Source organism: Roseibium album (assembly GCF_001404515.1).
In the GTDB taxonomy this organism is placed as follows: Bacteria; Pseudomonadota; Alphaproteobacteria; order Rhizobiales; family Stappiaceae; genus Roseibium; species Roseibium album.
Genome location: NZ_CXWE01000009.1, coordinates 172,285 through 229,955, shown reverse-complemented (window position 1 = coordinate 229,955; position 57,671 = coordinate 172,285). Strand labels below are relative to the sequence as shown.

The 57,671-nt window shown below is 55.3% G+C and carries 44 protein-coding genes and 1 pseudogene (1 of these 45 running past the window's edge); 26 read left to right on the top strand and 19 right to left on the bottom strand.

What is annotated here, in order from left to right; all coding sequences use genetic code 11:
- Positions 1–2,173, top strand: partial view of an SPOR domain-containing protein gene (locus LA5095_RS27095; RefSeq protein WP_055120762.1) — the 3' portion only. 389 nt of this gene lie to the left of the window's left edge; 2,173 of the gene's 2,562 nt are visible here — the last part of the coding sequence; the start codon falls outside the window, past its left edge; its stop codon occupies positions 2,171–2,173.
- Between the two features lie 53 nt (positions 2,174–2,226).
- On the opposite strand, the gene LA5095_RS27090 is transcribed toward LA5095_RS27095, so the two are convergent.
- Positions 2,227–3,159, bottom strand: coding sequence for a LysR family transcriptional regulator (locus LA5095_RS27090; RefSeq protein WP_208992878.1), 933 nt, complete (start codon positions 3,157–3,159; stop codon positions 2,227–2,229).
- Between the two features lie 118 nt (positions 3,160–3,277).
- Here LA5095_RS27090 and LA5095_RS27085 point away from each other — a divergent pair, with 118 nt between their 5' ends.
- Positions 3,278–4,201 (top strand): DMT family transporter, encoded by a 924-nt coding sequence (locus LA5095_RS27085; RefSeq protein ID WP_055120759.1) that lies wholly within the window; start codon positions 3,278–3,280, stop codon positions 4,199–4,201.
- A gap of 15 nt (positions 4,202–4,216) precedes the next feature.
- Here the strand turns inward: LA5095_RS27085 and LA5095_RS27080 are convergent, their stop codons facing one another.
- Positions 4,217–5,233 (bottom strand): alpha/beta hydrolase, encoded by a 1,017-nt coding sequence (locus tag LA5095_RS27080; protein ID WP_055120756.1) that lies wholly within the window; start codon positions 5,231–5,233, stop codon positions 4,217–4,219.
- Between the two features lie 118 nt (positions 5,234–5,351).
- Between LA5095_RS27080 and nagZ the strand changes: the two genes are divergently transcribed.
- The 11 genes from nagZ (at position 5,352) to LA5095_RS27025 (ending at position 15,317) form a co-directional block, all read left to right on the top strand.
- Positions 5,352–6,371, top strand: a complete 1,020-nt coding sequence (gene nagZ, locus LA5095_RS27075) for a beta-N-acetylhexosaminidase (RefSeq protein ID WP_055120754.1) — start codon at positions 5,352–5,354, stop codon at positions 6,369–6,371.
- A gap of 11 nt (positions 6,372–6,382) precedes the next feature.
- Positions 6,383–7,228 carry a segregation and condensation protein A gene (locus tag LA5095_RS27070; protein WP_055120752.1) on the top strand — a complete coding sequence of 282 codons (846 nt, stop codon included), beginning with the start codon at positions 6,383–6,385 and terminating at the stop codon, positions 7,226–7,228.
- Positions 7,218–7,925, top strand: coding sequence for an SMC-Scp complex subunit ScpB (gene scpB / locus LA5095_RS27065; protein ID WP_055120855.1), 708 nt, complete (start codon positions 7,218–7,220; stop codon positions 7,923–7,925). The genes LA5095_RS27070 and scpB overlap by 11 nt, the downstream gene beginning before the upstream one ends.
- Entirely contained in the window at positions 7,925–9,064 is a 1,140-nt protein-coding gene (locus LA5095_RS27060; protein WP_055120751.1) for an ABC transporter ATP-binding protein, read from the top strand. The genes scpB and LA5095_RS27060 overlap by 1 nt, the downstream gene beginning before the upstream one ends.
- Positions 9,065–9,196: 132 nt before the next feature.
- Positions 9,197–9,421: a twin-arginine translocase TatA/TatE family subunit gene (locus LA5095_RS27055; protein ID WP_029065540.1), complete on the top strand. Its 225-nt coding sequence runs from the start codon at positions 9,197–9,199 to the stop codon at positions 9,419–9,421.
- A gap of 41 nt (positions 9,422–9,462) precedes the next feature.
- A complete protein-coding gene (gene tatB / locus LA5095_RS27050) occupies positions 9,463–9,915 on the top strand; it encodes a Sec-independent protein translocase protein TatB (RefSeq protein ID WP_055120749.1) in 453 nt (150 codons plus the stop codon).
- Complete coding sequence (gene tatC / locus LA5095_RS27045) at positions 9,912–10,712, top strand: twin-arginine translocase subunit TatC (protein ID WP_055120747.1); 801 nt, start codon at positions 9,912–9,914, stop codon at positions 10,710–10,712. Before tatB ends, tatC begins: the two co-directional genes overlap by 4 nt.
- A 72-nt stretch (positions 10,713–10,784) precedes the next feature.
- A complete protein-coding gene (gene serS / locus LA5095_RS27040; protein WP_055120853.1) occupies positions 10,785–12,065 on the top strand; it encodes a serine--tRNA ligase in 1,281 nt (426 codons plus the stop codon).
- A gap of 164 nt (positions 12,066–12,229) precedes the next feature.
- Entirely contained in the window at positions 12,230–12,988 is a 759-nt protein-coding gene (gene surE / locus LA5095_RS27035) for a 5'/3'-nucleotidase SurE (protein ID WP_055120745.1), read from the top strand.
- 22 nt (positions 12,989–13,010) lie between these two features.
- Entirely contained in the window at positions 13,011–13,703 is a 693-nt protein-coding gene (locus tag LA5095_RS27030; RefSeq protein WP_082442939.1) for a protein-L-isoaspartate(D-aspartate) O-methyltransferase, read from the top strand.
- A gap of 234 nt (positions 13,704–13,937) precedes the next feature.
- On the top strand, positions 13,938–15,317 hold the full coding sequence (locus LA5095_RS27025; RefSeq protein ID WP_208992877.1) for a M23 family metallopeptidase: 1,380 nt from the start codon (positions 13,938–13,940) through the stop codon (positions 15,315–15,317).
- A gap of 45 nt (positions 15,318–15,362) precedes the next feature.
- Here the strand turns inward: LA5095_RS27025 and LA5095_RS27020 are convergent, their stop codons facing one another.
- The gene (locus LA5095_RS27020; RefSeq protein WP_055120741.1) at positions 15,363–16,235 is read right to left on the bottom strand and encodes an ATP-binding protein; all 873 of its coding nucleotides are present in this window, start codon (positions 16,233–16,235) and stop codon (positions 15,363–15,365) included.
- 238 nt (positions 16,236–16,473) lie between these two features.
- Here LA5095_RS27020 and yajC point away from each other — a divergent pair, with 238 nt between their 5' ends.
- The 5 genes from yajC (at position 16,474) to LA5095_RS26995 (ending at position 20,727) form a co-directional block, all read left to right on the top strand.
- Positions 16,474–16,806 carry a preprotein translocase subunit YajC gene (gene yajC, locus LA5095_RS27015; RefSeq protein WP_055120739.1) on the top strand — a complete coding sequence of 111 codons (333 nt, stop codon included), beginning with the start codon at positions 16,474–16,476 and terminating at the stop codon, positions 16,804–16,806.
- Between the two features lie 73 nt (positions 16,807–16,879).
- On the top strand, positions 16,880–18,490 hold the full coding sequence (secD, locus tag LA5095_RS33340) for a protein translocase subunit SecD (RefSeq protein WP_055120737.1): 1,611 nt from the start codon (positions 16,880–16,882) through the stop codon (positions 18,488–18,490).
- A gap of 17 nt (positions 18,491–18,507) precedes the next feature.
- A complete protein-coding gene (gene secF / locus LA5095_RS33335; RefSeq protein WP_055120735.1) occupies positions 18,508–19,458 on the top strand; it encodes a protein translocase subunit SecF in 951 nt (316 codons plus the stop codon).
- A gap of 12 nt (positions 19,459–19,470) precedes the next feature.
- Positions 19,471–19,848, top strand: coding sequence for an Mth938-like domain-containing protein (locus LA5095_RS27000; protein WP_055120733.1), 378 nt, complete (start codon positions 19,471–19,473; stop codon positions 19,846–19,848).
- Between the two features lie 27 nt (positions 19,849–19,875).
- Positions 19,876–20,727, top strand: a complete 852-nt coding sequence (locus tag LA5095_RS26995; protein WP_055120730.1) for a phytoene/squalene synthase family protein — start codon at positions 19,876–19,878, stop codon at positions 20,725–20,727.
- 33 nt (positions 20,728–20,760) lie between these two features.
- Here LA5095_RS26995 and trmFO read toward each other — a convergent pair whose 3' ends face one another.
- The 4 genes from trmFO to uvrA form a co-directional block, all read right to left on the bottom strand.
- Positions 20,761–22,179, bottom strand: a complete 1,419-nt coding sequence (trmFO, locus tag LA5095_RS26990) for a methylenetetrahydrofolate--tRNA-(uracil(54)-C(5))-methyltransferase (FADH(2)-oxidizing) TrmFO (protein WP_055120728.1) — start codon at positions 22,177–22,179, stop codon at positions 20,761–20,763.
- A gap of 344 nt (positions 22,180–22,523) precedes the next feature.
- Entirely contained in the window at positions 22,524–22,673 is a 150-nt protein-coding gene (locus LA5095_RS32185) for a DUF1127 domain-containing protein (RefSeq protein WP_082442930.1), read from the bottom strand.
- 404 nt (positions 22,674–23,077) lie between these two features.
- Entirely contained in the window at positions 23,078–23,230 is a 153-nt protein-coding gene (locus tag LA5095_RS32180; protein WP_082442929.1) for a DUF1127 domain-containing protein, read from the bottom strand.
- A 233-nt stretch (positions 23,231–23,463) separates the two neighbouring features.
- Complete coding sequence (gene uvrA / locus LA5095_RS26985) at positions 23,464–26,394, bottom strand: excinuclease ABC subunit UvrA (protein ID WP_055120725.1); 2,931 nt, start codon at positions 26,392–26,394, stop codon at positions 23,464–23,466.
- Between uvrA and LA5095_RS32520 the strand changes: the two genes are divergently transcribed.
- Together LA5095_RS32520 and LA5095_RS26975 are read left to right on the top strand one after the other, a co-directional pair.
- Entirely contained in the window at positions 26,327–26,878 is a 552-nt protein-coding gene (locus tag LA5095_RS32520) for a hypothetical protein (RefSeq protein ID WP_186009661.1), read from the top strand. The two genes, uvrA and LA5095_RS32520, sit on opposite strands and share 68 nt — an antisense overlap.
- A gap of 25 nt (positions 26,879–26,903) precedes the next feature.
- Complete coding sequence (locus LA5095_RS26975) at positions 26,904–27,428, top strand: single-stranded DNA-binding protein (protein WP_055120721.1); 525 nt, start codon at positions 26,904–26,906, stop codon at positions 27,426–27,428.
- Positions 27,429–27,483: 55 nt separating this feature from the next.
- Here the strand turns inward: LA5095_RS26975 and LA5095_RS26970 are convergent, their stop codons facing one another.
- Entirely contained in the window at positions 27,484–27,963 is a 480-nt protein-coding gene (locus LA5095_RS26970; protein ID WP_055120720.1) for a hypothetical protein, read from the bottom strand.
- A 458-nt stretch (positions 27,964–28,421) separates the two neighbouring features.
- Here LA5095_RS26970 and LA5095_RS26965 point away from each other — a divergent pair, with 458 nt between their 5' ends.
- Positions 28,422–30,410 (top strand): L,D-transpeptidase family protein, encoded by a 1,989-nt coding sequence (locus LA5095_RS26965; RefSeq protein ID WP_082442938.1) that lies wholly within the window; start codon positions 28,422–28,424, stop codon positions 30,408–30,410.
- 60 nt (positions 30,411–30,470) lie between these two features.
- Here LA5095_RS26965 and LA5095_RS26960 read toward each other — a convergent pair whose 3' ends face one another.
- On the bottom strand, positions 30,471–31,709 hold the full coding sequence (locus LA5095_RS26960; RefSeq protein WP_235808889.1) for a zinc ABC transporter substrate-binding protein: 1,239 nt from the start codon (positions 31,707–31,709) through the stop codon (positions 30,471–30,473).
- Positions 31,710–31,816: 107 nt separating this feature from the next.
- Between LA5095_RS26960 and LA5095_RS26955 the strand changes: the two genes are divergently transcribed.
- The 3 genes and pseudogenes from LA5095_RS26955 (at position 31,817) to LA5095_RS26945 (ending at position 34,122) form a co-directional block, all read left to right on the top strand.
- Positions 31,817–32,305, top strand: coding sequence for a DUF3291 domain-containing protein (locus tag LA5095_RS26955; protein WP_208992876.1), 489 nt, complete (start codon positions 31,817–31,819; stop codon positions 32,303–32,305).
- Positions 32,306–32,323: 18 nt separating this feature from the next.
- Positions 32,324–32,479: pseudogene (gene paaB / locus LA5095_RS26950) on the top strand (1,2-phenylacetyl-CoA epoxidase subunit PaaB); the annotation flags it as partial.
- Positions 32,480–32,802: 323 nt separating this feature from the next.
- Positions 32,803–34,122, top strand: a complete 1,320-nt coding sequence (locus LA5095_RS26945; RefSeq protein ID WP_055120718.1) for an HlyD family type I secretion periplasmic adaptor subunit — start codon at positions 32,803–32,805, stop codon at positions 34,120–34,122.
- 112 nt (positions 34,123–34,234) lie between these two features.
- Here the strand turns inward: LA5095_RS26945 and LA5095_RS26940 are convergent, their stop codons facing one another.
- Positions 34,235–42,724, bottom strand: coding sequence for a beta strand repeat-containing protein (locus LA5095_RS26940; RefSeq protein ID WP_055120716.1), 8,490 nt, complete (start codon positions 42,722–42,724; stop codon positions 34,235–34,237).
- Between the two features lie 187 nt (positions 42,725–42,911).
- Between LA5095_RS26940 and LA5095_RS26935 the strand changes: the two genes are divergently transcribed.
- Both LA5095_RS26935 and LA5095_RS26930 read left to right on the top strand, forming a co-directional pair.
- Positions 42,912–44,645, top strand: coding sequence for a peptidase domain-containing ABC transporter (locus tag LA5095_RS26935; RefSeq protein ID WP_082442927.1), 1,734 nt, complete (start codon positions 42,912–42,914; stop codon positions 44,643–44,645).
- Positions 44,642–46,858 carry a peptidase domain-containing ABC transporter gene (locus LA5095_RS26930; protein ID WP_055120712.1) on the top strand — a complete coding sequence of 739 codons (2,217 nt, stop codon included), beginning with the start codon at positions 44,642–44,644 and terminating at the stop codon, positions 46,856–46,858. Before LA5095_RS26935 ends, LA5095_RS26930 begins: the two co-directional genes overlap by 4 nt.
- A 38-nt stretch (positions 46,859–46,896) precedes the next feature.
- Here the strand turns inward: LA5095_RS26930 and LA5095_RS26925 are convergent, their stop codons facing one another.
- From LA5095_RS26925 to LA5095_RS26885, 9 genes are all read right to left on the bottom strand, one after another.
- Entirely contained in the window at positions 46,897–47,460 is a 564-nt protein-coding gene (locus LA5095_RS26925) for a phosphatase PAP2 family protein (protein ID WP_158510443.1), read from the bottom strand.
- Between the two features lie 315 nt (positions 47,461–47,775).
- Complete coding sequence (locus LA5095_RS26920; RefSeq protein ID WP_055120708.1) at positions 47,776–49,071, bottom strand: BatD family protein; 1,296 nt, start codon at positions 49,069–49,071, stop codon at positions 47,776–47,778.
- Positions 49,068–50,600 (bottom strand): VWA domain-containing protein, encoded by a 1,533-nt coding sequence (locus tag LA5095_RS26915; RefSeq protein WP_055120706.1) that lies wholly within the window; start codon positions 50,598–50,600, stop codon positions 49,068–49,070. Before LA5095_RS26915 ends, LA5095_RS26920 begins: the two co-directional genes overlap by 4 nt.
- The gene (locus LA5095_RS26910; RefSeq protein ID WP_055120705.1) at positions 50,597–51,580 is read right to left on the bottom strand and encodes a VWA domain-containing protein; all 984 of its coding nucleotides are present in this window, start codon (positions 51,578–51,580) and stop codon (positions 50,597–50,599) included. Before LA5095_RS26910 ends, LA5095_RS26915 begins: the two co-directional genes overlap by 4 nt.
- Complete coding sequence (locus tag LA5095_RS26905) at positions 51,573–52,049, bottom strand: DUF4381 domain-containing protein (RefSeq protein WP_055120703.1); 477 nt, start codon at positions 52,047–52,049, stop codon at positions 51,573–51,575. Before LA5095_RS26905 ends, LA5095_RS26910 begins: the two co-directional genes overlap by 8 nt.
- The gene (locus LA5095_RS26900) at positions 52,046–53,050 is read right to left on the bottom strand and encodes a DUF58 domain-containing protein (RefSeq protein WP_055120701.1); all 1,005 of its coding nucleotides are present in this window, start codon (positions 53,048–53,050) and stop codon (positions 52,046–52,048) included. Before LA5095_RS26900 ends, LA5095_RS26905 begins: the two co-directional genes overlap by 4 nt.
- Positions 53,051–53,060: 10 nt before the next feature.
- Complete coding sequence (locus tag LA5095_RS26895) at positions 53,061–54,068, bottom strand: AAA family ATPase (RefSeq protein ID WP_055120844.1); 1,008 nt, start codon at positions 54,066–54,068, stop codon at positions 53,061–53,063.
- A 29-nt stretch (positions 54,069–54,097) separates the two neighbouring features.
- The gene (locus LA5095_RS26890; RefSeq protein ID WP_055120699.1) at positions 54,098–55,792 is read right to left on the bottom strand and encodes an alkaline phosphatase family protein; all 1,695 of its coding nucleotides are present in this window, start codon (positions 55,790–55,792) and stop codon (positions 54,098–54,100) included.
- Positions 55,793–55,919: 127 nt separating this feature from the next.
- Entirely contained in the window at positions 55,920–57,524 is a 1,605-nt protein-coding gene (locus tag LA5095_RS26885; protein WP_055120697.1) for an arylsulfatase, read from the bottom strand.
- Positions 57,525–57,671: the final 147 nt, after the last annotated feature.

Here is a 57,671-nt window from a genome sequence, read left to right as displayed (position 1 = left end):
TGAAGACCACAGATTCGCACCAACCCCTGTTGAGCCGACCGAAAACGTATCTCCCTTGTGGCCGAGGCCCAACAATCCACAGCCTTCAGAGCCGACAATAGCGGATCCCCAAACTGCAGGACCGCTAGTTGAATCCAGTTTCCTGCAGAAAGTGACTCCGGCAGAATCTTCAGCAGCGTCTGTACCACCTGCGAGTGACCCGCTGGTGCGGCAGGTTACTCAAGAAAGCACGGTACTGGCGCCCAAAGTTGCTCTGGACCTTGAGCAGAATTTGACCGCGGAACTGGAAGACGAACTCATCGGAGCGTTGCGTCAGTCTGTGGATGAGGAGATTGCGCCGGTACCGGCCGAAGCCGAAGATAATTTGGTTTCGTCTGACCCGTTTGACGAGATCACCGAATTCGAAGCCCCGGACGAATTGGCCAGCACGCAGCCGGCCGCGTACTCGCTGCCGCGAAACAATTCTTATGTGCGAACGCCTGCAGAGTTGTTGGAGCAGGTCAGGCAGACAGCGCCTTCCGACGATACTCACATCGCAGAGCAGCGCCAAATTCCTGTTGAACGTCCTCGTGAACATCCGATTCAAGTCGCCGAGCCTGAGCGCACTGTTGAGCGGAGATTGAACACGGCCTCCGAAACAAGGCGGCCGGCGATTGATGAAAGCGACTTTTTCGCTGCATTGAATCCCGAACCAGTCGCGTCGCAATCTCGCGATGTAGCGCCTGCGATCGAGGAAAAGGAAAGCCCCGCCGGAATTGACGCCCTGTTCGCTGACCTTGATTTCCCGGAGCGCGACAACAGGCAACCTGTCGCAGTTGAACCCGAGGTTCCGGAGGAGGACCTTGATGCAACGGCTGACGATATCGACGACATGGCCTGGCCTGCTGCGGCCAATGCTGTTCCGCAGGTAACGGAAGAAGAGACACCTCCACCGCCGGAAGGGTATGATCTTGATGCAGTCGCCAGAGCGATGCAGGAAAGTGACCCCAGCCTCAATGGAGCCGGTGTGTTGCCTCCGCATTCAGCCGCGGAAAAGGAAGCAATCCCGCAGGCGAAGGAGAGGTCGCGTCGGGGTCTTTACGTTACACTGGGTATCGTCGGCGTTGCTGCGCTCGGGGGAGCCGGCTTCTTTCTTGTCGATGGAGATGCAGTTCAGGTCCCGAGTGGCCCTCCACCTGTCATCAGCGGTTTGCAGGAGCCTTTGAAGATCTATCCGGAACAGAGCCAGACACAGACGAAAATTCTGGATCGGGTCAACAGTACAGCCGAAACTGTTCCGGATCGTCTGGACGTTCAGGAAACACCGCAGCCTGTCGAATTGCCGCCTGCACCGGCCTCCACCAACAACACGGAACTGGCTCCGGGAACACCCAAACAGGTGCGAACCGTTATCGTTCGTCCCGATGGCACAATCGTTTCGGCTGATGAAGCGGCGACTGCGGCCCCAACTCAGCCGATTGCACCTGTACCGCAGCCTCCTGTGAACCAGGCCCCGTCGGTATCCGTTGATACATCCCGGATTGTTCCTGCTGCACCTGTAGTTGCGGATGCTGCCACGGCAGAACCAGTCGTATCAGCACCCGAGCCAACAGAAACATTGCCGGTTCAGACGCAGGACGAAGCACCGGCACCAGTCGCGGCAGCCGAACCGGCTGCTCCTGATGTGCCTGCAATCGTCAACGACAATCAACAACCGACAGTGACGGAGCCGGCTGTTGCGGAGCCGGCCGCACCAGTTCCCACGGTTCTTCCCAGGAAAAAACCCGTTCCGCCTGTGCGGGTTGCCAGCGCACCTGCGACACAAAACACGTCTTCAACTCCGGCGCAGGCCGATGGCCCGCTCAACTTGAATAATGCTTCAAGTGCCCCGGCGCCTGCCGCTACGACATCCGGCGGAACCTCGACAAGTGGATCGATTCCTTCCGGCACCTACATTGTCCAGGTGACGTCGCAACGCTCCGCCTCTGCAGCGAGCGATGCATTTGCAGGCCTTCAAAGGCGCTACCCGGGTGTGCTTGGCAATCGGAATGCGGTCATCGTGTCGGCTGACCTCGGCGACCGGGGAGTTTACTATCGTGCCAGAATTCCAACGAACTCGCGTGAAGACGCCAACAGGCTTTGTGAAAGCCTGACGGCAGCTGGAGGCGAATGCTTCGTAAGGCGGCAGCAGTAGCGCTTTTGCAGATCAATTCCGCACATAGACAAAGGGTCGGATTTCCGACCCGTTCATTCTGCTGCTTGCAGTGATCGTGACGGACCGGCACCGGTCAGTTTTGGCGACATTTCCTTATAAACGCTCGCAATGGCTTCAATTGCGCGCCGCACGGCAGGTTCCCTTCGCACGTCTCTGTGAACGATTATGTGCTCGGAGTTCGTCAACTCTTCCAGCGGGCCGGTCAGCGTGACAAGGTCAGGATGACCGTCACCCATGAAAACCGGCAGTACCGCGAGACCTTTGCCAGATACGGTCATGTTCAACAATGTCGTCATCGTATTGGTGCGCATTTTCGGTCGGCCGACTTGTTTTGCTTCCATCCAGCGAACCTGAGAAGGGTACCAAAGATCGTCCGGAGCAAATCCCAGCCAGTCGCAATTCTTGTATCGCAAGTCATTCAGTGCATCGGGATTGGAATTTACATAAGCACCGGATCCGTAAACGCCGTAAGCAAGGTCTCCGACCTTGCGTGCAATCAAGGTATCTGTCTCGGGAAGACAGCTGCGTATCTGCAGTTCAATGCCGCGCGATTGATGATCGGCATGCAGGTGACTTGAAATGATCTCCAATTCGACACCATCGAGAAGCGCGGTCAGATCGCAGAAACTGTCGGTCAGAATCCGTGCGCGCACTTCGTCGACTGCAACGCGCACGACCTTCAGCGCGGATCCGGAGAGATCCGGAAGAACGCGGCTCGCCGCATCCGCATTTTTGCGCATTTCTGCCGCCAGCGGTATCAGGCGCAGGCCGGCTTCGGTCGGTTTGAGACCGGTCGGTGTTCTGTCGAACAAACGCGCGCCCACCCGATCTTCAAAACGCTTCAGGCGGCGGCTCAATTGAGGTTGGCTGAGGTCCAGTGCTTTTGCAGCACCGGACAAGGATCTCATCCGTGCAGCTGCATCGATCAGTTTCAAGTCATCCCAGTTCATGGGAGAGATATACATAAACGGCTACAAACCTGCAATGCGATGCGTTTTTGCATGGCAGGTATAGCGATATTGTGTCTGACCCTTGCGCGATTTCGGTGTTAGAGACAGACAACCGGTATCGAGGAAAGTACCAATGCCACCAACGTCGATCCACTCACGTCCGGAAAACACTGTACTTGCATTTGCACTTGCACTGGCCGGAATGACGGCTTTCACGCCTGTTTTCGCTGCAGGAAAGATTGCGGACGGCTTGTTGCCGGTTGCCGTTCTGGTGTGGTTGCGGTTTCTCGGCGGGGCCATGACGATTGTCGGCTACGGTGCCGTCAGACGTGTCCCGGTTTTCTCACGGCTAAGTCCTCTCTGGAAGCTTCACCTGATGCGTGCGTTCTGCGGTGTTGGCGGACTGGCATGTACGATTTATGCCGCCAGCATCCTTCCGTTGGCCGACGCGACCGCCATAGGATTGACAAAAGGCATTATCGCCATTGCGCTTGCGGGCGTAATCTTGAAGGAGATGATTACCGGTCGTCACTGGCTGGCAGGCGGCCTTTGTGCCATCGGCGCTTATCTGGTCGTGCGGGCCGCGAACAACGCGGAGGGCGGGACGTCACTTGCGTTGGACGGTATTATTGCCGCTCTTTTCGCGGCCGTTTTCATGGCATGCGAGGCGTTGATCATGCGCTATATAGCGCAGCGTGAAGATACCGTGACAATCCTGGCTTATGTGAACGTATTCGCCAGCGTGATCCTGACGGCGCCGGTGCTCTGGCTCATCAGTGCACAGGACATCTCCTGGAACAGTCTGCTGGTGTTTGCGTGGCTCGGTCCTGTTGCAATCATTGGCCAGTCTCTCAATATCTCTGCTTACCGGCGCGCGGGCGCCGCGACACTTGCACCGATTTACTATGGCAGCGTCGTTCTGGCGGCGATTTTTGCCTACGTTTTTTGGGGCGAAATCCCGTCTCCGCTTGCAGCCGTCGGTGCCTGCCTGATTATTCTGGGCGGGGTTGTCCTGTCGGTTCCTCTAACAGCCGGAAAGGGACGGAAGCCTGTTTGAGCCTGTTTTCCTGACTCACTTTCCCAGCAGTTTGTTTGCAAGAAACGGCAGACTTTCATCGAGGCGATAATCGATTGAAGAGTGGTTGTCATTGAATTCCTGATAGACGTGCTCAACACCGGCCGCGACCAGCTTTCTCTGCAATCTTCTCGCCCCGTAGACAAGATTGTATTGATCGACATAACCGCAATCGATCCAGAGACCCTTCATTGATTTCAGGGGGGCGATATGATCGTCGACCATCTCGACGGGATCCCAGCGCAGCCAGGCAGCCCAGCGTTCTTCGATGACCTCGCAGGTTTCCAGGTCAACGGGCAACCTGATGCCACAAAACACTTCCGGATCGGGATCAGGATCATAGGTCGCTGCCATTGCGAATGTCATGAGGTCGTGGAGTGAGTTACCCGGATATTTTGGCCCTTTTTCGAAGTCAGTGACGAAGGCCTCAATGGATCCTGCTTTTGCGATGACCCGCAGCGCGCTTGCCATTTCGGGCAAGTAGCACAGCTCGAATGCCATGTCTCCGGAATGGCACGCGGCTGCGGACCATACATCGGGGTGCTTCATGGCGTGAACGATCGAACCGTACCCACCGGACGATTTGCCGAATATACCGCGCATCCCGGCACCACCACATCCGAAACGACCCTCGATGTCTTCGAGCATCTCGGTGGTTAGCCATGTTGCCCAGGGCCCCATGACAAGGCTGTCAATGTACTGATTTCCGCCGAGGCGCGTAAAGCAGTCGGGAAACGCCACAACCACGGGAGGAAGGTCTCCGTCATGGATAAGACGGTCGAGACGTTCCGGTACATTTTCTCCAAAATTTTTCCAGTTGGTGTGGGCGGGGCCTCCGGCCGTAAAACCGACAATATCCACGAGAAGAGGCAAATCGGCACCATCGTGACCATGGGGTGTATAGACAACAATCTCGCGCGTAGCCGTGTCACCCAGTCTGTTCTGGCCAAGAATCTCTGACCGGTGCGAGATCCGGTGCAGCGTGCCGGCTGGAATATCGAGACGCGCGCGCATGGGAGGCTCCAATCCTGACTGAGTGCATATGTGACTAGATTGCAAGTTCAGGGGATGGGCGCAAGAGGACAGGAAGGCTTTCTTGACGGGTTCGAAGCTGCCCGTTAAGCCGGAAGTCATGACCAAAGCCTTTGTTTCCGGGTGCGCAGGACCGTTTCTGACCCAAGACGAAATCGCCTTTTTCAGGGACGCAGATCCCTGGGGCCTCATCTTGTTTGCGCGAAACATAGAGTCGCCCGAGCAGGTGAAGCAACTTACGTCCACGTTTCGGCAAGCCGTTGCGCGCGCAGATGCTCCGGTTCTGGTTGATCAGGAAGGAGGGCGCGTCCAGCGCCTGAAACCACCGCATTGGCCCAAGTATCCTGCGCCGAAACTCTTTGGCGACTTGTTCGACAAGAACCCTGAAATTGGGTTGCGAGCAGCCTGGCTCGGTTCGCGCCTGATTGCCGGGGATCTGTTTGAAGTCGGTGTCACGATAGACTGTCTGCCGTGTCTGGATGTTCGTTTTCCCGACACTGTCGATGCTATTGGTGATCGGTCCCTTTCTGCGAATCCGGAAACCGTTGCGACACTTGGCCGGGCCATGATTGACGGGGCAAGAGCGGGAGGGGTGCTTCCTGTCATAAAGCACATCCCGGGGCACGGTCGCGCACGCGTCGACAGTCATCTTGAGCTTCCCAGGGTGGAAGCAGGTCTTTTGGAGCTGAAAAGCGTGGATTTCCGGCCCTTCAAGGCACTTTCTAGCGTGTCATTGGGTATGACTGCCCATATTGTGTACGAAGGGATCGATCCGGAAACGGCAGGAACACAGAGCAAGAAAGTAGTTCAGGATATTATCCGGAAGGAAATCGGATTTGATGGCTGCCTGATGAGCGACGACATATCGATGAACGCACTCGGAGGTGACTTTGTCGAACGGTCCCGGAAAATAGTCGAGGCAGGCTGTGATATTGTTCTGCATTGCAACGGTGATATGGACGAAATGATAGCTGTTGCCGAAGCTGTGCCACACCTTGCTGGTGAGGCCGAACGCAGGTGCGCGAAAGCGTTGAACGAGTTGAAGGCACCGGCACCCGGCTTTGACGAAAAAGCTGCCTGGGATGAGTTTTGTAAATTGACCGGGTGGCAGGGTGCTTGACCGGAGCGTGAATGGCGGAATTGGAAACCCATAGGCAGATTGCAGAAGACGGCTCTTATGACCTGTTGAGCACAGTCAATTCTGTTGAACAGCGCGCCACAACGGATCCGCAGCTTGTCGTCGATGTTGATGGATTCGAAGGTCCGCTCGATCTGTTGCTCGGCCTCGCGCGCACGCAGAAAGTCGACCTGGCACGCATCTCTATCCTGGAACTGGTCGAACAGTATCTTGAGTTTGTGGCGGAGGCCCGCAGGATGCGCCTGGAGCTGGCGGCGGACTATCTTGTGATGGCTGCGTGGCTCGCCTTCCTGAAGTCCAAGCTGCTTCTGCCCGAACAACGGGACGAGGACGAGCCGACAGGTGAAGAACTTGCCGCAGCGCTGGCATTTCGGTTGCGTCGTCTCGAGGCAATGCGGGAAGTCTCCGAAAAACTGATGAACCGAAACCGTCAGGGCCGCGAGGTATTCCATCGTGGCGCTCCTGAAACGATGTCCGTTCAGCACAAAAGCATATGGGATGCGTCCGTCTACGACCTTCTGTCTGCATATGCGACACAGAGGCAAAGGCAGTCCGTCACGTCTGTGAGGGTGCTGAGAAGAACGGTTTGGTCGTTGCAGGAGGCACGAGAACTGCTGATGAGGCTGGTTGGCCGGGTAAGCGAGTGGGCGCCTTTGAATGCCTATTTGCGCGAATACCTCTATGACAACAAGGATTGGGCAACAATTGTCGCCAGTACCTTTTCCGCCAGTCTTGAAATGGTTCGCGAGGGTCAGGTGGAAATCCGGCAAGGTGAAGCGTTTTCACCGGTTTATATTCGCTCCATCGTGAAGGAAGAGGATGAGGGCGATGACGTCTGACACCGACCGTCTCGACCTCGTCGATCCAAATCTGAGAAAAGCCGGCGGATCAGCGGACGATTTGACCGGCATGCGGATGATCGAGGCATTGCTGTTTGCATCGTCCGAGCCGCTGTCGCTTGAAGAATTGACGCTCAGGGTTCCTGAAGGCACGGATGTGCTGGGGTTGCTTGACCAGTTGCAGGCGCTTTATGCACCGCGCGGCGTCAATCTGGTCAAGGTCGCCGGCAAATGGTGCTTCCGCACCGCCGAGGATCTTGCCTATCTGATGCACCGAAATGTCGAAGAGCAACGCAAGCTGTCCCGCGCGGCTCTGGAGACACTTGCCATCATCGCATACCACCAGCCGGTGACACGGGCGGAAATAGAGGAAATACGCGGCGTCTCAACCTCCAAGGGCACGCTGGACGTGTTGCTGGAAACCACCTGGATCCGCATGCGCGGGCGCCGGCGCACACCTGGGCGACCTGTGACATATGGAACCACCGAGCAGTTCCTGGTCCATTTTGGTCTCGAGAATGTCCGGGATCTTCCCGGCCTTGAAGAGTTGAAGGGCGCTGGCTTGCTGGACAGTGCCGTGCCGGCATCCTTCATCGTTCCCACACCGAACGACGAAGTGACTTTGACGGAGGACGAAGATCCATTAGAAGACGGGTCTCTCTTTGACGAAGATGCGGAAGAGACCGCCGGAGCTTGATGCCACAGAAAGATACGTCGCTGCCGTCCAATGGAAACGGACACCAGTTGAGCTGGGGCGCGCCGGGAACCGCCGGCGCGACCATTGCAGCCGGTCTGGTATTTGAGAACATTTCGCACGACTATGATGGTGTCATGTCTGTACGCGATCTGAGTCTGTCGATCGCACCGGGCGAAATTCTGTGTCTCCTTGGACATTCGGGCTGCGGCAAGACCACGTTGATGCGCATTGCTGCAGGTGTTGAAAGACAGAGCCACGGCAAGGTTCTCATCAACGGACGTGAAGTTTCCGGAGACAGTTTCTTTCTTCCGCCTGAACGGCGAGGCGTGGGCCTCATGTTCCAGGACTACGCTCTTTTCCCCCACATGACCATTCTTGCCAATGTGATGTTCGGCTTGACGGGGCTTCCGCACAAGGAGGCGCAGGCCGCTGCGCTTGCAGCGTTGGGGCGGGTTGGCTTGTCCGACTATGCCGGCGATTATCCTCACTCCCTATCGGGCGGTGAACAGCAGCGGGTTGCGCTGGCACGTGCCCTGGTCCCGCGACCGGGAATTCTGCTTATGGATGAACCGTTCTCGGGTCTGGACAAGCGCTTGCGAGACAGCGTTCGGGACCAGACGCTGGCCGTCATCCGGGAAACACGGGCAACATGCATCATCGTGACCCACGATCCGGAAGAAGCGATGCGCATGGGCGACCGGATTGCCCTGATGCGCCGGGGGCGACTGGTTCAACTCGGAACGGCTGCACAATTGTATAACGACCCGGTTGATCTCTTTGCGGCTCGCTTTTTCTCGGAATTGAACCAGATAGAAGGGCAGGTCACCGTGACGGGTGTCGAAACTCCGCTCGGTGTTGTAAAATCCGAATGTGCGGAGACCAAAGGAAAGGTCGACGTTTGCATCCGGCCCCAGGGGATCTGTTTGAACAAGGCGGGGTTGTGTGGTGTACCCGGTCGAATTCTCACAAAACGATTCGTCGGCGAGGTCGAACTCTTGTCTGTCGTGATCGATGGACTCGACCATCCGTTGCAGGCAAGGGTTCGTGCCGGTAGCTCATGGGAAGCCGGAATGAATGTTTCGGTGGAGACGGATCCGAAGGACGTGCTTGTTTTTTCGCGCGGGGAGTCCCAAGTCTAGGACACAAAACCGGCCCTATTTCATCATTCTGTCTAAGAGCGGAAAATGTTCTTAAGGTGTATGTTGCAGGGTCAGGTCCGTTTTTGTACAAGGGCCGTAGGGCTTTAAAGCCAATTATCAGGAGTTTGGCGTATGGGCATTAGTATTTGGCAGATATTGATCATCGCAGTTGTGGTGGTTCTGCTGTTCGGACGTGGCAAGATTTCCGAACTGATGGGTGATGTTGCGAAGGGGATCAAAAGCTTCAAGAAAGGCATGGCAGAAGACGACACTGCCGACGCCCCGAAGACCATCGATCATCAGGCCGGCGAACCAGCACAGTCTGCGAAAGCTGAAGATCAGACCAAGGCGAGCTGATCTCAATCTGCATCGCGTCTCCTTAAGGGACGGTATATCTCATGTTCGATATCGGCTGGACCGAACTCATGGTGATTGCCTGTGTGGCGATCATCGTTGTAGGGCCAAAAGACCTTCCGCGCATGTTGCGCACACTTGGACAGACGATCGGAAAGGCACGGCGAATGTCGCGCGAGTTCCAGTCGACGTTCAATGATGCTTTGCGCGAAGCAGAGCAGCAAGCCGACATTGCCGACATGAAAAAGCAGGTCGAAGACGTAGCGAACTTCAATCCACTTGGTGATCTCAAAAAGTCGATTGAGGAAGATGCGGCACAAAAGGCGTCGAAACCGATGACCACAAAGCCTCCATCCGCCCAGTCAGAGACCGCCGTTGAAGAGATAGCGCCGGCTGAGCCCGCAAAAGGGGACGCCGAGCAGCCAGAAGCGGTTGCCGCAGCAGAACCTGCGGACAATCCGGACAGGAAACCGGTGACGGAAGACGTTAAGGCATGAGCCAGGATGATATCGAAGCCTCCAAGGCGCCTCTGATCGAACACCTGATCGAATTACGTCAGCGGCTGATGTGGTCGATAGCCGCAATCCTGGTGATGTTTGTAATCTGTTTCTACTTTGCGACGGACATCTACAATATCCTGACGATCCCGTATCTGCGTGCCGTCGGCGAAGGCCATCCAGTGGAGATGATCTTTACTGCGCCGCAGGAATGGTTCTTTACGCAATTGAAGCTTGCTTTGTTCGGGGCACTGTTTCTGGCGTTTCCCGTTGTGGCCAGTCAAATCTACATGTTTGTTGCGCCAGGCCTCTACAAAAACGAACGTGGCGCATTTCTGCCGTTTCTGATTGCAACACCCATTTTGTTTCTCATTGGTGCATGTCTGGTTTATTTCCTGGTTATGCCGATGGCGATGGGCTTCTTTCTGTCACAGGAACAGCTGGCCGGGGCAGGGCAGGTCGCCATTCAGCATTTGGCAAAGGTCAGCGAATATCTCGGTCTGATCATGGTCCTGATCTTTGCGTTCGGCCTGGTGTTTCAGTTGCCTGTGGTGCTGACACTGATGGGGCGGGCAGGTCTGGTTTCGTCTGAAGACCTTAAAAAGAAGCGCAAATACGCAATTGTGGGCGCCTTCGCGGCTGCTGCAATTTTGACACCCCCCGATCCGATCTCGCAGATCGGTCTTGCGCTCCCAACGTTGCTTCTCTACGAAGTCTCCATTCTGTCCGTAAGGCTGGTGGAACGCCAACGCGCGCAGCGGGAAGCTGAACGCGAAGCCGAAGACGCTACGGCCTGACCACGTATAGCTGACGTTGTTCAGTTTGCCGGACGGAATGTGTTGACAACGACCGTCGTTCGGGAAGCGAAGATGTTTGATATAAAGTGGATTCGGGAACATGCAGACGCCTTTGATCAGGCCTTGGCAAAGCGGGGATTTGAAGCTTCCGCAGCCAGGCTGATAGCGCTGGACGATTCCCGTCGCTCTCACATCACCAAGCTTCAAGAAGCACAGGAACGGCGGAATTCTGCCTCCAAGGAAATCGGCAAGGCCAAGGGTTCGGGAGACGACGCCCGGGCACAGGAACTCATTGACGAGGTAGCCCAGATCAAGGCGTTCATCCAGTCGGGTGAGGAAGAAGAGCGTCGGCTGAATTCGAATCTGGAAGCGGAAATGGCCGTTATTCCGAACCTGCCGCACGACGACGTGCCGGAGGGGGAGGATGAAAATGACAATGTGCTCCTGAGGGCCCATGGCGAAAAGCCGCAATTCACGTTCAATGAACGGCCGAAAGAGCATTTTGAACTTGGTGAAACTCTCGGTGACATGGATTTCACCACGGCTGCCAAACTGTCCGGATCGCGCTTTGTTGTTCTGAAAGGGCAGGTCGCGCGGCTGGAGCGTGCACTCGGCCAGTTCATGATCGACCTGCACACGCAGGAGAACGGCTACACGGAAGTGTCGCCACCTCTTCTGGTCCACGACGCGCCACTTTATGGCACAAGCCAGTTGCCTAAATTTGAAGAGGATCTCTTCAAAACGACGACGGGACATTATCTGATCCCGACGGCCGAAGTTCCTTTGACAAATCTTGTCGCTGGCCAGATTGTCCCGGAGGATACGCTACCGCTCCGTGTCACGGCACTGACTTACTGTTTCCGTTCCGAGGCTGGTTCTGCAGGCCGAGATACACGTGGCATGTTGCGGCAGCACCAGTTCCAGAAATGTGAGCTTGTGTCGGTCACAACACCCGAACAATCGCTCGAAGAACTCGACCGCATGCTGGCCTGCGCCGAAAAGGTCCTGCAGAAGTTGGGATTGCACTATCGTGTGATGACCCTTTGCACGGGCGACATGGGGTTCGGGGCACGCAAGACCTATGACATTGAAGTCTGGTTGCCGGGTCAGGACGCCTACCGTGAGATCTCGTCCTGTTCGGTCTGTGGCGATTTCCAGGCCCGTCGAATGAATACGCGCTTCCGGCCGGCGGACAGCAAACATCCGGTGCACGTGCACACGCTCAATGGCTCGGGTATCGCCGTCGGCCGTGCGCTGATTGCGGTTCTGGAAAACTATCAGAACGGCGATGGCAGCATTTCGGTGCCGGAAGTCCTGCGCCCCTATTTGGGTGGCCTGGAAAAGATCGGATGACAGGAGAGGCCAGGTCGTCCTGATCCGATCGATCATTTGCGTGAATGAATAATGACCCTGGCGGTAGATTCACAAAGGCCGCCGCCCGGGATCGTCCCATCTTCAGACGGAAAATCGAAGGATGGGATTTTTCTTGATTTGAATGCAAATGGAGAGACTTTCACATGCGCATCCTGATAACGAATGACGATGGCATTCACTCGCCGGGGCTGACGTCTCTGGAGCGCATTGCACGGACGATTTCAGACGATGTCTGGGTGATTGCACCAGAAACGGATCAGAGCGGAGTTGCGCATTCGTTGACACTGAGCGATCCGCTTCGCTCCAGAGCGCTCGACGATCGGCATTTCGCCATCAAGGGTACCCCGACCGATTGTGTCATCATGGGTGTACACAAGATTTTGCCGGAACGGCCCGACCTGGTCCTGTCCGGCATCAACCGCGGGCAGAACCTGGCCGAAGACGTCACCTATTCAGGAACCGTGGCAGGTGCGATCGAAGGCGCAATTCTCGGCATACGCTCAATTGCCGTATCCCAGGCATATGACTGGGACGTGAAAGCGGAACCGAACTTTTCTATCGCAGAAACTCATGCACCGGAATTGTTCGCCAGGCTCATTGATTTTCAACTGCCGCCATACACGCTGCTGAACGTGAATTTTCCAGCCTGTGCACCGGAAGCGGTCAAGGGCTTGAAAGTCACAGTTCAGGGGCATCACGAACAAAGCGGACTTTCCATTGACGAACGTCAGGATGGACGTGGCTATCCTTACTACTGGCTTCGGTTCCGCGAGCGGGGCAAATCCGTTCTTGATAATTCCGATCTGCAGGCAATTGTCGATGGCTATGTATCCGTTTCACCGCTACGCATAGATTTGACGGCGCATGATCTGGTCGGTCACCTTGCCGAGGCACTGGCCTAAAGTCCGCAGAGAGGAAGAGCGCATGGCGGGAACGCCGCCTGGCGAAGAACAGACGATGCGGTCATCCGCTTTGCCGGATGAGGCGGAGGCGCGCGCAGCGCTGGTGCTTTCGTTGCGCCGACAGGGTGTTGGAGCCCGGGACGTTCTTTCGGCTATTGAACGCGTTCCAAGGCGCCTATTCCTGCCTGCGCGGCACCACAGCCTCGCCTATGAAGACGTGACTCTTCCGATTGAATGCGGACAAACCGTCTCCTCTCCATCGCTTGTTGCATTCACCGCGCAGGCTTTGGACGTGTCTCCTGAGCATGCCCTTCTCGAAATAGGCACAGGCTCAGGATACCAGTCTGCAGTTTTGGCGCATTTGACGGAGAGAGTGGAGACCGTCGATCGGTTTGCCACGCTTGCCGACCTTGCAAGACGACGGTTTGCGGCTTTGAAACTTGATAACGTGACAGCTCGGCAAGGCGACGGGTTCGAAGGTTTGAAACAAAAAGGCCCCTTCGATCGTATCGTTGTGACCGCCGCTATACCCTCGGTTCCTGACAACTGGGTCCAGCAACTCAAGCCGGGTGGTATTCTGATCGCACCTGTCGGTCAATCCATGCAGCCCCAGTCATTGATCAGGTTTGTGAAGACGGAAAGTGTGATGACGGCGGAAACCTTGATGCCCGTCAGAACCGTCATGCTTCAACCGGGGGTCGCACAGCGACTCTAGCCGCGGATCGTATCATCGAACTCACAGTCAGGAGTGCGAATCTCGGGGAGGATTCGGTGCCCGATTTACTATAATCTCCCACACCGGGCACATTGTTGAATCAAAAAAGTCAAAGAAATTGGCGGGTTTGGTCGCAATCGCCAGGTGTCTTTAGTCTTTATAAACCTTACTGGCGTCTACTCTTAACCATAGCAGCCACAGTTAGCGTTATGAGTTAAGGCGATGAAAAAGCGGATGCGTACCCTCCGCGGGGATCTACTGGGAAAAGCGGCCACAATATCTTTGATCGCGGTATCCCTTGCAGGTTGTTCCAGTGCGGTTGAGCGTTTTGGAGAACCTCCGTATTATACGGGAAACACGGAAAACCAGCGTGAGATCCTGAACGGCGCGCCAAAGCAGCCGACCTATCAGGACATTGCCAACGGGCCTGGCGGAACCACCGCAGGGCTTCCGCAGGCAAGCACAGCGCCAGTGACGACCGGATCAATTCCCAAAAAGTCTTCGGACATCCAGTCAGCACCGCTGCCGGCGCCTACACAGTCTGCCGTCGTGCAGCCAGCGCCTGTACAGGCCGCTCCGGTTGCCGCGGCTCCGGCACCTGAAACAGTTAACGCAACAAACGCAAAAAGCTGGAAAGGCTGGACTTCGGCCGGCGGAACCAGGGTCAATGTTCGCCAGGGCGACAACCTGAATTCGATCGCTCGGCGCTATGGCGTGCCGGTTCAAGCGCTTGCTTCCGTCAACGGGATAGACAATGCCGATCAGGTTCGTCCTGGTCAGAGCATCGTCATACCGACTTATGTCTATTCCGATCGAAACGGTCTTGCGAGCGCTACCGAAGGTGAGAGCGGCAAGGTCAAATTGCCGAAGGTCAGCAGGAACGAAACTGTTGTCACCGGTTCGGTCTCTACAAATTCGGGAGCGGCCCCTCGACCGGTTCGCAAACCGTTCAGGCAGCCGACATTCACGCAGATAAGCACCACGGAAACCATCGTCGAGGACGTTGACGTCATTCGTGTCAGTACGCTACCGAAACGCAAACCCGCCGCTTCGGGGCGCCCGGTCACGACTGCATCGATTTCAACGGACTCCAGGAAACAGGTAGCTGCTACGCCGACGGCACCGGTCCAAAAGGTTTCGCTTCCGCAACCTGCCTTGACCCAAGAACCGCGGCCGACAGAACCGATCAAGACGCCGACCGTCGCAAGCCTCAAGCAGGATGCCGACGTTTCCAGCGAAAAATTCCGTTGGCCGGTGCGTGGCCGGATCATCTCCGACTTCGGCTCCAAACCCGGCGGAGGCAAGAACGAGGGCGTGAACCTTGCTGTGCCGGAAGGCACTCCGGTCAAGGCCGCCGATGATGGCACCGTGATCTACTCGGGCAATGAGCTTAAAGGCTACGGCAATCTCGTTCTGGTCAGGCATAGCGAAGGCTGGGTTTCGGCTTACGCGCATAACAGCGAACTGAAAGTCAAGCGCGGCGACACGATCCGGCGCGGCGACGTGGTGGGTCTTGCCGGTGCTACGGGGTCGGTCAACCAGCCCCAGGTGCACTTCGAACTGCGCAGGGGCAACAAGCCAGTCGATCCGCTGAAGCATCTGCCACAGCGCTAGGTCTTGCGTCACACACGAGAAAAAGCCCGGCAATGCCGGGTTTTTTCATGTCAGAGCCTTGCCGAGACGGCCGGCAAGATCCTGTATGTACTGATAGGCGACCCGTCCTGAGCGGCTGCCGCGGGTCGTGGACCATTCCAGCGCCTGCGAGCGCATGTCATCTTCGGGAATTTCCAGTCCGTAGTGAGCGGCATACCCACGCACCATGTCGAGATAGTCATCCTGGCTGCATTTGTGAAAGCCGAGCCAGAGACCGAAACGGTCGGACAGGGAGACTTTTTCCTCAACTGCTTCTGCCGGATTGATCGCGGTCGAGCGTTCGTTCTCGATCATGTCGCGGGGCAACAAATGTCGACGGTTTGATGTTGCATAGAAAATGACGTTTTCCGGTCGTCCTTCGATGCCGCCTTCCAGAACAGCCTTGAGCGACTTGTAGGACGTATCATCATTGTCAAAACTGAGATCGTCGCAAAAGATGATGAACCGGAAAGGTGCGGAGCGGATCAACGCCATGAGCTTCGGCAACGATTCGATGTCTTCCCGGTGTATTTCAATAAGTTTCAGACTGCTCGAATCGTCTTCCCGGTTGATCGCCGCATGCGCAGCCTTCACCAATGACGATTTACCCATGCCGCGCGCGCCCCACAAAAGGGCATTGTTGGCCGGGAGCCCGTCCGCGAACCGTCTGGTGTTGTCGAGCAACAGGTCTCGAACATGGGAAACGGCACACAGCAGTGCAATATCGACACGGTTTACTTTCTCCACCGCGTGCAGGTCGCCCGGCTCGGGAATCCAGACAAAGGCCTCGGCGGCAGACCAGTCAGGCTCCTTCGCACTGGCCGGTACGGCGCGGCTGACGAGTTCAATCAGGGAATCGAGTTTGGCGTTCAATGCGGCAAGGTCGTTTTGCGCACTCATAATTCTTGCAACCCCAGTCAAAAAGGCCCATTTGAGAGCCTGAAACGTGTTGCGAGAGCAGTAGCATGGGGCAGGTAGCGCGAAAACGCCAGTTATTCCCATACCGGTACGCCGGAATCGGCTTGCAACGCTTGAAATGAGGCGCGCCGCCGTTATAGTCCGCGCGACCAGAATTCAGAGCGTTTTGTCAGCGTTCCAAGCGGAACGCCGGCTGAAAGACGCCCCTTAGGAGAGTTGAATGTTGATCACCCCAGCGTATGCGCAGTCCGCCGGAGCCATGGGTCCGGGATTCCTGATTCAGATCCTGCCCTTCGTGGCCATTTTCGCGATCATGTATTTCCTGATCATACGGCCGCAAAGACAGCGCATGAAACAACACCAGGAGATGGTTGCCAACCTGCGTCGCGGTGACACCATTGTGACCACCGGCGGACTTATCGGCAAAGTCGCGAAGGTGGTAGACGATAGTGAATTGCAGGTCGAACTGTCTGAAGGCATCAAGGTCCGCGTTGTGCGATCCATGATTCAGGAAGTGCGCTCCAAGTCCGAGCCAGCCAAAGACAATTCCTGAGGTGCAACGGTACCGTATCGATCTTGTTGCCAGGCCGGCGCGTTATCGGCCTGGCTGTTTTTAAGGCTCTGTCATGCTTCATTTCGCTCGCTGGAAAATCGTGCTGATCGTGCTTGTGGTTGCCGCAGGTATTCTCACGACGCTGCCGAATTTCTTTACCGCCAAACAACTCGAGAGCTGGCCGGACTTCCTGCCGAAGAACCAGATGGTTCTTGGGCTCGATCTGCAGGGTGGCGCTTATCTGCTCTATGAAGTGGATCAGAAAAAATACATCGAAGATCGTTTTAAGGCGCTTGAAGGCGAAATTCGGGACGTTCTGCGGGAAAACCCGAGAATTGGCTATACAGGCCTGGACGCTCGACCGGAGTCCGCGCAAGTCAGAATTCGGGATCTGACACGCCTGGATGAGGCAAGGGAGCGTCTTTCGCCACTGGTAAATCCTCTTGTTTCCAGCTTGTTTGGAGGTCAGCCGGTCGACGAGTTCGATTTGAGCGTCGATGACAATGGACTGGTCCGGTTTACCTATTCAGAGGCAGGCCTGGACAACAGGCTTCAGTCGATCGTCCAGCAATCCATCGAAGTCATCCGCAAACGTGTTGACGAGCTCGGCACGACCGAGCCGAATATTCAACGGCAGGGGACAGACCGGATCCTGGTGGAAGCGCCGGGTGAGGGAGATCCTGAACGCCTCAAGGATCTTATCGGTGAAACCGCGAAACTGACATTCCATCTGGTCGACAGAAACATGACGGGTGAACAGGCGCTTCAGAGCCGCCCGCCGGTGGGCACATCGGTGTTCATGTCAGTTGACGATCCTCCCATTCCCTATCTCTTGCAAACCAAACCCTTGTTGGGTGGGGAAGACCTTGTCGACGCGCAGGTTGCCTTTGGCCAGAATACCAACGAACCGGTTGTGACCTTCCGCTTCAACCAGTCGGGGGCTCGGGAATTTGCGCGGGTCACGACAGAAAACGTCAATTTCCCCTTTGCAATTCTCCTGGACGATGAAGTCATCTCGGCGCCCGTGATCAGAGAGCCGATCCTGGGTGGGTCAGGTCAGATTTCCGGAAACTTTACTGTCGAAGGTGCGAATGATCTCGCAATACTGCTGCGTGCTGGCGCGCTGCCTGCACAATTGACAGTGATTGAGGAACGGTCGATCGGACCTGGCCTCGGAGCCGACTCGATCGAAGCTGGTAAACTGGCATCGATCATTGCCGGTGCAGCTGTGATCGTATTCATGATCCTTGCCTATGGCCGGTTCGGCGTCATTGCCGACCTGGCGCTTGCCACCAACATTTTCCTGATTTTCGGTGCGTTGACGGTCCTTCAGGCGACACTCACCCTTCCGGGAATTGCCGGTATCGTCCTGACGATCGGCATGGCGGTGGATGCAAACGTGCTGATCTTCGAGCGAATACGCGAGGAATCAAGGGCTGGTCGCTCGGTGATCTCGGCGATTGATGCCGGCTACAGCCGTGCGCTCGGTACAATTCTTGATGCCAATATCACCACGCTCATAGCGGCCGTGATCCTTTTCCAACTTGGATCCGGACCGGTTCGCGGATTTGCCGTCACGCTTGCGATCGGCATTTTCACGACAGTTTTCTCGGCATTCACGTTCAGCCGGTTGCTGGTGGCGCTCTGGATACGCCGCCGTCGTCCATCCGCGTTGCCGATCTGATCCGGGAGAAATAAGAAATGCTATTAAGACTCGTTCCGGACAACACCCACATCAAGTTCATGTGGTTGCGGAAATTCAGCTTCCCGCTGTCCATACTCCTTGTAATCGCTTCGCTTGCAGGCTTTTTCACCGTTGGTATGAACTACGGGATCGACTTCAAGGGCGGGACCATCATCGAGATCAAGACTGATGGGCCTGCCGATATCGGTGCCATCCGTTCCGAATTGTCTGCCCTCAATCTCGGTGATGTTCAGGTTCAGGAATTCGGTGCATCAGACGATATCTTGATCCGTGTCGAGGAACAGCCAGGCGGCGAACTCGCGCAGCAATCGGTGGTTCAACGTGTCCGCACCATATTTGCTGATGACAACGTAGACTTCCGCCGCGTTGAAGTTGTCGGGCCCAGGGTATCGGGTGAATTGGCGCAGGCCGGCGCGATTGCTGTAGGTGCCGCGCTTTTTGCCATCCTGATCTACATCTGGTTCCGCTTTGAGTGGCAGTTCGCTGTTGGGGCGATCCTGACGACGGCAAACGACGTCGTGATCACAGTGGGACTGTTCGTTCTGCTTCAGCTCGACTTTTCTCTCTCCAGCATCGCCGCTGTTCTGACGATTATCGGGTATTCACTCAACGACACCGTGGTCGTCTACGACCGCATCAGGGAAAACTTGCGCAAATACAAGAAACGGCCGCTGGCGGACATTCTGGATCAGTCCATCAACGAGACCCTGTCGCGGACAACGATGACATCGGTCACGACACTCCTGGCCCTGATTGCGCTCTATGTTTTCGGTGGTGAGGTCATTCAGTCGTTCACGCTCGCGATGATCTTCGGCATCGTGATTGGAACCTACTCGTCGATCTTCCTGGCAGCTCCTTTGCTTATCCTGCTCAACCTTCGTCCGGACGCCTTGTCCCGAAATGATGGCGATGATGAAAAGGAAGCCAAGGCGAACGCGACTGTTTAAGGATCTTTCCAGATGGAAATCCGGAAAGCTCATTTTCCCGGCAGGGCGCCAATTGATGCCTACGGCGACGGTGGCTTCAGATTTGCGAACATGTCCCACCTGGGGTCGCTGTTATGCGTCCCCAGTGGGATCTATGGTTGGAACATAGGTGATCCGGCCGAATTCAGCGATGAAGCTTTCCAGCGTGTCTTCGAAGAACATGCAGACATCGAGGTGCTGCTCGTGGGAACCGGCAAGGATTTGCGTCCGCTTCCGGCGGACCTGAAATTCCGGTTCCGCGAAGTCGAAATCCTGGCAGACCCCATGTCAACGGGAGCGGCAGTTCGGACATTCAATGTTCTCCTGTCCGAGGACCGGGCAGTGGCAGCGGCTTTATTGGCGGTAGACTGATCCGGTTTTCAAACCATATGGGCGCCTATGACCACCGATGATGACTATGCCGCCGATATTGTTCGCCAGTACGACAGGGACCGTTATCTCGCGACGTTGCTGGCTCCGGAGGCGCAAAGACCGGCTTTGATGGCGCTTTTTGCATTCAATGCGGAAATTGCGCGCATTCGCGAAGTCGTGTCGGAGCCATTGCCCGGTGAAGTGCGCCTGCAGTGGTGGCGTGATCTGCTGGAGGGAACGGAGCACGGAGCCGTAGCATCCAATCCGGTCGCCAATACGCTCACACAGACGATCGCGACGTACAGATTGCCGCGCCCGGGGCTTTTGGCGATGACAGAGGCAAGAATTTTCGATCTCTATGATGATCCGATGCCGAGCCTGAATGATCTGGAAGGATATCTCGGTGAAACGGTTTCCGGTTTGATCCAGCTTGCCTGTCTTGTTCTCAACAATGGCAGGGATCCGGGAACTGCCACCGCGGCCGGACATGCCGGTGTCGCCTATGGTCTGACGGGTCTGATGCGCGCCTTGCCGTGGCACGCGTCGCGTCGACAGATGTTTTTGCCCAACGATATTGTTTCCAGGCATGGTCTTGATCCGGAAAGTGTTTTTCAGGGAAAAATTTCACCGCAATTGAGATCCGTTCTCAGGGAACTGGCTGAACACGTTCGGCATCACCTGAAACGTGTGAGACAGGTTGCCGACACTATACCCGAAGAGTGCAGCAACGCCTTCCTGCCACTGGTGCTAGTGGAACCATTCCTGAAAAAACTTGAAGCTCCGGATTTCGACCCCTTGCAGGAAATTGCCGAGATATCTCAGCTCAGGCGACAGTGGATATTGTGGCGTGCCTCTACGAAACCCCTGCTGCGTCTTTGAGGCAGACAAATATCTGGCTTGTCTGAATTTGCGTTATTCAGCTGCCAACTTCGTGAGCCCAAGTCCGGACATCCAGTCAGAAAAATCCGCTTTCGCGCGATTGGTCATCGCAAGCTTCTTGGCCTTTGCCTTTTCCTTGCCTTTGAACCGTTTGCCTTCCTCATCCCGTGTCGGTGCCTCGATAGGGGGGAATAACCCGAAATTGACGTTCATTGGCTGGAAGGATTTTGGTTTTCCGGCACCGTCCTCGCGCAGGATGTGTCCGCCGGTGATATGGCCAAGAAGAGCCCCCATGGCCGTCGTCTCAGGTGGCGCAACGATGGCCTGGTCGCGAACGTCCATGACCGCAAAAAGTCCGGCCAGACAGCCGACACTGGCAGATTCCACATACCCTTCGCAACCGGTGATTTGACCGGCGAACCGCAAGCGCGGATCCGATTTCAGGCGCAACGTGTTGTCGAGCACTTTTGGCGAGTTCAGGAACGTATTGCGATGAAGTCCGCCCAACCGCGCAAACTGGGCACTTTCGAGCCCGGGAATCATGCGGAAGATGTCGGCTTGCGCGCCATATTTCAGTTTGGTCTGAAAACCGACCATATTGTAAAGTGTGCCGAGCGCGTTGTCCTGGCGTAGTTGAACGACCGCATATGCCTTGACATCCGGATCGTGTGCGTTGGTCAGCCCCATCGGTTTCATCGGGCCATGTCGGAGGGTCTCCCGTCCCCTGGAGGCCATGACCTCAATTGGAAGGCAGCCATCGAAATAGGGCGTGTTGGCTTCCCATTCCTTTAAATCTGCAGAGTCTCCCGCCAGCAAGGCATCTATGAAGGCTTCGTATTGATCCTTGTCCATCGGACAATTGAGATAATCCTTGCCCGTTCCTCCGGGACCAACCTTGTCGTACCGGGACTGGAACCATGCCTTGTTCAGATCGACCGAGTCGAAATGGACAATCGGGGCGATGGCATCGAAGAAGGCGAGGGCGTCCTCTCCCGATTTTTCCAGAACGGCTTGAGAAAGTGCCGGGGAAGTCAGAGGACCCGTTGCAATGATTACCTTTTCCCAGTCTTCCGGCGGAAGTCCGGCAATTTCCTCTCGTTCGATCCGAATGCGTGGATGCGTATTCAACGCCTCGGTAACCGCATTTGAAAATCCGTCTCGATCGACTGCGAGTGCACTGCCTGCAGGAACCTGATGGGCATCGGCCGAAGCCATGATCAGTGATCCGAGCTGGCGCAATTCATGATGAATCAGTCCAACCGCATTCTGTTGTGAATCGTCTGACCGGAACGAGTTGGAACAGACCAGTTCGGCAAGACCTTCTGTCTGGTGGGCGTCGGTCTTTCGTACCGGTCGCATCTCATGCAGTACGACCTCCAGCCCTGCCTCGGCGATCTGCCAGGCAGCCTCGGATCCGGCAAGGCCACCGCCAATAACGTGGATCGCAGTCATGATAATTCCTTGGGGCAGATGCCGGAAATCTCAAACAGCAACAAACTGTGAGACCATCCAGACAATAAGTTTGTGCCCTGATTACAGGGATTGGATGTTTGCCGCAACATCTTGCGGCACAGATCCAGCATTCGCGTCTTCATGTGTTCAAGGACGAAAACAACGCCAGTTTTTATGACAAGACATGTGGTGGACAATTGGCTGCCGGATAGTCTCTTGAATCAAAAAAAACGCCTGCCGGGGGAGGAGGATCCGGCAAGCGTTTTTGGTTGCTCTGCGATAGGTTCGCAGAGGGATTGCAGTTCAGGAGCTGGGAGGAGGATGCCCCCGAACCGCAAACTTGATTATTTTACAGACTGACGTGCGTAACGGGCGATATCGGAGCGGGCAATGCCCAGGTCGTCCAGTTCGCGGTTGGTCAGGTTGGAAAGTTCGCCATAGGTCTGACGGAAGCGTTTCCAGTTGTTGAATTTGCGTACAACGTTATCGATCATGGTTTAGGCCTTTCGCTATCTCATGGCCATGGCACCGCGGATCGGCGTCTGGCCCGTTCATCTCTTACAATCGCTATATAGGAAAATTGTGCATTGCGAAGAAGTGATTTTTTTGCGACTCTGATATGCAAAAAATGCAAGACAACAAGAAGTTAACGGTAGAGGAATTGTTTGACGCATAGCCACGGATCTGGCGCCGTATCGCATATGCGAAGACTATGCCGTGTGTGCTTGTTTTATTCGGGAATGTCTTTGAAACGTGTGTCTGAACAAACGAACGCCCGCCAGTGGGAGGAGGTACTGGCGGGCGTCGTTTCGACTGGCAGGGCTGGGAGGAGGATGCCCTGCGTGTCACACGTCCTTAGGCTGGGAGGAGGATGCCCTTGGACGCGATCTGGTATTCTTTAGCTGCTCAATCCGCGGCGGGCGACAAACTTGATGTCGCTCCGGGAAATGCCGAGATCCTGCAGTTCACGTGCTGACAGGCGGGACAATTCGTCGATCGCACGACGATAGTTTACCCAGCTGCTGTACTTACTACGCACATTGTCAAACATCTTGTTATTCCTTGATCAACACGGCGATGCCGCGCCTTTGTCTCTGTTGATCAAACATATAATTCACCAAGTGAATTAAAAGAAGTGCCATCTTTGCATGCCAGACATGCAAATGATGCAATGCAGCATTTTCATGGGATATGGTTAGGGCATATTCCGGAAATCGCTTACGTCGCATGCTTTTATAGATTTAGGTGCGATGCACAGAAATTCAAGAGGCGGAACCCATTGGGCTATTCCGCAGCATCGGAAGCTCTTTGCGGCCTGCGCTGCAAAAGTTCGCTCAAGAACTGTCCTGTGTAACTTGCCTGAACCTCTGCCACGTCCTCCGGACGACCCGTCGCGACCACGGCACCGCCACCATCACCGCCTTCCGGACCAAGATCGATTATCCAGTCTGCGGTCTTGATGACTTCGAGATTGTGCTCGATGACCAGCACCGAATTCCCCTGATCGACAAGTTCGTGAAGAACGTCGAGAAGTTTGGCGACATCATGAAAATGAAGACCCGTCGTCGGTTCGTCGAGTATGTATAGCGTGCGCCCGGTCGACCGTTTGGACAGTTCCTTGGCAAGCTTCACACGCTGAGCTTCGCCACCGGAGAGTGTCGTCGCCTGCTGACCGACCTTGATATAGCCGAGCCCGACACGCGCGAGCGTTTTCATCTTGTCACGAACAGCAGGAACCGCTGCGAAGAATTCTGCGGCCTCCTCAACGGTCATGTCGAGAACGCCCGCAATGGATTTTCCCTTGAATTCGACTTCCAGGGTCTCCCGGTTATAGCGTTTGCCCTTGCACACGTCGCAGGTCACATAAACGTCCGGCAGGAAGTGCATTTCGATCTTGATGACACCGTCACCCTGGCAGGCTTCGCAACGTCCACCCTTGACGTTGAAGGAAAAACGCCCTGGCTGATAGCCTCGAGCCTTGGCCTCCGGCATGCCGGCAAACCACTCTCTGATCGGTGTAAAGGCACCGGTATAGGTTGCCGGATTGGAGCGCGGTGTGCGCCCGATGGGCGACTGATCGATATCGATTACTTTATCCAGGACTTCCAACCCCTCAATACGATCATGCGGGGCAGGATTGTCTCTGGCGCCATTCAGACGGCGGGCGGCAGCCTTGAAGAGCGTGTCGATCAGGAATGTCGACTTGCCACCACCTGAGACACCGGTGACGCAGGTGAATGTGCCGAGAGGCACATCGACATCGATATCCTTGAGGTTGTTGCCTCGTGCGCCGCGGACAGAGAGTTTCCGTTTCTTGTTGATCTTGCGTCTGCCGTCCGGGCGCGAAATCATTCTCGCTCCGGAAAGGTATTCCCCGGTCAACGACCTTGTGTTGGCCATGATTTCTGCAGGACTGCCCTTCGCAACCACTTCACCGCCGTGCACGCCGGCACCCGGACCGACATCGACGACATAGTCTGCAGTCAGAACAGCATCTTCGTCATGTTCGACCACGATGACCGTATTACCGAGGTCCCGTAGATGTTTAAGTGTTTCCAGAAGCCGGGCATTGTCACGCTGATGCAGGCCGATGGAAGGTTCATCGAGGACATAAAGGACACCCGTCAGACCGGACCCAATCTGTGACGCAAGGCGGATGCGCTGGCTTTCTCCTCCTGAAAGCGTCCCGGAAGAACGGGACAGTGTCAGATACTCAAGGCCGACATCGTTTAGGAATTTCAAACGCTCACGGATTTCCTTGAGGATCCGTCCGGCAATTTCCGACTGTTTTTCATTCAGTTGGTCGGGCAACGTATCGAACCAGTCCCTGGCATGCCGGATCGAGTGTTCGGTCACTTCACCGATATGCTTTCCCGCGATCTTGACGGCCAGGGCCTCCGGTTTCAGACGGAAACCGCCACAGGCCGGGCAGGCATGGTCCGACTGGTACCTGGCCAGTTCTTCGCGGACCCAGGAAGATTCCGTTTCCCGCCAGCGACGTTCGATGTTGCCGATCACGCCCTCAAAGGTCTTTTCAGTGCGGTAACTGCGCACGCCGTCGTCATAGACAAATTCAACAAGTGTCTTGCCGGTTCCGTGCAGGATCGCATCTTGAACCTCTCCGGGCAGGTCTTTCCAGGGTGTCGACATCGTGACCTTGAAATGGCTGCAAAGCGCTTCCAGGGTCTGTGCATAATATGGGGAGGTGGACCCCGTCTTGGCCCAGGGCAGAACCGCACCTTCACGCAATGACAGCGAGTGATCCGGGACGACAAGGTCTTCTTCGAAGGCAAGTGTCGTTCCCAGGCCGTCGCACGTCGGACAGGCACCGAACGGATTGTTGAACGAAAACAGCCTCGGTTCGATTTCGGATATCGTGAAGCCGGATACCGGACATGCGAATTTTTCGGAAAAGATCAGACGTTCCGGATTGCCCTTTTCATCCGTCTTGTCTGCAAATTCGGCGATCGCGATACCATCGGCAAGTTTCAGGGCTGTTTCAAGGGAGTCTGCCAGCCGGCCCGAGATATCATCGCGTACGACAAGGCGGTCCACGACAACATCGATATCGTGTTTGTACTTCTTGTCGAGGGCAGGGGCTTCCGCGATTTCATGGAACGTTCCGTCGATCTTGACCCGCTGAAACCCCTTTTTCATGAGTTCGGCAAGTTCTTTGCGATATTCTCCCTTGCGTCCCCGTACCATGGGTGCCAGCAGATAGAGGCGGGCGCCTTCCTCCAGTTCCATGACCCGGTCGACCATCTGACTCACGGTCTGGCTTTCGATCGGCAGGCCGGTGGCCGGCGAATAGGGGATGCCGACACGGGCAAAGAGAAGCCTCATGTAGTCATAGATTTCGGTGACGGTCCCCACGGTCGAGCGCGGGTTGCGCGACGTCGTCTTCTGTTCGATGGAAATTGCCGGCGAAAGTCCGTCGATCTGGTCGACATCCGGCTTCTGCATCATTTCCAGAAACTGCCTTGCGTAGGCCGACAGGCTCTCCACGTACCGTCGTTGTCCTTCGGCGTAGATTGTGTCAAAGGCGAGAGACGACTTGCCCGATCCGGACAGACCGGTCATGACGATCAAGCGGTCGCGCGGCAAATCAAGATCCACCCCCTTGAGATTGTGCTCTCTGGCGCCGCGAATGCTGATCACTTTTGTCGGATCCGTAGTTCGAGACTCGTCCGGGCGAGTGCCGTCATTTGTCGACATTCTTGATTTTCCTGCGAAACATGCAGCAAGCCGAACGCCTGCCGCTGGTCTATCTGCATTGAGGGTTGGTGATCCCGAACCCGTCTGTCATTTTCCCGATATAGCAGCTAACCGCGTAACATCCAGTCGGGTGAATTGGTCATCGGATGGAAACACGCATATTTGCTCAGTTCGATTGCAACTTTTTTATAGAAGTGATAAGAACAAAACAAGTACATATAACGGAAAAAAACGGTTGTCGACGGCATTGTATCTCGATTTTCAGGTGGTGTGGAACGATGAACGAGGTGTCGGTTGCGAAAACGGCACAAAATTCCGCGATTTCATGCGCATCAATTCCTTTGCCTTGTGGAAAATGGGTGCACGTGAACGAAAACATGGGCGAAACGGTTGGAGTGCCGCTACGGTTCTGCTTTCTAGCGCCAAGGCGGGCAGAATGGTTCCGTTAAAACAAGTTCCGGAAACAATCGCGGAACCGGAATAGCTGCGAGAACAAACAGGAGTGCAGGATGGCGGGTAGCGTCAACAAAGTCATTTTGGTCGGCAACTTGGGTGCTGATCCGGAAATTCGCCGGACACAGGATGGCAGGCCTATCGCCAACCTGCGTATTGCCACATCTGAATCCTGGCGGGACCGAAACAGCGGCGAGCGCCGGGAGAAAACCGAATGGCATCGCGTGGTCATCTTCAATGAGGGACTTTGCAAGGTCGCAGAGCAATACCTGCGCAAGGGCTCCAAGATCTACCTGGAAGGTCAGCTCCAGACGCGCAAGTGGCAGGACCAGTCCGGTCAGGACCGTTATTCAACCGAGGTCGTGCTGCAGGGATTCAATTCGAATCTGACGATGCTCGACGGGCGTGGCGAAGGCGGTCAGTCCGGCGGCCTTCCTGATTACGGCAATGAATCCCAGGGCGGCGGCGGCGGCGGCGGAAGTTTCGGCGGTGGCGGCCATGGCGGCGGTTCCGGTGGCGGCGGATTTGGCGGATCCGGTGGCGGTGGTGCCGGTCCGATGGACGACGAAATCCCGTTCTAGGGCATGTTTTCGGCCTGGAGCCTTCGGTCAGATGGCTCCGGGCGGCACATTGTTTTCAGTCTCCGTATTCCGGATAGCAGGGTGTTCCAGGAACCTCGTCGAGACCGTAATACGCGTCTGAAGTTCCCAGCCCGCAATGATAGACCGCCTCCTCAGCGCGCGTATCTCCACCCCGACCGGGCGCACCATTTACATGGGCAAGCTCATGGATGATCGTTGCAAGGACAGTCCAGCGGCCCATCCTGAAAGCGCTGTCCGCAATACCTATTTCGCCGGAGGCAGAATACGTTTTGCCGTAGAACGGTGTTGCGATACCCGGCCCGTAATTCACCCAGATGCTGCTGTCGTTTATCAGGTCGGTGAGCGTTCTGCTGTTCGGCAGTGAGCGGAAATAGTCGTCGCAGCTCAGGTTTCCAGCAACCATCTTGAACAATTTGCTCCGGCACCATTTCAACTGGTCGTGTTGTGGCGCGCTGAATTCAACGAATCCGGCCTGGGGCGAAACGTGATCCCCGATGTTGAATTGAAACGGCATTCGCTGCGCTCCGGATAATAATGTTCGGTTTTGTACTCACGTTCCTAGTTTTAACAGCGCCGCGTGGCCGTGATGAACATCACGGGTGAGAGCTTTTTTGTTGGCACTAAGTTATTCATACAATTTAAAAAAATGATCTACCGAACACAGGGGATATTCTCTTAGAGACAAAATCGTCACACTGAATTGAATTTAAAAGGTGTGAATGACGCTTGCCCTTAACCCCCTGATCAAGCCTGTTATAGTATTAACCAGTTTGCTTCTTGCGTTTCGCGTCACAGTTCCAGCAAAGATGTGCGGAGTTGAGCCGGAAACCGATGCAAGAAGAAGGTGCGGAAGGACGGTCTTCCGGGCGATTTCTTGACGGCAGAGAGGATGTGGTGTCCGGCTGAATGGGCAACGGATCTGACATCAGGCCGACTTTTGACTTGTGGGTTTAGGCAATGCAGGCAAGCGATATGAAACAAGACGTGCGCGTGAACGGGTTCCATGAAACGGACACTGGAAACCACTTCCGAACGGCGATGAAAAACTCGATCAAGGCCTGTCTCATGGCGTCGGTGCTTGCAACGGGGTTCGGTGTCGCAAGCACCGAACACGCCGCCGCTCAGGGACTGTTTCAGCGCCTGTTCAATCCTGAAAATCATCGCAGGCAGCAGGAACGCCAGAAGCAGGAGCAGCTGCGTAAAAAGGCCGCCACGGTGAAAGTGTCCGCACCGCGCTATCTCAACTACACACCCGACAAGTGGAAAGTTGTTTCGCTCGCACCGCTTTCTGAAAAGAAAACCGCAGAGATCAAGCCGGCAGGCGCGAGCGTCGAGCCTGCCGACACGACAACGGTGGAAAGAGACATTGTTCCGGTCGAACCCGTCGTGCTTACGAACTTCGACCGCGCACGCCCGGCACTCAAGGAACTGTCCCTGACTGTTTTGCCGGAAGTCGGAGAAGCGTTGATCGCCTATTACAGGGAACATCCAGATTTTGTCTGGGTGAAAGACGGACAAGCAACACCCAAGGCCGAGCAGATGCGCAAGGCCATGGCGGCGACTGGCAAATTCGCACTCGTCCCGGAAGATTATTTTGTTGCGCCCCCAGCTGTTTCAGGTCTCGACGCGGCTGAAAAAGAAGCTGCGTTGATGCGGTTTGAAATGGAACTGAGTGCGGCGGCGATGACCTATGTGCTGGACGCAACGCGCGGCCGGGTCGACCCGAACAGAATTTCGCAATACCATGATCTGCCGCGACACGATGTTGATCTGGTCGGCGCCCTCTCGGATCTCGAAAAAGCAGCAGACGTCCCGGAAGAACTGGCTGGCCATCAGCCGCAGAACGAGCATTTCCGCAAGCTGACTGCAGAACTGGAACGGCTGAAATCGGAAGATGAGGATGCCGGGCAGATTGTCATCGCACCAGGGACATTCCTGAAAGCCGGCAAATCCAGCCCGGAAATGAAGAATATCGTTGCTGCGATTGCAAAAAACGGATCGCAGGACCTGCTGACTGTACATGCCGAGACGCTTTCAGCCTACGATGACAGCGATCTTTATTCCCCGGAATTGATTGCACTTGTTAAGGCCTTTCAGAAGGAGGCTGACCTGACGCCGGACGGGATCGTCGGAAAAAACACGATCAATGCCCTGGTCGGAGAGACCAACGCTGCCAAGATCGCCAAGGTGGAACTTGCGATGGAGCGCAGCCGGTGGATCCCGGAGGAACTCGGCGCGCGCAAGGTGTTCATCAACCAGGCTGCATTCACGGCGACCTACACGGCCCCGGGTGAGGACCCGTTGTCCATGCGGGTGGTCGTTGGTAAAAAGTCAAACCAGACAAACTTCTTTTACGACCAGATCGAGGTCGTAGAGTACAACCCGTACTGGGGGGTGCCATACTCGATCATCGTCAATGAAATGTTGCCGAAACTCGCACGTGACCCGTCCTATCTCGACCGCGCCGGATACGAAGTCACGACACCAAGAGGGCGGAAGGTCTCTTCGGCGTCGGTGGACTGGTATGCAGTCGCCGCCAAACAGCAATCCATCAATGTACGTCAGTATCCCGGCCGTTCGAATGCTCTCGGCGCTGTCAAAATTCTGTTCCCGAACGAGCATCATATTTACATGCACGACACGCCGTCGAAAAACCTCTTCAACAAGGATGTACGTGCTTTCAGCCACGGTTGTATCAGGCTGCACGACCCTCAAGGCATGGCCGCCGCTGTCCTTGGAAAGTCGAAGGACTACGTAGCGTCAAGGATTGCCGAGGGGCAAAACGAGCAGGAACAGGTAACAGGCGATATTCCTGTTTATGTTTCCTACTTCACCGCATGGCCGGAGCAGGAAGGCAGCGGGATCGCCTACTACTCTGACATCTACGACCGCGACCGCCACTTGCTGAAAGCGATCGGAAAGACCGAGGCAGCGCGGGAAAAGGCCAGAAACGCGAGCTGAGAAAAAATCGAACGACCAGACATGAAAACGCCGGGCAACGCGCCCGGCGTTTTCATTTACTCATGATTGGCCTGAAAGACAGGAATTCAGTGAGGCTGACAGGCTGGACAGAAGTTCAGGATAAAGGTCCGCCCCGTTGTCAAGTTCCGTACCGAGAGGATCGAGCGTTCCCTTGCGGGCATCGCTTCCCTCCAGGACGACATCGACCAGTTTCGCATCGAATTGTGGCTCCTGGAAAACACAGGTCACGGACAGATCCTTGATCTGATCCTGTATTTCGGCAACCCTGCTGGCACTGGCGACGGTTTCCGGCGAAATTGTTATCGCGCCGCTTGCTTCGAAATCGAAGTGATGTTCGAAATGATGGTAGGCGTCATGGAAAACGACAAATTTCTTGCCTTCGACAGGCTTTAGCGTCTCTGCGATTTTCGTTTCCAGCGTTTCAATACGTTCTGCAAATGCGGCTGCATTCTTCTTGTAGATTTCGGCATTGTCCGGGTCAGCCTTGGCAAGCGTTTCTGCCATGACAGCAGCAATGGCAATTCCATTGTCCGGGTTCAGCCAGATATGCGGGTCCATTGCGCCTTCGTGATCATGACCGTGTTCGTCAGCATGGCCTGCATCCGCATGTTTTTCGTGCTCGTGCTCACTATCATGGGCGTGTTCGGAATGCGCATGTTCCTTTTCAGCACCTTCATGCTCATGTTCGTCATGCTCTTCGTGTTCGTCATGGTCCTTGTGATCCGCATGCTCACTATGGTCGCCGTGATCCTCATGATCCGCGTGTTCATCATGACCATCATGCTCTTCGTGATCAGCGTGTTTTTTGTGCTCATCGTGATCTTCATGCGACGCATGATCCTCATGATCTCCATGATCATGAGAGTCAAAATTGGCACCTTCGCGATAGGGAAGATGATCCATATTGGCCACATCCATCAGTTCAACGGTAGTTGCATCGGCAGCCATGGCGCTGATGGGCTTTGCAAGCGAAGCAGAGAGGGACGGTCCTATCCAGAAAACGACGTCGGCTCCCTGCAGCAGGAACGCCTGGGACGGCTTGAGCGCGAAGCCGTGCGGCGAGGCAGCGCCATCGATGATGATGTGCGGCTTGCCGACACCTTCCATGACCGCCGAGGCGATCGAGTGGAGCGGCTTGATGGTCGTCACGACATTAGGCGCTTCGGCATGTGCAGACATGGTCGTTGCCGCAAGCGCGAAGGATCCGGCGATTGCGGTTTGTGCAAGCAAGCGCTTTGAATTGCGAACGGGATTTGAAATCATGATAAAAGAGGCCATTCGGGAAGGTGTCCGGTGGATGTAATTTTATAACGCGTAACTTTATAACGTTCACATATCATCCACGCAAGCGTCTTTCAGGGTCAGGTCGGGAAGGGAATGTGGGAATGGTCAAGATGGCAGATCAACACGTGGCAGAGTTGAATATCGCTCGTCTCAAGCACGACATTAACGACCCGCGGATTGCTGATTTCGTCAACAACCTCGACCGTGTGAATGCCGCCGCTGAACGCAGTGACGGCTTCATCTGGCGTCTTGAGCTTGATGCCACCGCGACAGACGTGGTCGTGATGAATGATCCGCACATCATTGCCAACATGTCGGTATGGAGAGATATCGATTCACTGGAGCGATTTGTATTCCAGACGATCCACAAGCGCATTTATGCACGCAAGGCGGAGTGGTTTGATGCCATGGATAAGATGCACTTCGTCATGTGGCCGGTGTCCGCCGGGCACAAACCGGATTTGAATGAGGCCCTGGCAAGACTTGAGATGCTCAACACCCAGGGCGCATCTGACGAGGCATTTGGTTGGGACTACGCAAAGTCGTCCGGCCTCTGGAGAACTGAGTCGTGTGATAGTTCCGCCGCCTGACGATCGAAAGTCTGGACGATGGGAAGCGAATGGCCGCTTTGGGGAGCGTTCATCCGGGGACAGTACGGCCTGAACCACAGGCATGTCGGGTCCCCTCATGCACCGGACACCGCCATGGCGCTCAAACATGCACGCGATGTTTACACCCGCAGAAAGAAGAACGTCTCCATCTGGGGTTGTCCCATCCTTCCGGATGACCACCTCCGATGAGGTTTTGGATCCATACAAAGGACATGGTCTCAGGAAGGTCTACCCCATCCCAGTTTCAGGGAGGCCTTGATGCCGGCGCGCCCCCTTGAGGCAAGGAAGAAATGAAACACCGGCCTGGTCATGTTCAACACCATTGACAGAACCAACGACGACGACACCTCAGTTGCTCCTCCATGAGACTTGTGTGTCCTGCACATCGTGCTGACTTTCTAACGAGTTGATTCAGCAGATGTTTACTTTAAGGGCGCACAGTTCTCACCATAGGTACCGAGTGATAGTAGAGCGTCATGTTTTCCCGAAAATCCGCCAAGCAAGATTATTCCCTGGACATGCCCCTGGAACTGGAAGACGGGCCGCCGCCCTTCGCCTACAGGCGCATCCTGCAGGTGCTGTCTCTTGGAGCTGCCGCCTTTCTCGGCTGGTCCATCGTTGGGCAGGTACGTGAGGTTGCCAAGGCTTCGGGCGAAATTGTCCCTGCCGGCAAGATTCAGACCGTCGGCCATCTTGAAGGCGGCATCGTTGCAGAAGTTTTAGTTGAAGAAGGGCAACTGGTCGAAAAGGGAACACCCCTTGTCCGGCTGCAGGAAGCCGCAACCTCAAACGACCTTGAAAAAGTCCGCACCAGGCTCCAGTTCCTTGCGCGAGAAGAACAACGCCTAACGAACTACTCTCGGGAAGAGAAGAACGGAGACCCGAGGTTTTCCGGCGACTTCGATTTCAGCGAAGCGCAGCAGGCCGCTCTGGAAGCTCAAAAGAAGGCTATCGAGCAAGAGCAGCAGGCATTGAAGGCTCGGATAAACGAAAAGGAAGCTGAACTGGCCAGTGTCCTTGAGCGAATCTCGTTTCAAAGGACGCAGGTAGAAATCGAGCAGGAAAAATTCGCAATTCAGGAGTCACTCTTTGATCAGGGATATACGTCCAAGCGGCGTTTCCTGGACGCAAAGTCAGCGCACCAGATCGCGCAGAGTGAACTCAGTGAACTTATCGGACGAAAAGGCCGGGCTGAGGCGCAACTGGCTGAAGCCAAGGCAAGCCTGGAACGTTTCATCGCGGTCGAAGCAGAAGAACTGGCGGAAGAACGCAGTCGGGTGGTTCAGGAACGCAGTGAACTGGCATTCGAGGCGGAAAAACAAAGAGACCGGTTTGACCGGCTATACGTCCGAGCGCCTGCCAGCGGTCATGTCAAGACGCTGAACCTCAAGGGTCCTGGCAGTGTCGTTGCTCCGGGCGATGTGGTCGCTGAAATCGTTCCAAGCGACAGTAACCTTGTAGCGGAAGTCCGGGTATCCCCCAGAGACATCGGGCATGTGGAAGTCGGCGACGAGGCGGAGATAGCCGTCACGACATTTGACCCGAACATTCAGGGGACGTTGAAGGGCGAAGTTTCTGTCGTGTCCGCATCAAGTTTCAGAGATGAATACGGCAACTATTATTTCAAGGCCAAGATTCCATTGTCGTCCAACATGATCGGCAAGGGGTCACAAGAAGAAACGATTTCACCCGGCATGGTTGTCGACGCCAAGATTGTCACCGGTTCGAAATCTGTCATGCAATACCTGTTGAAACCGGTCACGCGCGCCATCGGAGATCCGTTGAGCGAACGATAGTTCGACAAGTTTCCAAACCATGATTTGCTGAATTATGAACAAAGACCCCGCTCTCCTGGCGGGGTCTTGCGCAATCATATTGTATTTCAATCTTGAAGAAAGGATCTAACGTTCACCAGCGTATTTCTTCAATCTCTGCAAATTCGACCTTTGAACCATCGGTAAAGTCGATCGAGCCGACAGCGTCGTCTGAAAGTTCCAGACGACCGCTGTCCGTGTCGGTATTTTCAATCGACCCGCTGGTTATCGTAACAGTCCAGTCTGTCCCGTATTCTCCAGCAGATGTGACGCCGGGACCACCTCCGAGATCGATAACGTCGGTCCACGCACTTCCGGTACCGCCGTAGATGGCATCATTGCCGTCCCCGAGTCCGTGCATGAAAAGATCGGATCCATCTCCGCCATGGAGGCTGTCGTCATCAGCTCCGCCGATAATGATGTCGTTGCCGTCACCACCCATGATCGTATCCTGGCCGCCTTCGCCGAAGAGAAGGTCTTTACCTCCATTGCCAGTGATCTGGTCGGCTCCCGCAACGGATCCGCCTTCGATCCTGTCGTTGAAGTCACCCGTCTGGATCGTGTCATTACCGCCGACACCGTCGACGGAGTAGGACTGTCCGGACCGGCTGAAGTTTCCGCTTGCGAGACCGCCGGTAAAATCCTGATCATAGTCGCCGGAAACTGAAATGGAGAAGGTCTCGGACGCCTCGGAACCGTCAGTCGACTTGGCTGTGATCGTCAGATCGATAGACGACTCCACCTGGCTGTCAAAAAACGCATGGTCGGCGATGGTCACAACACCGTCGGAATCGATACTGAACCGGTCGTCACTGAGCGAGTAGGCGAGGGCACCTCCACCCGGGTTCATGGACGATACCGAAATGCCCACTTCAGTGCCGGCATCAGCCACTTCATGAATGGTGTTGCCGGTCGTGTTGGCGTCGGACAGCATCATGTCCGTACTCATCGAGAGGTCGCCCACCTGAACGTCGCCGTCGGCGAACCTGTAGTTTTCCACGTTGGAAACGGTATTGGTGCCGTCAGGCGATCCTGTACGCGTGTCGATTACGGTGTAGCTTCCATCACCGTTGTCGTAGATGTTGTAGTCACCCTGATTTCCGCTCAGAACCATGGTGTCCTTGCCAGCACCGCCATCAACCGTATCGTTGCCGCCGAAATTAAAAATGACATCCTCATTTTCAGTGCCGTTGATTGTGTCGTCACCACTCGTCCCGAGTTCTATACCGAGCGTTTCCTGATAGGACTCATTGTTTGCATCCGTCACCTGCACGGTCACGGTATCGCTGAGGGACGTCTTTGCATCGTGTTCGGACGTGGTTGAGATATCGCCGGAGGTCGCGTCGATCTCAAACGCGCCATCGCCGTCATCCGTGAAGCTGAAATGGAAGGAATCACCGGCATCGGCATCTGCAACCGATGCTATTCCGGCAACAACCGAGCCGGATGCAATCGTCGATGCATCTGCTCCGGTGGAAACAACAACAGCGTTGTTTGCCGGATCTCCCCAGCCTCCGCCACCGGAGGGGTTTTCCGTCAAACCGGTGATCGATGCATCACCTGTGATGGTAATCTGGTAGGGACCTGTGGTGGATCCTGATGCGGGGTGATTGGAAGAAGTGCTCAGCGCCTCGCTGTCATTCAGCGGATAGCTACCGATGACCACCATGTAATCGCCGGCTTCAAGTCCCGTTCGGCTGATGAGGCTATCAAGGGAATTTGTGCTGCCGTCGCTTCCCGCGGCGCCGTCGTCATTGCTGGTCACAGACGTGAACGTGCCGTCGCCATTGTCCTTGTAAAGGAATATCTTGCTATCCAGGTTGCCGCCATTGAATCCGCTGGCCAGCACATCGATCGTCAGATCGCCGCCATCATGGCTGATAGACCAATGATCAACAGAGTTGTTGCCGCTGCCATCAGAAACAATTTCACCCGTTACGACCCCGTTGCCGCCGTCGGTCTCCGTCAGCGCAAGTCCTTCGTTCGCCGAAAATGAGATATCGGTCGGAGCTGAATTGACCAGGTCCGAGGCAGACAGCGTACCATCGGCAAACTCGAAGTTTTCGACATCCCAGACAGTGTCCGTCCCGTCCGGTGAGCCGCTGCGCGTGTCTGCGATTGTGAAAGAACCATTGCCATGATCGGTGATCGAGTAGTCGGCATGGTTTCCGGAATAAACCGCCGTGTCGTTGCCGCTGCTGCCGCTCAGGTAGTCGTTGCCTGCACCACCTTCCAGTGTGTCGTCGCCGGAGCCGCCAAACAGGGCATCATTTCCGCTGCCACCATCAATTGTGTCATCATCGTTTTCGCCTGAAAGCCGATCCGCGCCTTCGCCTCCAATGATGGTATCGTCGCCACCGCCGCCATAGATGGTATCATTGCCTTCGCCACCATCCAGATGGTTGGCATCCGTGTTGGGCTGTGCACCTCTTTGATCGTCGATAAAGTCGTTTCCACCGCCACCGTAAACAGTGTCGGCACCTTCGCCGAAAATGATTTCGTCGTCGCCGGCTTTCCCATAAACCGTATCATCGCCGCCGCCGCTATAGATGGTGCCGCCGTCCTCGTGCGCGGTGATGGTTTCCGCGGCATCTGTCCCGGTAATCGTTGGTTCCGCAACGCCTTCGTCGACGAATTCGGTTTGACCGGCACTCAATTGGAAAGACTCTGCGACATCTGTAACGTTGACGTCGAGCGTCTGCTGCGAACTGGAACCGTCTGAGGAAGTTGCGGTCAGTGTCAGCGAGATTGTCGGTTCGCTTTCAAAGTCGAAACGCGCACCTGAGGCAACCGTCACGGTTCCATCGTTTGCCACGTCGAAGCGGGCATCATCCACGGAATAAGTCACCGTGTCCGTCACATCGGCGTCGGATGCAGAAGCTGTAATGCCAACCGTCGTGCCTTCTCCGGCATCTTCTGCAATGGCGTTGGCGCCGGCATCCGTATCCGTCACGTTGGAGACGGCTGTTTCGTTTACATCGGAAACATCGATGGTGAAGGTTTCATCCGACGTGGACCCGTCAGAGGATGTTGCGGTCACGGTGACGTCGACAGAGCCTTCTGTTTCTGCGTCGAAAGAAGCACCGGCAGCAACCGTAAGGGTACCATCATCTGCAACTTCGAAGCGGTCGTCATCAATGGTATAGGCCACCGTGTCGGTAACATCGTCATCAGTGGCTGAAACCGAGATGCCGACTTCGCTTCCTTCGGCTGCATCTTCGGCAATCGCGTTTGCACCGGCATCCGTGTCCGTCACGCTGGAGACGGCTGTTTCGTTCACATCGGAAACAGCGATGGTGAAGGTTTCATCCGACGTGGACCCGTCAGAGGATGTTGCGGTCACGGTGACGTCGACAGAGCCTTCCGTCTCCGCGTCGAAGGAAGCGCCGGCGACAACCGTGACGGAACCGTCATCCGCAACTTCGAAGCGGCCATCATCGATGGAGTAGGTGACCGTGTCGGTAATATCGTCATCCACGGCTGAGACCGTGATGCCGACTTCACTCCCTTCAACGGCATTTTCTGCGATCGTGTTGAGGTCTGCATTGGTGTCCGAAATCGCGGAAACTGTGTATTCGCTGACATCGGAGACACTGATCGTGAATGTTTCCTGGGACGTCGAACCATCTGTTGAGACAACGGTGACGACGACGTCAATTGAACCTTCCGTTTCCGCGTCGAAGGACGCGCCGGTTGCAACGGAAACTGTTCCGTCGTCGGCAACCTCAAATCGGTCGTCATCAACGGAATAGGAAACAGTGTCGGACACATCGGCATCGAACGCAGAGGCGGTGATACCGACTGTAGTACCTTGTCCAGCGTCTTCGGCGATAGTGTTGGCACCGGTATCCGTATCCGTCACGTCGGAGACGGCCGTTTCGTTCACATCGGAAACATCGATCGTGAATGTTTCTTCGGATGTGGAACCATCTGAGGATGTTGCAGTCACCGTAACGTCGACTGAACCTTCGGTCTCCGCGTCGAATGAGGCCCCGGCAGCAACAGTAATTGTGCCGTCATCTGCCACTTCAAATCGACCGTCATCGACTGAATAGGCAACACTGTCGGAAACATCGTCGTCGGAGGCAGCAACTGTGACACCAATTGCAGATCCCTCCGTTGCGTTTTCCGCAATTGTGTTGGAAGTGCTGTCCGTATCAACGATTTCGGAAGTGGAATGCTCGTTGATGTCGGAAACACCGATCGTGAATGTCTCCTGCGATGTGGAACCATCAGAGGATGACGCCGTCACCATGACGTCGATGGAACCTTCCGTTTCTGCATCGAACGAAACACCGGCCGCAACGGAAACGGTTCCGTCATCTGCAACATCAAATCGGTCGTCGTCGACGGTGTAGGAGACCGTGTCGGAAGCATCGTTGTCGGCCGCAGAGGCCGTGATGCCAACTGTCGCTCCCTCAATCGCGTTCTCGGCAATGGTATTGGCACCGCCATCCGTGTCCGTCACGTTCGAGACAGCTGTTTCGTTCACGTCGGAAACATCGATCGTGAAAGTTTCCTGCGACGAAGAACCGTCACTTGATGTGGCTGTCACCGTAACGTCGATGGAACCTTCGGTTTCTGTATCGAAGGAAGCACCGGCAGCGACAGTCACGGTTCCATCGTCGGCAACATCAAATCGGCTGTCATCGACGGAATATGTGACTGTATCACTTTCGTTTTCGTCTGTAGCTTTGACAGTGATCCCAACAGCCGCGCCTGTGCCCGCATTTTCTGCAACCGAATTTGACGCATCATTCGTGTCTGTCACAGCACCAATATCGCGTGCGACAAGATCGCTCGCAGGAATATCGCCGTCGGAAAAGTGGAAATTTTCGACATTCCGAACCGTGTCTACGCCATCCGGAGAACCGTCGCGCGTGTCGGTGACAGTAAAGCTGCCGTCCGGATTTTCCACAACGTCGTAGTCTTCACGATTGCCGCTGAAGGACGCCGTATCATTGCCGCTTTCACCATCAAGCACATCGTTGCCGGCTCCGCTGACAAGCGTGTCGTCACCATCTCCGCCTTTGATGTTGCCACCGTCTTCATGCGCCGTAATCGTATCGTCGCCCGATCCGCCGGAAATGGTCGTTTCCGAAACTCCCGTATCCACAAACGTAACGCCGTCGTCGTTTAGCCGAAGATCTTCAGCAACATCATCGAATGTGACAGTGAAGGTTTCAGTTACGGAAAGCCCGCCGGCATCCGTCGCGGTGACTGAAACTTCAACGGATGGCTCCGATTCAAAATCGATGCTTTCGCCAGATTTCAGGCGCAATGAGCCGCCGAGGATCTCAAAGCGATCATCTGAAACCGTGTAGGTATGTGTGTCTCCGGCATCCGGATCAGATACAGACAAGGCACCTACAGTTGCACTTGAGGAGTTCTCTGCAACGGTGCCTCCCATGAAATCGGAAAGCGTTGCGTTTGCATAGACCGAAAGGCCCTCACCATTGATCGTGCCCAGAAAGTCTCCGCCGATATGGCCCTGACTATGCCCGGCGATGGTGCCCACACCCAGGTCGTTGCCGCCATCCCAGTCGCCATCTGTCCACCCAGTCTGCTGCGCAACCAGACTGTTGGAGACATTCATCTCTCCAAGCCCGAGAACGCTGGACAACAACAAGGAAATGGTATCGACATCCTTGTTCAGCTCGAGCGCAAAGTTGTACTCGGTATCGGGAGAAATCTCGGCACTCAATTCGAGATTGTTGCCTTCGCCGGCATAGACGTGAATGCGCCCGTTTTCGATGACAACGTTCAGACCGTAGACATTGCCACCGGTCTCAAAGAGGGTTTGTGTTGAGGACACGTCCGATGCCGTCGTGAACGACATCGAAAACACGTTGCTGTCGCTTTCAAGACCCATGTCCGAAATGCTGGTTCCGGAAGTGAAGCCGTCCCAGGCAATGAAATCAGCATGATTGTCGGTATTCAGAACAAGCGCTGTCGGTGCCTCGTTCACGTCTCCGATCGCGATGGTGACGCTTTCCGAATGGGTCAGGCCTTCTGAGTCGGTCGTCTGAACGGTGATTGTGTGGCTGTCGGCCGCTTCATGATCGAGTGAAGCACCGTCCTTGACCCTAATCTCGTTGCCGACAATCTCGAAGGAACCGGATGGGTCGTCGGTGATCTCGTAGGTATGAGTATCTCCTTCGTCTTCATCCACCGTTGACAACGTGGCAACAACCGTGCCGGACGCGCTGTTCTCATCGACAAGCGGCTTCAGGTAGTCTTCAAGTCCCGCATTCGCGTAGACAGACAGGCCATCACCGTTGATGGTGCCAAGAAAATCGCCGCCGGTGTTGCCCTGGCTGCTTCCGCCGCCGATTGTGCCGACGCCGATATGGTTGCCGCCATCCCAGTCGTGGTCCGTCCAACCGGTTTGCATGTCAGCCAGGCTGTTGGAAGTATCCATTTCGTTGAGCGGCAACTCGTCCGACATCAACAGAGTGAGGGTATCGGAGTTCTTGTCGAGCTCGAGCGCCAGATTGTATTCGGTGCCTGGTGTGATTTCCGCGCTCAGTTCCAGATCATTCCCGTCACCCGCATAGACATTGATGCGCCCATCTTCGATGACGACGTTCAACCCGTACACATTTCCGCCGGTTTCAAACAGGGTTTGAGGCGTTGTCACATCGTCTGCCGTCGTGAACGAGAGCGAGAAGACATTGCTGTCGCTCTCAAGTCCACGGTCGGAAATACTGGCAGAGGAGGTGTATCCGTCCACAGCCGAAAAATCGGCTTCGGTGTTTGCATTCAAGACCAGTGCAGCCGGCGCTTCGTTCACATCATTTACGGTGATCGTGACGTCTTCGGAATATGTCAGACCAGCTGCATCTGTAACTTGAACAGTGATCGTGTGAGTGTCTGCACGTTCATGATCGAGTTTTGCACCATCGCTGACCCGTATTTCATCTCCGACAATCTCGAAATAACCGGAAGGATCGTTCGTGATAGAGTAGGTATGACTGTCTCCGGCGTCTTTGTCCGTCGTTGAAAGGGTAGCCACGACAGCGCCCGCCGAGCTGTTCTCATCGATTGCCCCGCCGGCAGTTTCAATATCGGTTGGTGTCTCGTCGATTATATTGGTGACGTCGATGGAAAAAGTTTCTTCAGACCTGGATCCATCGGTCGATTCGGCTGTCACGGTGATGTCGATCGAGCCTTCACTCTCCGCATCAAACTTGACCCCGTCCGCGATCGTGACGACGCCATCACCTGAAACCACGAAGCGGTTGTCATCCACCGAGTAAGTCACAGTGTCGGAGACATCAGCGTCCTCGGAAAAGGCTGTGATACCGACGATATCGCCAGCAGCGGCATTTTCAGCGATGGAATTGTCAGTCGCATCCGTATCGACGACCAGGGAAGCGGCAAACTCGTTGATATCCGAAACAGCAAGGTTGAAGACCTGCGATGAGGTTGACCCATCGCTGGAGATAGCGGTTACCGTGAATGAAATGTCACCTTCGGTATCGGCATCGAACGTCGCGCCTCCGGCAACGGTGACAACGCCGTCATCGTCGATTTCAAATCTGGGATCATCAATCTGGTAGCGAACGGAAGCCGTTGCATCAGGATCGCTCGCATGTGCGGTTATGCCGACGGTGGCCCCTTGGGACACATTTTCTGCGATTTCGTTAGCCGAGTCGTCAACATCGGATACGGCCGACACATCGCTTTCATCGACATCGCTAATCGCGATCGTAAACGTTTCCGATCGCGACGCACCGTCCTGCGCTGTTGCAAGAACCACAATGTCGTGTGTTCCGGCGGTTTCTGCATCCAGCTCGCCGGCTACCGTCACCACACCCGTATCGGGATCGATCGCGAACAATCCTCCCGCATCATCAAGCAGGCTGTAAGTCACACTTGATCCATCGGACGAATCCGAATTTGCGGTGATACCTATTGCCGAGCCGATCGCGGCATCCTCATCTACCGAATTCTGGGTACCGTCCACGTCTGTGAGGGGGGACAGCTCCGAAGCTGTTGCTTCCGGTGTCCTGGTCACATCTTCGGACTTGCCCTCCGACTGCCCCGAAGAGGTCGGAACGCCGCCCGGAGTGCCAAACTCCGGCTGCGATTGTTGTTGTTCGCTGGAAGCTTGCTGAAGAATGGGCTCGGTGACACGCGGGGTCGAACCGTTCTGCTGGATTTCCGAAGTCTGTGCGTTGCCCTTCAGGGTTTCATCCGGCGCAATCGCAAGTCCTGACACGCCGTTTGCGATCTGCCCGGCATCATTCTGGGTGTCGGCAATGGGGGTGGAGGGGAGATCGGAACTGGCGGTTGAATCCCTCGAGAGATCAGAAGTATTTTCGGAGTTGTGGGTTTCTTCGCCGTGGTTCGGTTCACCCTCATGGCTGCCGAGGTGAAGATTGGCGTTCACCTGTTCGTTGGATACGCCCATATCCTGGTCCAGGTGATAGTCGTGGGCCTTTCCCAAATGCTCGTTCCCGGTATCAAGCATTCCGGAATGAAGATAGTCATCGGAACTCACGGTCGAATCGGATCCGCCGTTTTCCTCATCTGGCTGCTTGTTGTTTTTGGGATCCCGGGTTTCGGAGTCGTTTGCCATTCGGTCGCCTGTCCGCACATTTTCCGATAATGACACTGAACGACGGCGTTCTTAACAAAGCGAAAAAGTTTGAGCAGAAACTTTCGAATTGTTGGAAATATATTTCTGAAAACACCCTATAAGGTAAACTGTTTTTAAACCGGAGCACCACACTTTGTGTAGGCGTGGACATCACTCTGGCTAACTTATGTTGAAATCAATCCTTTCGTCTTTCTTTCTGCCCCGCATGAGGGTGAAGCATTCGCCGAGCGACAAGTGGATTTCATCACCACGGTTGCCGCGCGACGTCATCGTCGGCTCGATATTTGCAAACATTCTTGGTCTGGCGATGCCGCTCGCCATTTTGCAGGTCTATGATCGGGTGCTGCCGAACGCCGCTACCGACACACTTCTTGTCCTGATGCTTGGCGTGGTGTGCGTACTTTCAGCAGACGGCGTTATCAAGGTCGCGCGTGCTGCGGTCGTTGGCCGTCTTGGAGCCAGCTTCAACCACCAGGCCCACAAAGAACTGTTCCGGCGTGTGCTGGACGCAAAACCCGAGCGCTTTGCCAAAACCCCCGTGTCCGTTCAGGTGCATCAGCTCAGGTCGCTTCAATCGATCGCAGACCATTACGGAGATCAGGGAAGGCTTCTTGCGATCGATCTTCCCGCAGGCAGTATCTATCTCGCTGTGCTGATCTTCATTGCAGGGCCGCTTGCCATCGTTCCTGTAGCGCTTCTCGGCATCTTTATTCTGTTTGCGGTCAACCGGAACAGAGTGTTGCAGAAACTGGTTGCAGACCGAGCCACGCAGGACGACAGGAAATCCGATTTTATCCTCGAAGTGTTGTCCGGTGCAAAAACCGTGAAATCGCAGGCGATGGAATCGCTGATTATGCGACGCTTTGAACGTTTGCAGAAAGAAACCGCCAAACTGAGCGCGAGATACATGCGGTTGGCGGGCCAGGCGAGAGACGCGTCAACGCTCTTTGCAACCATGACAACGGTCTTTGTCGTCCTTTTCGGCGCTGCCATGGTCATAAACAACGAATTCAGCATAGGTGGCGTGGCAGCAAGTACGCTGCTTTCCGGCCAGTTTGTTCAACCGTTTTTGCGCGCGATCAATCAGCTCACCGACATGCAGCGCTTGAGACACGATTACAATCACGTAGAAAACTTGTTCGAACTGCCCGAGGTGGAGCAAAACCAGGCAGGCAGCATCGATCCGGACGGCTCGATGGAACTGGTCGATGCCTCATTGGAAAATCAGGTTGGACGCAGACCTTTGCTCTCGGGTCTGGATCTGAAAATCAATCCGGGTGAGTTCGTCGGTTTTAGGGACACGAACGGAAACGGCAAATCGAGTCTGATGAAACTCTTTTCCGGTGAGCAGTCGCCGACGCGTGGCAAGGTGCTCGTTGGCGGGTATGATTTTTCCGGCCCATACAAACAGACGCTTCGCAAATCGGTCGCCTATGTCGACAGTAAATCGGCTGTCTTCAACGGGACAATTCTCGAGAACATAACCATGTTCGGTGCTGTTTCGGATATTGCGCATGCAAGGATGGCGGCAAAGCTTATCGGTCTTGAGAAGGAAATTCACCTGCTGCCAAAGGGTTATGACACCCAGATAGGTGCCGATCTGGGTGGAAAGGTTCCTGCATCCACTGTGCAGAGGATCTGCATTGCCCGGGCGCTGGCTGGCGAGCCGAAAATACTCATTCTTGACGAAGCAAATGCACTTTTGGATCAACGCGCCGAAAAGGCACTTGTGGAGGCTCTGAAGCGCCTGAAGGGCTCCCTGACCGTTGTCATCGTAAGTCACCGGCCATCGATGCTTGCGATCGCGGATCGCCAGATAGAACTCCAGAATGGCCAACTACACGAACTTGCCGGCGATACCGGCACCTCTCAATCGAGAAATGTGGGAATTTCAGCGTGACCCGTGCGCTTTTTGATCTGAATGACTTGAATCCGCAGACAAATCCGGTTCACCGGCAATGGAATGAATTGTCAGATGAGCTGAATCCCTCATTGGCGAACGACACGGCATTCAGCAGGTTGAGTGAAGGCACCACGCCGGCCGAAAGGTGCCTTGTGCCGCTTTTGCGCGAGATGAACTGGCAGGGGAACGATCGTCTGCTGTTTGAAGCGCTTCCCCACTTCGACCGGATTGAAACTATTGAGGACTTTCGGATCGTTCTGAACCGGATCAATGTTTCTTCGAAGTTATATCGCGGCAAAGCCACGGAACTCACGGAAGCCCAGCTTCCCTGTTTGCGGGTGACACACAACGACATTCAGGTTCTGGCCAGCAAGACCGAAAGTGGAGAGTTCAGGGCCTATTCCGGTGAGACGGGCCAAGCGGTTGTCTTGACGGCAAGGGAGGTTGCCCGGCAGGACGTATACGTCGTTTCCGAAGAACGGGAAGAAAACAGCCAGGTCAAGGGCAATCGCAGCTGGTCATCGAGTGCATCGAAGCAATTCAGGGCCAGCATTGTCTCCATTCTCGCAATCGGATTTGTTCTTAACATCGTCGCACTTGGGCCTCCCTTGTTCATAATGGCTATCTACGACAAGGCCATGGGCGCAAAATCCATAGACGTTCTGATCACGATGGCTGTCGGGATCGGTATTGTTCTGCTTAGCGAAATAGCGCTTCGACGAACAAAAAACGTTCTGCAGTCCTATCTGGGTGGACGAATTGACGCCATCGTCGGGAACATGACATTCGAACGCATTCTGCATCTGCCCTATGCCATGCTGTCGGAAGCACCTATCGGAACGCAGGTCATGCGTTTGCGTTATTTCGACAGTGTGCGTGATATGTTTCAGAGTTCGCTTTTCAACGCGGTCATCGATCTTCCGTTTACGCTGATCTTCATCGTTGCGATCTTCCTGATCGGTGGACCTGTGGCTCTGCCACCGCTCGCCCTTCTCACGATCTATGCCCTGATTGCGGTCTATGTACTGCCAAAGGTTCAGCGCGAGGTCGCTGCCGTCGGAGAGCAGAAATCGAAACTGAACAGTTTCATGATCGAGACCTTCCGGAACCAGCGCGCGCTGCGGAACCTGTCTGTGGAAGACACCTGGCTGGACAGGTTTTCCAACCTATCGGCCAGTTTCAACAGGCTCAATATTCACGCCCGCAACCTGACGCATTTGCTGCAAACGATTTCCCAGACACTCATGACAGTCTGCGGCGTTCTTGTACTTGGAATAGGCGCAATGCAGGTCATGAACGACAACATGAGTCTGGGTGCCCTGATCGCAACGATGGCGTTGTCTTGGCGTGTTCTCAATCCGATGAACCAGGCCTTCCTGAGCATAACGCAGCTAGCCCAGAGCAGAACGGTTCTGGAGCAGATCGACAATCTGATGAAAGTGCCGCTCGAGCGTGAACCGGGCCACATGTCCAAGATCACCCGCGATGTGCAAGGTGACCTGAAAATTTCTTCTCTCGTTCTGAGATATCCAGGTGCAACGGAGGCATCTTTGAAGGGTGTCGACCTGACAGTGCAACAGGGGGAAATGATCACCATCACCGGACCGAGCGGTTCCGGCAAGTCTACGCTTTTCCAGGCAATCACCGGTCTTTTCCAGCCGCAGGTCGGCTCGATACTGTTTGACGGTCTCGATGTGCGCCAGCTGGATGCCGGTGAATGGCGCTCCAAAATCGGATATGCGACCGATGATTTTGATTTCTTTTATGGAACGGTCAAGCAGAACCTTCTGCTCTCGGAACCTGGAGCGAGCGACATCCGTTTGAAAGAAATCGCAGAAAAGCTTGGATTGCTGCAGTATCTGAACGATAATTTCGAGGGTCTCGAAACACGCCTGAACGGGGAAATTCTCAAACAGATCCCGGACAACATGAAGCAGCGGATTGTGCTGGCCCGTGCGCTTGTCAAGGACGTGCCCCTCTATCTGTTTGACAACCCGGGAACGCATCTGGATTTCGATGGCGATCGTAAATTCATGGACATGATGCAGGCGCTTCACGGCAAGGCGACCATCCTGATCAACACCCAGCGTCCAAGCCACATGAAAATGGCCGATCGTGTTGTGGTCTTCAATGCGGGCCAGATCGCGATGATGGGGCCGCCGTCTCAGGTTGTACCTGTTCTGATGGGACAGACCGCCAAGGCCGGGTAACCGGCGCGCGCTCGGGTACACGCGCCGGCAAGGTTTTCTCAGGATGAGCCGGCTGCACGGATTTGGGAAGCTGTTTGCTGAAACACCGGTCCGGCAACAATTGCATCCGCATAAGCGTGCCCGAGTTTCTGACCTTCAGACACGTCCATCGGGTAGTGCACGCCTGCAACGACACGCCCATGTCCGATGCGAGTCGCAAGATCCATGAGTTCATTGCTTTTTTCGGGAAAGATTTCTGCGAGCAGCCTCGCATATACGACGGCTCGAATGGAATGTCCGCTCGGATAAGACGCAACAGGCCGCGCATCGCCAAGGGGCTCGACAGCCGAGCTGATTTCAAACGGACGCGGATAATCATAAATGCCTTTGACGGCGTCATAATCTGCCCGGACTTCGTCGATTGCGTTGTCGATCAACACTTTCAGGGCAGGGCCGTCGACTTCAAAGATCGCATCGCCGACAACAGGTGCAAACCTTTCAAGATCGAGTGTTGTTTCCACGAATTTCGTTTGCTGCGGTGTTCGGGTTTCCTGAAGCCAAAGCACGGTAGACATCTCCTCGTGGAATTTCGGCGTTCCAAGCGCAGGGGGGTCTTTGATCATGCCCGTTGAATCCACACTTGCGGCGGGTAACAACGAATTCACAAGCTCAGAAGCCTGCACTTGCGCAGCTGACACGATGAATACGACCGCGAAGGCGGACAGGGTTCCAGTCATTCCTCTCATTTTGGTTCACTTTCTCTCTGGAATACGGTTCAAGTTGCCGATGAGTGCCATCTGTTTCAGAGATGAGTGAGTTCTAAGGAAATACAAATTAAGAAATAGCAATCTCGCGTTTGAAAGATTATCAAATCGATTGAAATCTCAAAGTATAAAATTGATATTTAATCATGGATAATACATGATTTACTGAAAAAACTATCGTGGATTCAAATCAGGAAGATTTTGCACTTCAGTATTTCGACGGGAATTTAGTACACTATCGCGGGTCGATTTTGCAGCAGTGAGCAAGTGATCCCAGGATTTCCTGCTTTCGCCGGATGATTTCGGCACCTGTCTGGAGAACGAGAGCGCACAGCATTGATGGATGGCCAGATCGTAAGCCGACCAGTCGCAGTTCGGAACCTTTCGCTCGACGGTGCGCTGCCAGTCCAGGCTGCGTCTCATCAACAGGTTCAGGTCACGTGATCTGATCGCAGCCACGAGCATTTTGAACAAATATCCTTCCGAGGCCCGGTGTCGGTTTTTGAGTTCCCTCGCGTAGGCCATCAACAATGACGCATATCTGCGCCAAACGAAGAAAGCAGCAAAACCAATCAGGACCACAATCATGGCCGATCCGAAAAGGCGCCTCCAGTCAATTGCAGCCGATTTTGGCTGTGGTTCGGGAACGGCTGTCCTGGTCACGTTTATGGAGATTGCAGGCGCTGCAATCGACTCGATCTTGCCGCTTTTCAGATTGAACCAGGATAGTGTTGCTTCCGGAACCGTGAAGCTTCCATCCGCTTCGGCGACCAGAACGGTTTCTTCCGTTCTGGTTCCAGAGAGAAGTCCGCGATCTTCTCTCTCCTCAAGAACAGGTTCTTTCGGATAGACGGCCAATCCGCCGGTCTCAATGTTCTGACCGAAGGGAGGCACGAACATGGGCGCCACACCCGCTACGTTGACGACCGTTGTGAGTGTCAGGGCATCGCCTACACCCATTTCTTGCGGATTACCTTCAACGGACCGCTCCATGGTGACCGAATTGGCTGCAAGGAACGGATCGAGTTTTTCTGAACCAGGTGGAATCTGACCGGTTATTTCAAAGCTGTCTGTCGTGACCTCCGTGACGACCGGCTCCTGAGTATCAGGATCTGAGTATGTGATTTTGATGCGACCGGCAGGTATTTGAAAGGTGCCTGCGATCATCGGGTAGAGCCTGTACGAACGCGTAACACCAGACCAGGGTTCCCCGCCAATTGTCTCGCTGGCAGGACCTGAAGCTCTGGAAGGCAGGCGAACGACAACGTTGGGTGCTTCGTAGCTTGGAAATTCGGGAGGTGAGGGCAGCCAGGTCGGGACCAGAACGGTAACACGGTAAAGCAGCGGTTGACCGGGAACGGCCGTGTCGTTTTCCAGTGACGTTCTGACCTCGGGACCCTGACCGTCCTGTGCGGCGACCGGTACACCAGTCAGCATGAAAAAAACATTGAGGAGCAGCGCATATCTCATTGCGACCCCCTTGCGTTTTCAAGCGCAAATCTGCTCTTCAGAAAGTCGCCGGTTCGTGTGTCGACCGTACGCATCCATTGGTCTGCAGTCTCCGGCACAGCCTCGCCGGCTTGCTGCTGGGTTTCCGTCCCGCGTCCCGCTTCATTGTCGTAAACCGTGTCATCGGCACCAATGCCGCTTTCTTCGCTGGTATCTGATTGTTCTCGCGTGGTTTCAATGTATTCCAGAATGTACTCGGCCAGCTCCAGATTCCTTTGAGCTGCCTCGTTGAGGGGATCTCTGTCGACCGCCTTCTGAAACGCGGCAATGGACTGCCGGTAAGCACGCGACTTGATCAGGGACATGCCTTCACCCAGTGCAGCGTCTGAACTTTCCTGCCAGGCATATAGTTCTGCCGCTTCTTCATATCTGCCAAGTTTGTAAAGCGAATAGGCTTTCCGCTCGGGGTCCTGAAAGAGCTCGGACGCTTTCTCGTACTCCTTCGCGTCAAATGCCATTTGGCCTTGTTGATCGGGAGTGAAAAACCAGTCGCGCCAACCTTCCGCGTGTGCGTTGGAAGGTGGTTGAAACAGGAATGCCAGGAACAGGATCGCAGACCATCGCATGGTCCAGCCACGTCTGAACCAGAAGAGCAGCAGAAGAGCGGCCGGCCAGGCAACCAGCACTCCCTGGTCGCGCCATTTCGCATCCTCATCCTGAGAAAGCGCGGCCTGATACGTCGTGTCGATGTTGCGAATGATCTGTTGAACATCCCGCGCATCAGCCGTCACGGTGACTGCTTGTCCAACCCCTAGCCCGGACGGAGTATCAACTGGCTTTGGATCACGGCTGAAGACCCAGAAATGGAGGGGCGTGTGCGTTTCCGTGTTCCCCTTGGCAATCATGGCCGCATCAGAACTTGAAATGCCATCGAGAAGAAACAGGATCGAGCCCGGCTCCGTCTGCGTTTGCAGAATGGTCTGAGCAAGTACCAGCGCTTCTCCTGCAGCATCACCTTCCTGAGGCATCACCTGCGGGTCAAGACCCTCCAGAAACGGCTTGATCACGCCGGGGTCCTCGGTAAGCGGAACCACCTGATGCGCCGATCCTGCATAGGCAATGAGTGCGGTCCTTGCCCCGGCTCGGTCCTTCAGCAGATCCAGGATTTTCTGCTTGGCGCGTTCCAACCTGTTTGGTGGCACGTCGGGTTGCATCATCGAGTCGGAAACCTTGAGTGCAATAACGAGCGGAGCCGCATCTGACACGAGTGGGTTTGGGACACGAGACCAGGTGGGACCGGCCGTTGCGACCGCCAACAGGCACAAGATCATTGCGATCGTATCAACAGGCTGCAAGCGCCGCCGGTCTTCCTGGCCGATAGTCAGGGCGGCTGCAAGATGCGGAGCTATGACAGAAGGAAGCTTAAACCGGCGAGACGGACGAACCCTCACGAGCCAAAACAGCAATCCGATTGCCGGCAGTGCCAGCAGCCACCACGGCCGTAGAAAATGGAATGCTTCGAATTGTTGGAAAAGCTGATCGGTGCTCACACTGTCCTCCTCTTGAGGGAATTCAGCTGGAGCAGCAACAGCGTCATCAGTCCAATGAGGAGTGCAAGTCCGAGAAAATAGTGCCCCAGTGGCTCGCGGGGGCGGTAGCTGGCTGTCTCAACTTCACGCGGCGCAAGTTCGTTGATGCGCTCGTAAACAGCGCTCAGCGCAGTTTCATCATTGGCGAAATAGTACCTTCCGCCTGCCGCGCTGGCGATCTCGCGCAAACTCTGCTCATCAAGTCGCTGTTCGCCGGAACCTTCGGGATCTCCGACGCCTATCGTGAGAATTTCAATACCTTCACTCGATGCAATTCCCGCCGCATTTCTGGGCGCCATGCGACTTCCCGTGTCGGATCCGTCACTTAGCAATATCAGCAATCGCTGATCAATCTGACTGGACTGGAAGGTTCTGATCGCTAGCCCGATGGCATCACCTATGACCGTCTGGGGTCCTGCCATCCCGACTTCGGTCTGTTCAAGCAACGCTCTGACGGAAACAAGGTCCTCGGTGAAGGGCGCTTGTACATAGGCCTTCGATCCAAAGACGATAAGGGCTACGCGGTCCCCATCGCGCTCGGTGATAAAGTCGCCGACAACCTGCTTTACCGCGTCGAGCCTCTGGATCCTTTCACCATCAGTTGTTTGAAAGTCGGTCTGGTCCATGGACCCGGAGATGTCTATGGCAAGCATGACATCTCGCGCAGCCGTTTCCTGGACAACAGGTTCACCGACCCGAACGGGTTGAGCCAGGGAGCAGACGAGCAGACACCAGACAAGAATCGCGGCCACGTTTTGAATCATGGTGCGGCCAATTACGACCGACCCTGGGGTAGGTTCCTGTCCTGCAGCCGAGACGAGATTGCGGAAAAACGGAAATCTTACGGATGAAACGCGTTCCTTGTAGGATGGCAGCAGAAAATAGACGGCGAGTGGCAGTGGAAGCATCAGGAAGACAATGGGCAGTTCGAATTCAGACATCAAAGCCCTCAATTCGGTGCTGTTTGATCCATTCCTCAACAAGTGACGCGACCGTCGTGTCAGCGGGCGTGTGTTGGTAAGGCCCCATACTCAGGACCTGGCCAGGTCCAGTGGAAAACCCTTCACCACCATAGGTGCTATCGAGGAAACGCAACCATTCCTTGCCAAACAACGAGGCGACGGTTGCTCTTGGATAGGCCGCAAGCGCAGTTCGTCGCAGCAGGAGGCCCATGGCGGCAGGATCGTTTCTGCAAAGGGCAAGTTCGCTCAAGGCTTCACGTCGATAGGCGTTCTTCTGTCGATGACGCCAGATACGGTGCACGAGAAAGACCGTCACCGCGAGTAACAGGAGACCGAGCCATATCCAGCCGGCGGTTTGAGGCAGCATGGAAACTGAATCAGGCTCGGGTACCGGCTCAAGCAGTGCAATAAGCTCGGTAAGGCTCAAGCCCTTCCATTCTTCTTTCACCGGTCAGCCCTCCGAGACCCCGGCCGCTGGCCCATCAGACGGCGCAATTGGTCAACCGTGTCTTCTCCGGCGCTCAACGGCAACACCGGAATGCCGTACTTCCTTTGCCAGGTCAGAATTTCGGCTATTCGGCCCGAAGCAAAATCCGACAGTCTCTTGAATGTTTCCGAGGGCCCGGTATCCAACTCGACCTGCAACTCACCATCGGAAACGACAAGTTTCATGTTCCGGGGCACATCTTCTGAAATCGGATCTGTCACCGGACACAGGACGACGTCATTGTGCCGTGCGATGGAACTGACCAGCCTGCCGGTTTGCTGATCCAGGCCATCGAAATCACTGATGATGACGACAAGATGATCGCGGTGAGCGATGCGCACAACTGACTGAAGCGGTTGGTTCAAAAGCAGCGGGCGCTCGACATTCGGCGCCTCGGCATGCAACAGTCCGTTTGCACGTTCAAGGGAAACCAGAAACCGGTTAATTGCGGCGCGGCTTCGCTTGGGTCGCAGTTCGGAAACCTGATTGTCGCCGAATATGACGCCGCCGACGCGATCACCCTGACCGAGAATCCGAAATGCGATAAACGCCGCAGCTTCGGCAGCCGTTACCGATTTCATGTTCAGCCGGGTGCCGAAGAACATGGACATCCGCTGGTCCACGACCAGAAGGGCGGGGCGGTCCCGTTCCTCGCTATAGACCCTGACATGGGCTGCACCTGTTCTGGCCGTAACTTTCCAGTCGATCATTCGTGGATCGTCGCCTGGCAGGTAACCGCGCAGTTCTTCAAAATTCAGTCCGCGTCCCCTTAGCCTCGACGCATGACGGCCGTTCAAGACACTTGAGACCGGTTGGGCGGGCAAAAGTGTCAGGTTCCTCGCTTTCCCCTCGAGCGCGCGCAGATGTGACACATCGACCTGTACCCTCGGGTCGATCCGGGTCGATGGCCGGGAAACGTGCCTGTTTAGGCCACTTCTGGTGCGCGCGGAGACATCACGCATCGCCTGCTCCTCAGGTCAGGGCCACCAAGGTGACAATTTCGTCCACGACCCTGTCCGGTGTCACGCCGTCGCCATCGGCTTCGAAGCTCAAAGTGAGCCGGTGCCGGAGTACGTCGTGAACAATCGCTCTGATGTCCAGCGGGTCGACATAGTCACGCTCGTTCAGCCAGGCATGGGTCCGGCTGCACTTGTCGAGCGCCAGCGACGCACGGGGACTGGCCCCGACTTCAATCCAGCGTCTCAACTCGCCGCCGTAGATTTCCGGCGTTCGCGTCGCTTGCACAAGGTCGGCCATGTATCGCTCGCTCGCTTCGGAGACGTGTATTCCGGCTATTTGCGAACGGGCCGCGAAAACGGCGTCTTGTGGAACCGGTGACAAAGATTTATCCGGATGTTCGGCGACTTCAGCTTCTTTCGCCGCCGGCACAAGCGCTGCCGTTTCTTCGGATCGGACTAGCTGGATGATCCTGATTTCATCGTCGACCGGTGGATAGGTGATCAGCACGTGCATGAGAAACCTGTCCATCTGCGCCTCGGGGAGCGGATAAGTGCCTTCCTGTTCAACCGGATTCTGCGTTGCCATCACCATGAACAACGGTTCCATCTTGTGTGTCTTGCCGCTGACGGTCACCTGCCGTTCTTCCATAGCCTCAAGAAGGGCAGCCTGTACCTTGGCCGGCGCGCGGTTGATCTCGTCCGCCAGCACGATATTGGCGAATATGGGTCCAGGTTCGAAACGGAACGTGCCGCTGCCGCCTGACTGATGATAGACTTCGGTGCCGGTCACATCGGAGGGAAGCAGGTCCGGTGTGAACTGAATACGGCTGAAATCTGCCTCCATGTTCTTCGCCATGGCCTTGATCGCACGTGTCTTTGCAAGTCCGGGCAACCCCTCGATCAGGAGGTTGCCATTGGCCAGCAGGCCGATGATCAGCCGATCAATCACATCTTCCTGTCCAACAATCGATTTCTGCATGCGCTCCTTGAGCTGCTGGATCTGCTGGTGTGCTTCTGACATCTGCGGCTTCCTGTCTGATCCGGGCAAGCTCATTTAAGGACTTCGTGCAGAACCATCCCCAACGATCCACTCGGCTCCTTGATTTTCAGGAGCGCAGACAAAGTCGGAGCAAGGTCAATTGTTTCAACTCGCCTTGCAACTCGTTTCTTGTCGATGCCCTGACCGGCAATGATTATGGGCACGTGCGTGTCATAGGACCAAGGGGACCCGTGATGTGACGCCACGTGCAGTCCATCGAAGTCGCCGACAAACCAATGTGGTTCAAACACGATGTAGATGTCGCCAGACCTTTCGGAGTGAAAGTTGGACAAGACCGCGCTGGAAACGGGCGTGACAGCGACACGACCGGACCGGAGATCGTCGCTTGAAAAAGCGAAAGCAATGCCAGGCATTTTTTGAAGTTCGTCCGCCAGACGCCTCGCTACGATGCGTTTGTCCAGGTCGTTTTCGTCAAGAAATGCCTCGTCCAGATAAACGTATGGTTGCGAGAAACTCTCGATCATCTCACTCGCAAACCCGAATTCTTGTCGAAGGTTTGCGGCTGCAGAATGCGTGTCGACGTCGTCAAACGAGAAATAGCTCGCGGGAATGCCGAGCGAATTCAGATAACCAGGCACTTCGGCAGCGCCATGGTCAGCCGACAGAACAACAAGGGTATTCTCAAGACCGACTGTCTCGTCGACGTGTTTCAGCAACCCGGCAATTGTAGCGTCGAGACGGCGCAGGTTGTCTTCTGCTTCAAGGCTCGATGGGCCGAAGATATGACCAACATAGTCTGTCGAGGAAAAACTTACTGACAGGTAATCGGTGACGTCGTCCTTGCCCAGATCCTCGGCGTCCAGGAGTTCTTTCGCAAACGATGCCGTCAGTTCGTCACCGGCGGGACTGAGCGTCAGCAACGTGGTATAGTATTTCCCGTCACCAGCACCGTAGGGGTGGGGAAAAACGCGTCCGAAGCCGGGAAAGTCCGTTTCCCATTCCGCGTCGTCCATGTTGCCGAACCGGTAGGTATCGACCTTGTCCGACAGGCTCCAGTTCGTCTCCGCGAATGCTGCAACTTGCCCGGAATCATTCCAGTTGCCGACCCACTCGGGATAGGCTTCCATGTAATATTTCGAAGTTACGAAACGACCTTCACTCTTGGAGAACCAATAGGCGTCACCGCTGTGACCAGCCATTGAGATGGCACCTCGATCCTTGACCGAAACCCCGAAGATTTTTGGGTTGCCACCAATGCCGATCGCGATTTCGTCCGAGAATGTCGACGACAGGATCGCGGCCGGCGACCGTCCATCCGAAGTTGCGGCTCTCTGCGTGGGGTCAATCTCTGTCGATTGGTCTATGCCTGCCTGCGCGAGGAGCGGGTAGTCGGGGTCCTGAACATTGTAGAAAGGGGTGCCGGTTTCGCGATCGAACCAGAGATTGGCAACCATTCCGTGGATCGACGGGTCTGTTCCGGTCGCAAGAGTGGTGTGTCCGACAATGGTTTCAGTGTTGGCATGACGGTGATGTGCGTTGGTAAAATAGGTGCCGTTGTCCAGAAGATAGCGAAAACCACCTTCACCAAAGTGCTTCAGGTTCCGGTCAATAAGATCGCCACGCAACTGATCGACCGTGATTTGGAGAACAAGCCTTGGATGTCCGTCGTCGGCATACGCTGTCGGGCTGAATATGCAGGCGACAATCGCACCCACCGATGTCACTCGCAATGTTGCGTCAATCATTGCTTGTTCTCTCCGTTTGCGATCTTGGGGCTGAAGGTTAGTCGCTGTAAACTCTCGCGCTGTGTACGCGTATTGAGGATCCGGGCAGCGTGATCTTCCGCCGCCCGGATCCGAAGTGAGACAGAACCTATTGCGCGCCGCCAGGCGTGCTGAGCTTGTCCATGACCTGGTCCAGCGAGAAACTCGCCGCTTTCTGACGTGGTGGGAATTCCTGGAATGTCGCCAGGAACTGTCCGACATATTGTTGTGCCGGAACAAGCAGGTACGCCCGGTCGATCAGCCAGTCATAATAGGTGTTCGAAGTCTGGTAGGAACGTTCATAAGGGTCTCTGCGCAGGTTGAATATCAGCGGCACACGCAGCGCGGTGAACGGCTCTATCCATGCCCGGAAGGTCTTGTATTCCTTCTGCTCCATGAAGATCATTTTCCAGTCGTTGTACCGAAGCGCTGTCAGATCTCCGTCATCGGAAAAATAGAAGATTTCCCGACGGGGCCCTTCTTCGGCTTCTCCCAGCAAGACAGGCAACATGTTGTAGCCGTCAAGATGCACCTTGTACTCACGCCCGATTGCCTGGACGCCACCTTGCTTCAACTGTTCCTTGATGTCCGGGACACCAGCTGCTGCCAGGTATGTCGGCAGCCAGTCCATGTGGTGCATGATTTCGTTGGAGATCGAGCCCGCTTCGATCTTGCCGGGCCAGCGCACCATGGACGGAACGCGCCAGCCACCTTCCCAGTTGGTGTTTTTCTCACCAAAGAAAGGCGTAGAAGCAGCATCCGGCCAGGTGTTGTAGTGCGGACCGTTGTCCGTCGAATAGTGGACGATGGTGTTGTCGGTGATGCCGAGTTCATCCAGCAGATCGAGCAGTTGCCCGACTTGCATGTCATGTTCGATCATGCCTGCGGTGTATTCATCGACGTTACGACCTGCGATCTTGTTCGCTTCTTCCCGCATTTCCGGTTTGACATGCGTGCGAAAATGCATGCGCGTTCCGTTCCACCAGACGTAAAACGGTTTGCCCTGTTCATGCGCGCGCTTGATGAAATCGACAGCGCCGGCAATCGACTCCTCGTCGACGGTTTCCATCCGTTTCTTGGTAAGGGGGCCGGTGTCTTCGATAGTGCCGTCGGCCGAAGACTTGATCACCCCGCGAGGTCCGAAGGTTTCGCGGAAGGTGCGGCCGTCAGGCATGACTGCATTGCCTGGATAGTCCTCGTTTTCCGGTTCTTCTTCCGCATTCAGGTGATAGAGGTTGCCGAAGAATTCGTCGAACCCGTGGTTGGTGGGCAGGTGCTCGTCTTTGTCGCCAAGATGGTTCTTGCCGAACTGGCCTGTAACATAGCCTTGTGCTTTCAACAGACCGGCTATCGTCGGATCTTCTTCCTGCATGCCGAGATCGGCACCCGGCAATCCGACTTTCGACAGACCCGTACGAAACACGCTCTGCCCCATGATATAGGATGAACGTCCGGCCGTGCATGATTGCTCACCATAGTAGTCGGTGAACATCATGCCTTCCTTGGCAACGCGGTCTATGTTTGGCGTCTGGTATCCCATGAGGCCAAATGTGTAGGCGGAGATGTTGGATTGCCCGACATCGTCACCCCAGATGACAAGAATGTTGGGTTTGTCTCCCGATTGCGCCATCGCGGGCGCAAACTCGGCCAGCGCAAGCGCTCCGGCCGCACAAACAGCCAGTTTTGCGGCCAGCAGATTATACCTGAATTTCATGACTCATTCCTTCCCCTGCACACTGTTTGCGTTTCAAAAAAGTGAAACACACCAATGCCTTGGTTATCGGTAGAACAATCAGATGCTGAAAATTCCGCAGCGTCAATATTGAAGCTGGAATTTAATTTTCACCCATTGGCTTTTTCG

Coding starts and splice junctions, on each gene's coding strand:
- LA5095_RS27090 (WP_208992878.1), bottom strand. CDS start 3,159: ATGTATATCTCTCCCATGAACTGGGATGACTTGAAACTGATCGATGCA.
- LA5095_RS27085 (WP_055120759.1), top strand. CDS start 3,278: ATGCCACCAACGTCGATCCACTCACGTCCGGAAAACACTGTACTTGCA.
- LA5095_RS27080 (WP_055120756.1), bottom strand. CDS start 5,233: ATGCGCGCGCGTCTCGATATTCCAGCCGGCACGCTGCACCGGATCTCG.
- nagZ (WP_055120754.1), top strand. CDS start 5,352: ATGACCAAAGCCTTTGTTTCCGGGTGCGCAGGACCGTTTCTGACCCAA.
- LA5095_RS27070 (WP_055120752.1), top strand. CDS start 6,383: ATGGCGGAATTGGAAACCCATAGGCAGATTGCAGAAGACGGCTCTTAT.
- scpB (WP_055120855.1), top strand. CDS start 7,218: ATGACGTCTGACACCGACCGTCTCGACCTCGTCGATCCAAATCTGAGA.
- LA5095_RS27060 (WP_055120751.1), top strand. CDS start 7,925: ATGCCACAGAAAGATACGTCGCTGCCGTCCAATGGAAACGGACACCAG.
- LA5095_RS27055 (WP_029065540.1), top strand. CDS start 9,197: ATGGGCATTAGTATTTGGCAGATATTGATCATCGCAGTTGTGGTGGTT.
- tatB (WP_055120749.1), top strand. CDS start 9,463: ATGTTCGATATCGGCTGGACCGAACTCATGGTGATTGCCTGTGTGGCG.
- tatC (WP_055120747.1), top strand. CDS start 9,912: ATGAGCCAGGATGATATCGAAGCCTCCAAGGCGCCTCTGATCGAACAC.
- serS (WP_055120853.1), top strand. CDS start 10,785: ATGTTTGATATAAAGTGGATTCGGGAACATGCAGACGCCTTTGATCAG.
- surE (WP_055120745.1), top strand. CDS start 12,230: ATGCGCATCCTGATAACGAATGACGATGGCATTCACTCGCCGGGGCTG.
- LA5095_RS27030 (WP_082442939.1), top strand. CDS start 13,011: ATGGCGGGAACGCCGCCTGGCGAAGAACAGACGATGCGGTCATCCGCT.
- LA5095_RS27025 (WP_208992877.1), top strand. CDS start 13,938: ATGCGTACCCTCCGCGGGGATCTACTGGGAAAAGCGGCCACAATATCT.
- LA5095_RS27020 (WP_055120741.1), bottom strand. CDS start 16,235: ATGAGTGCGCAAAACGACCTTGCCGCATTGAACGCCAAACTCGATTCC.
- yajC (WP_055120739.1), top strand. CDS start 16,474: ATGTTGATCACCCCAGCGTATGCGCAGTCCGCCGGAGCCATGGGTCCG.
- secD (WP_055120737.1), top strand. CDS start 16,880: ATGCTTCATTTCGCTCGCTGGAAAATCGTGCTGATCGTGCTTGTGGTT.
- secF (WP_055120735.1), top strand. CDS start 18,508: ATGCTATTAAGACTCGTTCCGGACAACACCCACATCAAGTTCATGTGG.
- LA5095_RS27000 (WP_055120733.1), top strand. CDS start 19,471: ATGGAAATCCGGAAAGCTCATTTTCCCGGCAGGGCGCCAATTGATGCC.
- LA5095_RS26995 (WP_055120730.1), top strand. CDS start 19,876: ATGACCACCGATGATGACTATGCCGCCGATATTGTTCGCCAGTACGAC.
- trmFO (WP_055120728.1), bottom strand. CDS start 22,179: ATGACTGCGATCCACGTTATTGGCGGTGGCCTTGCCGGATCCGAGGCT.
- LA5095_RS32185 (WP_082442930.1), bottom strand. CDS start 22,673: ATGATCGATAACGTTGTACGCAAATTCAACAACTGGAAACGCTTCCGT.
- LA5095_RS32180 (WP_082442929.1), bottom strand. CDS start 23,230: ATGTTTGACAATGTGCGTAGTAAGTACAGCAGCTGGGTAAACTATCGT.
- LA5095_RS32520 (WP_186009661.1), top strand. CDS start 26,327: ATGCTGATCACTTTTGTCGGATCCGTAGTTCGAGACTCGTCCGGGCGA.
- uvrA (WP_055120725.1), bottom strand. CDS start 26,394: ATGTCGACAAATGACGGCACTCGCCCGGACGAGTCTCGAACTACGGAT.
- LA5095_RS26975 (WP_055120721.1), top strand. CDS start 26,904: ATGGCGGGTAGCGTCAACAAAGTCATTTTGGTCGGCAACTTGGGTGCT.
- LA5095_RS26970 (WP_055120720.1), bottom strand. CDS start 27,963: ATGCCGTTTCAATTCAACATCGGGGATCACGTTTCGCCCCAGGCCGGA.
- LA5095_RS26965 (WP_082442938.1), top strand. CDS start 28,422: ATGAAACAAGACGTGCGCGTGAACGGGTTCCATGAAACGGACACTGGA.
- LA5095_RS26960 (WP_235808889.1), bottom strand. CDS start 31,709: ATGGCCTCTTTTATCATGATTTCAAATCCCGTTCGCAATTCAAAGCGC.
- LA5095_RS26955 (WP_208992876.1), top strand. CDS start 31,817: ATGGTCAAGATGGCAGATCAACACGTGGCAGAGTTGAATATCGCTCGT.
- LA5095_RS26945 (WP_055120718.1), top strand. CDS start 32,803: ATGTTTTCCCGAAAATCCGCCAAGCAAGATTATTCCCTGGACATGCCC.
- LA5095_RS26940 (WP_055120716.1), bottom strand. CDS start 42,724: ATGGCAAACGACTCCGAAACCCGGGATCCCAAAAACAACAAGCAGCCA.
- LA5095_RS26935 (WP_082442927.1), top strand. CDS start 42,912: ATGTTGAAATCAATCCTTTCGTCTTTCTTTCTGCCCCGCATGAGGGTG.
- LA5095_RS26925 (WP_158510443.1), bottom strand. CDS start 47,460: ATGATCAAAGACCCCCCTGCGCTTGGAACGCCGAAATTCCACGAGGAG.
- LA5095_RS26920 (WP_055120708.1), bottom strand. CDS start 49,071: ATGAGATATGCGCTGCTCCTCAATGTTTTTTTCATGCTGACTGGTGTA.
- LA5095_RS26910 (WP_055120705.1), bottom strand. CDS start 51,580: ATGTCTGAATTCGAACTGCCCATTGTCTTCCTGATGCTTCCACTGCCA.
- LA5095_RS26900 (WP_055120701.1), bottom strand. CDS start 53,050: ATGCGTGATGTCTCCGCGCGCACCAGAAGTGGCCTAAACAGGCACGTT.
- LA5095_RS26895 (WP_055120844.1), bottom strand. CDS start 54,068: ATGTCAGAAGCACACCAGCAGATCCAGCAGCTCAAGGAGCGCATGCAG.
- LA5095_RS26890 (WP_055120699.1), bottom strand. CDS start 55,792: ATGATTGACGCAACATTGCGAGTGACATCGGTGGGTGCGATTGTCGCC.
- LA5095_RS26885 (WP_055120697.1), bottom strand. CDS start 57,524: ATGAAATTCAGGTATAATCTGCTGGCCGCAAAACTGGCTGTTTGTGCG.